Annotated in this window: 50 protein-coding genes and 1 riboswitch (2 of these 51 only partly in view); of the genes, 27 read left to right on the forward strand and 23 right to left on the reverse strand. The window is 65.6% G+C overall.

Features of this window, described 5'->3' with window-relative positions; genetic code table 11:
- The 9 genes from purQ to purD form a co-directional block, all read right to left on the reverse strand.
- Window positions 1-492, reverse strand: partial view of a phosphoribosylformylglycinamidine synthase subunit PurQ gene (gene purQ, locus GUY30_RS02965; RefSeq protein ID WP_167193960.1) — the 5' portion only. The gene continues 246 nt to the left of window position 1, outside the view; only the first 492 of its 738 coding nucleotides appear in the window; the start codon lies at window positions 490-492; the stop codon falls past the left edge of the window.
- The gene (purS, locus tag GUY30_RS02970; RefSeq protein ID WP_039208104.1) at window positions 489-746 is read right to left on the reverse strand and encodes a phosphoribosylformylglycinamidine synthase subunit PurS; all 258 of its coding nucleotides are present in this window, start codon (window positions 744-746) and stop codon (window positions 489-491) included. The genes purQ and purS overlap by 4 nt, the downstream gene beginning before the upstream one ends.
- A 185-nt stretch (window positions 747-931) precedes the next feature.
- The gene (locus GUY30_RS02975) at window positions 932-2,353 is read right to left on the reverse strand and encodes an NAD(P)/FAD-dependent oxidoreductase (protein ID WP_167193962.1); all 1,422 of its coding nucleotides are present in this window, start codon (window positions 2,351-2,353) and stop codon (window positions 932-934) included.
- 131 nt (window positions 2,354-2,484) lie between these two features.
- Window positions 2,485-3,348: an ABC transporter permease gene (locus GUY30_RS02980; protein WP_167193964.1), complete on the reverse strand. Its 864-nt coding sequence runs from the start codon at window positions 3,346-3,348 to the stop codon at window positions 2,485-2,487.
- 1 nt (window position 3,349) lies between these two features.
- Window positions 3,350-4,288, reverse strand: coding sequence for an ABC transporter permease (locus tag GUY30_RS02985; protein ID WP_167193966.1), 939 nt, complete (start codon window positions 4,286-4,288; stop codon window positions 3,350-3,352).
- Entirely contained in the window at window positions 4,285-5,427 is a 1,143-nt protein-coding gene (locus GUY30_RS02990; RefSeq protein ID WP_228281651.1) for a polyamine ABC transporter substrate-binding protein, read from the reverse strand. The genes GUY30_RS02985 and GUY30_RS02990 overlap by 4 nt, the downstream gene beginning before the upstream one ends.
- A gap of 22 nt (window positions 5,428-5,449) precedes the next feature.
- Window positions 5,450-6,637, reverse strand: a complete 1,188-nt coding sequence (locus GUY30_RS02995; protein ID WP_167193970.1) for an ABC transporter ATP-binding protein — start codon at window positions 6,635-6,637, stop codon at window positions 5,450-5,452.
- Complete coding sequence (locus GUY30_RS03000) at window positions 6,634-8,280, reverse strand: amidohydrolase (protein ID WP_167193972.1); 1,647 nt, start codon at window positions 8,278-8,280, stop codon at window positions 6,634-6,636. The genes GUY30_RS02995 and GUY30_RS03000 overlap by 4 nt, the downstream gene beginning before the upstream one ends.
- Before the next feature lie 349 nt (window positions 8,281-8,629).
- Window positions 8,630-10,870, reverse strand: coding sequence for a phosphoribosylamine--glycine ligase (gene purD, locus GUY30_RS03005; RefSeq protein WP_167193974.1), 2,241 nt, complete (start codon window positions 10,868-10,870; stop codon window positions 8,630-8,632).
- A gap of 33 nt (window positions 10,871-10,903) precedes the next feature.
- Between purD and GUY30_RS03010 the strand changes: the two genes are divergently transcribed.
- Genes GUY30_RS03010 through GUY30_RS03025 form a run of 4 tightly spaced genes read left to right on the forward strand, consistent with a single transcriptional unit; the run spans window position 10,904 to window position 14,787 of the window.
- A complete protein-coding gene (locus tag GUY30_RS03010; protein ID WP_167193976.1) occupies window positions 10,904-12,025 on the forward strand; it encodes an asparaginase in 1,122 nt (373 codons plus the stop codon).
- Entirely contained in the window at window positions 12,025-12,426 is a 402-nt protein-coding gene (locus GUY30_RS03015) for a sterol carrier family protein (RefSeq protein ID WP_167193978.1), read from the forward strand. The genes GUY30_RS03010 and GUY30_RS03015 overlap by 1 nt, the downstream gene beginning before the upstream one ends.
- Window positions 12,423-13,865 carry an aldehyde dehydrogenase family protein gene (locus GUY30_RS03020; protein WP_167193980.1) on the forward strand — a complete coding sequence of 481 codons (1,443 nt, stop codon included), beginning with the start codon at window positions 12,423-12,425 and terminating at the stop codon, window positions 13,863-13,865. Before GUY30_RS03015 ends, GUY30_RS03020 begins: the two co-directional genes overlap by 4 nt.
- Window positions 13,866-13,890: 25 nt before the next feature.
- On the forward strand, window positions 13,891-14,787 hold the full coding sequence (locus tag GUY30_RS03025; RefSeq protein ID WP_167193982.1) for an EamA family transporter: 897 nt from the start codon (window positions 13,891-13,893) through the stop codon (window positions 14,785-14,787).
- Window positions 14,788-14,799: 12 nt separating this feature from the next.
- On the opposite strand, the gene GUY30_RS03030 is transcribed toward GUY30_RS03025, so the two are convergent.
- Window positions 14,800-15,777 (reverse strand): universal stress protein, encoded by a 978-nt coding sequence (locus GUY30_RS03030; protein ID WP_167193984.1) that lies wholly within the window; start codon window positions 15,775-15,777, stop codon window positions 14,800-14,802.
- A 191-nt stretch (window positions 15,778-15,968) separates the two neighbouring features.
- Here GUY30_RS03030 and GUY30_RS03035 point away from each other — a divergent pair, with 191 nt between their 5' ends.
- The 3 genes from GUY30_RS03035 to purM are packed head-to-tail and all read left to right on the forward strand — an operon-like array spanning window position 15,969 to window position 19,097.
- Complete coding sequence (locus tag GUY30_RS03035) at window positions 15,969-16,472, forward strand: hypothetical protein (protein ID WP_208091476.1); 504 nt, start codon at window positions 15,969-15,971, stop codon at window positions 16,470-16,472.
- Between the two features lie 44 nt (window positions 16,473-16,516).
- A complete protein-coding gene (purF, locus tag GUY30_RS03040; protein ID WP_167193985.1) occupies window positions 16,517-17,998 on the forward strand; it encodes an amidophosphoribosyltransferase in 1,482 nt (493 codons plus the stop codon).
- Between the two features lies 1 nt (window position 17,999).
- A complete protein-coding gene (gene purM, locus GUY30_RS03045; protein ID WP_167193987.1) occupies window positions 18,000-19,097 on the forward strand; it encodes a phosphoribosylformylglycinamidine cyclo-ligase in 1,098 nt (365 codons plus the stop codon).
- Between the two features lie 265 nt (window positions 19,098-19,362).
- Here the strand turns inward: purM and GUY30_RS03050 are convergent, their stop codons facing one another.
- The gene (locus GUY30_RS03050) at window positions 19,363-19,572 is read right to left on the reverse strand and encodes a DUF3073 domain-containing protein (protein ID WP_039208206.1); all 210 of its coding nucleotides are present in this window, start codon (window positions 19,570-19,572) and stop codon (window positions 19,363-19,365) included.
- A gap of 127 nt (window positions 19,573-19,699) precedes the next feature.
- Between GUY30_RS03050 and GUY30_RS03055 the strand changes: the two genes are divergently transcribed.
- The 4 genes from GUY30_RS03055 to GUY30_RS03070 all read left to right on the forward strand — a co-directional run bounded on the left by GUY30_RS03055 (window position 19,700) and on the right by GUY30_RS03070 (window position 23,548).
- Window positions 19,700-20,515, forward strand: a complete 816-nt coding sequence (locus GUY30_RS03055; protein ID WP_167193989.1) for a DUF8083 family protein — start codon at window positions 19,700-19,702, stop codon at window positions 20,513-20,515.
- Window positions 20,516-20,643: 128 nt separating this feature from the next.
- Complete coding sequence (locus tag GUY30_RS03060) at window positions 20,644-21,228, forward strand: hypothetical protein (protein ID WP_167193991.1); 585 nt, start codon at window positions 20,644-20,646, stop codon at window positions 21,226-21,228.
- Window positions 21,225-22,100 (forward strand): HTTM domain-containing protein, encoded by an 876-nt coding sequence (locus tag GUY30_RS03065; protein ID WP_228281652.1) that lies wholly within the window; start codon window positions 21,225-21,227, stop codon window positions 22,098-22,100. Before GUY30_RS03060 ends, GUY30_RS03065 begins: the two co-directional genes overlap by 4 nt.
- A 65-nt stretch (window positions 22,101-22,165) precedes the next feature.
- Entirely contained in the window at window positions 22,166-23,548 is a 1,383-nt protein-coding gene (locus GUY30_RS03070) for a hypothetical protein (RefSeq protein WP_167193995.1), read from the forward strand.
- 1 nt (window position 23,549) lies between these two features.
- Here GUY30_RS03070 and GUY30_RS03075 read toward each other — a convergent pair whose 3' ends face one another.
- The 4 genes from GUY30_RS03075 to GUY30_RS03090 form a co-directional block, all read right to left on the reverse strand.
- Window positions 23,550-24,428 (reverse strand): AraC family transcriptional regulator, encoded by an 879-nt coding sequence (locus GUY30_RS03075; protein ID WP_167193997.1) that lies wholly within the window; start codon window positions 24,426-24,428, stop codon window positions 23,550-23,552.
- A 116-nt stretch (window positions 24,429-24,544) separates the two neighbouring features.
- A complete protein-coding gene (locus GUY30_RS03080; protein ID WP_167193999.1) occupies window positions 24,545-26,026 on the reverse strand; it encodes a phytoene desaturase family protein in 1,482 nt (493 codons plus the stop codon).
- A 55-nt stretch (window positions 26,027-26,081) separates the two neighbouring features.
- Window positions 26,082-26,774, reverse strand: coding sequence for a TenA family protein (locus GUY30_RS03085; RefSeq protein WP_167194001.1), 693 nt, complete (start codon window positions 26,772-26,774; stop codon window positions 26,082-26,084).
- Window positions 26,769-26,874, reverse strand: a riboswitch (TPP riboswitch). It overlaps the preceding gene by 6 nt.
- A 7-nt stretch (window positions 26,875-26,881) precedes the next feature.
- Window positions 26,882-27,907: an ATP-grasp domain-containing protein gene (locus tag GUY30_RS03090; protein WP_167194003.1), complete on the reverse strand. Its 1,026-nt coding sequence runs from the start codon at window positions 27,905-27,907 to the stop codon at window positions 26,882-26,884.
- 121 nt (window positions 27,908-28,028) lie between these two features.
- Here GUY30_RS03090 and GUY30_RS03095 point away from each other — a divergent pair, with 121 nt between their 5' ends.
- From GUY30_RS03095 to GUY30_RS03110, 4 genes are all read left to right on the forward strand, one after another.
- Window positions 28,029-28,391: a VOC family protein gene (locus GUY30_RS03095; RefSeq protein WP_167194005.1), complete on the forward strand. Its 363-nt coding sequence runs from the start codon at window positions 28,029-28,031 to the stop codon at window positions 28,389-28,391.
- A gap of 47 nt (window positions 28,392-28,438) precedes the next feature.
- A complete protein-coding gene (locus GUY30_RS03100; protein ID WP_167194007.1) occupies window positions 28,439-29,035 on the forward strand; it encodes a HutD family protein in 597 nt (198 codons plus the stop codon).
- Between the two features lie 171 nt (window positions 29,036-29,206).
- Window positions 29,207-30,514: a hypothetical protein gene (locus GUY30_RS03105; RefSeq protein WP_167194009.1), complete on the forward strand. Its 1,308-nt coding sequence runs from the start codon at window positions 29,207-29,209 to the stop codon at window positions 30,512-30,514.
- Between the two features lie 235 nt (window positions 30,515-30,749).
- The gene (locus GUY30_RS03110; protein WP_167194011.1) at window positions 30,750-32,228 is read left to right on the forward strand and encodes a catalase; all 1,479 of its coding nucleotides are present in this window, start codon (window positions 30,750-30,752) and stop codon (window positions 32,226-32,228) included.
- A 172-nt stretch (window positions 32,229-32,400) separates the two neighbouring features.
- Here GUY30_RS03110 and GUY30_RS03115 read toward each other — a convergent pair whose 3' ends face one another.
- Window positions 32,401-34,335, reverse strand: coding sequence for an aconitate hydratase (locus GUY30_RS03115; protein ID WP_167194013.1), 1,935 nt, complete (start codon window positions 34,333-34,335; stop codon window positions 32,401-32,403).
- Window positions 34,336-34,565: 230 nt separating this feature from the next.
- Between GUY30_RS03115 and GUY30_RS03120 the strand changes: the two genes are divergently transcribed.
- Window positions 34,566-35,411: a DNA-formamidopyrimidine glycosylase family protein gene (locus GUY30_RS03120; protein ID WP_167194015.1), complete on the forward strand. Its 846-nt coding sequence runs from the start codon at window positions 34,566-34,568 to the stop codon at window positions 35,409-35,411.
- 471 nt (window positions 35,412-35,882) lie between these two features.
- Entirely contained in the window at window positions 35,883-36,848 is a 966-nt protein-coding gene (locus GUY30_RS03125) for an aldo/keto reductase (protein ID WP_228281653.1), read from the forward strand.
- An 85-nt stretch (window positions 36,849-36,933) separates the two neighbouring features.
- On the opposite strand, the gene GUY30_RS03130 is transcribed toward GUY30_RS03125, so the two are convergent.
- The 3 genes from GUY30_RS03130 to GUY30_RS03140 form a co-directional block, all read right to left on the reverse strand.
- The gene (locus GUY30_RS03130; protein ID WP_167194019.1) at window positions 36,934-38,169 is read right to left on the reverse strand and encodes a threonine/serine exporter family protein; all 1,236 of its coding nucleotides are present in this window, start codon (window positions 38,167-38,169) and stop codon (window positions 36,934-36,936) included.
- Window positions 38,170-38,293: 124 nt separating this feature from the next.
- Complete coding sequence (locus GUY30_RS03135; protein WP_167194021.1) at window positions 38,294-39,934, reverse strand: GMC family oxidoreductase; 1,641 nt, start codon at window positions 39,932-39,934, stop codon at window positions 38,294-38,296.
- 194 nt (window positions 39,935-40,128) lie between these two features.
- Window positions 40,129-42,066 carry a primary-amine oxidase gene (locus tag GUY30_RS03140; protein WP_167194023.1) on the reverse strand — a complete coding sequence of 646 codons (1,938 nt, stop codon included), beginning with the start codon at window positions 42,064-42,066 and terminating at the stop codon, window positions 40,129-40,131.
- 100 nt (window positions 42,067-42,166) lie between these two features.
- On the opposite strand from GUY30_RS03140, the gene GUY30_RS03145 reads away from it, so the two are divergent.
- The 4 genes from GUY30_RS03145 to GUY30_RS03160 all read left to right on the forward strand — a co-directional run bounded on the left by GUY30_RS03145 (window position 42,167) and on the right by GUY30_RS03160 (window position 47,076).
- Window positions 42,167-42,763: a TetR/AcrR family transcriptional regulator gene (locus GUY30_RS03145; RefSeq protein ID WP_167194025.1), complete on the forward strand. Its 597-nt coding sequence runs from the start codon at window positions 42,167-42,169 to the stop codon at window positions 42,761-42,763.
- A gap of 151 nt (window positions 42,764-42,914) precedes the next feature.
- Window positions 42,915-43,877 (forward strand): AraC-like ligand-binding domain-containing protein, encoded by a 963-nt coding sequence (locus GUY30_RS03150; protein ID WP_167194027.1) that lies wholly within the window; start codon window positions 42,915-42,917, stop codon window positions 43,875-43,877.
- Between the two features lie 287 nt (window positions 43,878-44,164).
- Window positions 44,165-45,556 (forward strand): APC family permease, encoded by a 1,392-nt coding sequence (locus GUY30_RS03155; RefSeq protein WP_228281857.1) that lies wholly within the window; start codon window positions 44,165-44,167, stop codon window positions 45,554-45,556.
- Between the two features lie 89 nt (window positions 45,557-45,645).
- On the forward strand, window positions 45,646-47,076 hold the full coding sequence (locus tag GUY30_RS03160; RefSeq protein WP_167194031.1) for an aldehyde dehydrogenase family protein: 1,431 nt from the start codon (window positions 45,646-45,648) through the stop codon (window positions 47,074-47,076).
- 88 nt (window positions 47,077-47,164) lie between these two features.
- Here the strand turns inward: GUY30_RS03160 and GUY30_RS03165 are convergent, their stop codons facing one another.
- Together GUY30_RS03165 and GUY30_RS03170 are read right to left on the reverse strand one after the other, a co-directional pair.
- Window positions 47,165-47,989 carry a metallophosphoesterase gene (locus GUY30_RS03165; RefSeq protein ID WP_167194033.1) on the reverse strand — a complete coding sequence of 275 codons (825 nt, stop codon included), beginning with the start codon at window positions 47,987-47,989 and terminating at the stop codon, window positions 47,165-47,167.
- Between the two features lie 92 nt (window positions 47,990-48,081).
- Complete coding sequence (locus GUY30_RS03170; RefSeq protein WP_167194035.1) at window positions 48,082-48,978, reverse strand: LysR family transcriptional regulator; 897 nt, start codon at window positions 48,976-48,978, stop codon at window positions 48,082-48,084.
- Window positions 48,979-49,100: 122 nt separating this feature from the next.
- On the opposite strand from GUY30_RS03170, the gene GUY30_RS03175 reads away from it, so the two are divergent.
- The 5 genes from GUY30_RS03175 (at window position 49,101) to GUY30_RS18160 (ending at window position 54,689) form a co-directional block, all read left to right on the forward strand.
- On the forward strand, window positions 49,101-50,306 hold the full coding sequence (locus tag GUY30_RS03175; RefSeq protein WP_167194037.1) for an acyl-CoA dehydrogenase family protein: 1,206 nt from the start codon (window positions 49,101-49,103) through the stop codon (window positions 50,304-50,306).
- Window positions 50,307-50,444: 138 nt separating this feature from the next.
- Window positions 50,445-51,467, forward strand: coding sequence for a 2-keto-3-deoxygluconate permease (locus GUY30_RS03180; RefSeq protein ID WP_167194039.1), 1,023 nt, complete (start codon window positions 50,445-50,447; stop codon window positions 51,465-51,467).
- Window positions 51,464-52,711 (forward strand): four-carbon acid sugar kinase family protein, encoded by a 1,248-nt coding sequence (locus GUY30_RS03185; protein WP_167194041.1) that lies wholly within the window; start codon window positions 51,464-51,466, stop codon window positions 52,709-52,711. Before GUY30_RS03180 ends, GUY30_RS03185 begins: the two co-directional genes overlap by 4 nt.
- Entirely contained in the window at window positions 52,711-53,736 is a 1,026-nt protein-coding gene (gene pdxA / locus GUY30_RS03190; RefSeq protein ID WP_167194043.1) for a 4-hydroxythreonine-4-phosphate dehydrogenase PdxA, read from the forward strand. Before GUY30_RS03185 ends, pdxA begins: the two co-directional genes overlap by 1 nt.
- Window positions 53,737-53,795: 59 nt before the next feature.
- Window positions 53,796-54,689 carry a GntR family transcriptional regulator gene (locus GUY30_RS18160; protein ID WP_167194044.1) on the forward strand — a complete coding sequence of 298 codons (894 nt, stop codon included), beginning with the start codon at window positions 53,796-53,798 and terminating at the stop codon, window positions 54,687-54,689.
- Between the two features lie 173 nt (window positions 54,690-54,862).
- Here the strand turns inward: GUY30_RS18160 and GUY30_RS03200 are convergent, their stop codons facing one another.
- Window positions 54,863-55,876 (reverse strand): amidohydrolase family protein, encoded by a 1,014-nt coding sequence (locus tag GUY30_RS03200; RefSeq protein WP_167194046.1) that lies wholly within the window; start codon window positions 55,874-55,876, stop codon window positions 54,863-54,865.
- A 35-nt stretch (window positions 55,877-55,911) separates the two neighbouring features.
- Window positions 55,912-56,796: an oxidoreductase gene (locus GUY30_RS03205; protein ID WP_167194048.1), complete on the reverse strand. Its 885-nt coding sequence runs from the start codon at window positions 56,794-56,796 to the stop codon at window positions 55,912-55,914.
- 80 nt (window positions 56,797-56,876) lie between these two features.
- Between GUY30_RS03205 and GUY30_RS03210 the strand changes: the two genes are divergently transcribed.
- A protein-coding gene (locus tag GUY30_RS03210) for an ABC transporter transmembrane domain-containing protein (protein WP_167194050.1) crosses the window boundary here: on the forward strand, window positions 56,877-57,671 show its beginning. 957 nt of this gene lie beyond the right edge of the window; only the first 795 of its 1,752 coding nucleotides appear in the window; the start codon lies at window positions 56,877-56,879; its stop codon lies off the right edge, out of view.

The following is a 57,671-nucleotide window of genomic DNA, read 5'->3' on the forward strand; positions in this document are numbered from 1 at the left end:
GACGAAGCCGCCCTCACCGTTCTTCAGCGGAATGCGGATCGTCTGACCCTGCTCGTAGTCGCTCGTCCACGCGGTGTTCGCGTTCTCCACGACCAGGTCCTGGTCACGGCAGATGAAATGCTGGTGATCGTTGCGGATGAGCGCACCGGGCAGCAGACGGGATTCGCAGAGGATCTGGAAGCCGTTGCAGATGCCGAGCACCGGCATACCGGCGTCCGCGGCAGCGACGACGGACTCCATGATCGGAGCGAATCCGGCGATCGCACCGCAGCGCAGGTAGTCACCATAGGAGAACCCGCCCGGCAGGATGACGGCGTCGACTCCGGACAGGGTCGAATCCGCGTGCCACAGGTTCACCGGGTTCGCCCCGGCCAGACGAACGGCACGAGCGGCGTCGCGGTCATCCAGCGTCCCGGGGAACGTGACGACTCCGACGGAGATACCGGACTCGGGCGTCGCCTCGGTGGTGGGATCAGCAGCGACAGTGGTCACGATGCGTCCTCGGCCACGCGGACTGCCACAACGTTTTCGATCACGGGGTTCGACAGAAGCTTCTCCGCGGCTTCGCGCGCCTGGGCGAGGACCTCCTCGGTGGCTTCGCCTTCGACCTCGAGTTCGAACCTCTTGCCCTGACGAACCTCACCGAACCCGGTGAACCCCAGACGGGTCAGTCCGCCGGAGATCGCCTTGCCCTGGGGGTCAAGGATCTCGGGTTTGGGCATCACCTCAACGACGACACGTGCCATGCGTGTACTGCTCCTTTGTGAAAGTGTTCGGGAGTTCCTCCCGCGCTCACCCAGAGTCTACCAACCACGGCCGGATTCCCCGCCCGCGGTCCGGTCGCCGGACGGGGCAGGGAGCCGTCCGACGCAACGGGAGAGAACCGGCCAGGAGGCGGCGGCACACGTGACCGTGGCGAACGTCCGAGCTCTCAGGAGTCGAAGCCCATGCCCACCGCATCGAGGACCTTGAGCAGAGGCCCGCGCCGGCCCTCGTTCTCATCGGCCTTGATGAGCGCATTCGTCGTCATCTTGATGCCCAGCCACGCCACGGGCTCGGGCGGGAACGGCAACGGCAGCTTCCGCACCATCTCGAGCTCGGTCAGCTCGGTGTCCTCACCGGAGAGCAGATCGAGCATGACCGTCCCGGCGAACCGCGAAGCTCCCACTCCGAGACCGGTGAAGCCGGCAGCCATGGCGACCTTCCGCCCATAAGCGGAGGTGAAGAACGAGAAGAAACGCGAGCAGGTGTCGATCGGCCCGCCCCATTTGTGGGTGAACTTCAGTCCGGCCAGCTGCGGGAACGTGGCGAAGAAATGTTCGGCGAGGGTTTCGAAGGTCTCGGGCCGCTGATCGTACTTCCACGACACCTGCCGCCCGAAGTGGTAGACGGCATCCCAGCCGCCGAAGAGGATCCGGTTGTCCGCGGTCAGCCGGTAGTAGTGGAAGCGATTCGCGCAGTCGCCGATGCCCTGGCGGCCCTCCCACCCGATCGCTGCCATCTGCTCGTCGCTCAGCGGCTCGGTCATCAGCGCGTAGTCGTAGACGGGGACGGTATGCAGACTCACCCGTCTCAGCAGCGACGGGAACACGTTCGTCGCCAACGCGACCCGCTTCGCCGTGATCGTGCTGCACGGGGCGGACGCACAGTCCTCGATCGTCTCCGCGATCACGCGGGTCTGCACCCGTACGGTCGTCTTCGCATCGCTGACATCGGTGACCTTCGTGCCCTCATAGACCTCGACTCCGAGTTCGCGGATGACCCGCAGCAGCTCCCAGCACAGCTTCGCCGGATGGACCAGAGCGACCTCGCGAGAATCCCAGAGCGCACCCTTGTACGTCGGCGACTTCACGATCCCCGCGAGCTTCTGCTGGTCGAGGAAGACGAAACCGGAATCCGGATCATGGGCCTCCCGCAGCTCGGCGACCTGGTAGTCCTCGGTGGCGACGTCGAGCTCGCCGGTGCGCTCGAACTCGACATCCATCCCGTACTTCGCGACAGCGGCTTCGATGGCATCGAGGTTCTCCCGACCCAACTGCGCGAGCCGATCGTTCTCCTCCGGCAGGTGCGCTTCCCCGTTGTCATAGCCGTGAGTGAGGCTGGCTGCGCAGAATCCGCCATTGCGCCCCGAGGCGGCCCACCCGATCGTGTTCGCCTCGACGAGCACGACACGACGATCCGGATCCCGCTCCTTGGCCTGCAACGCAGTCCACAGTCCCGTGAACCCGCCTCCCACGACGAGGAGGTCGGCCTCACGGTCGTCGGTCAGCGGCGGCAGCGGCTCCGGACGGAGCTCGGAGTCCAGCCAGTACGGGATGGTCGAGGCGTCGGCCAATGCGGCATTGACGTCCATGTCACTTCACTTTCTTTACGGTGCGGTCGGTGGGCACTCTGCGAGGCTGCAGGTGCGGGGTGGTGCGGAACGGCGTGCCGCCTCGGCGCCGGTGCGGGCGAACCTCGGACCCGCCTCGGTGATGGGATGCCTCAGGCGGCCATGGTCTTGATGATCTCGGTGGCGTTGCCGCCGGCCTTTCGCAGGACGAACCCGACGAAGCCGAGCGCTAAGAGGGTGAGCACGAACATCACCGTCGACATCGCCGCGACCTCGGGGCGCAGGGCCACGCGGACGGCGGAGAAGATGTAGACCGGCCACGGAGTGTAGCCCGGCTGTTGGACGAAGCTCGAGAGGATCGTGTTGTCGAGGCTGACGGTGAACGACATCAGCGCACCGGCGAGGATGCCGGGGGCTGCGATCGGCAGAGTGATGTCCTTGAACCGGTTCCACGGTGTCGCGCCGAGGTCCGCGGCGGCATCCTCGAGCTGGGTGTCCATGCCGGCGAGCCGGGCCCTGACGATGAACGTCACGATCGCCATGGAGAACATCGCATGCGAGATGATGAGCCTGACCAGGCCGTTGTTGAGCGGGGTGATGCCCCAGTCGACACCGACGGTGACGAACCACGGCAGGAATGAGATGCCGTCGACGATCTCGGGCGTGACCAGGGTCAGTCCGAGGATCGCGGTCAGTCCGAGCGCCCACCAGGCGCCCCTCGGTGCCCTGGCCAGTGCGACTCCGCCGAGGGTGCCGAAGATCGTGGAGACGATGGCTGTGCCCACGGCGGCCTGCAGGCTCGTGACGATCGAGGAGACGATGATGTCGTTGTTGATGCCGCTGATGTAGGCGTGCAGACCGAAGCCGCGGAAGTTCGCGAGCACCTTGCCGTTGTTGAACGAATAGGCGATGATCACCGCGATCGGCACGAACAGGTAGACGAAGACGAGGATGCCCCAGACGTGCAGAGCGATATCGGTCGGTGTCCGACGTGCGAACGTGTTCTTCTTCGGCACCTCAGGCCCTCCCGTCGTGCAGCGGAACACTGTTGAGCTTGGCCGTGATCGCCTGCCCGAGTTTGAGCAGTGCGAAGCCGACCCCGACGACGACCAAGGTCGAGATGATGAGGATCATCGCCATGGCCGCCCCGACCGCCCAGTTCTGTGCGGTGTTGAACTGATTGGCGATGAGCTGACCGACCATAGACCCGCTGGCCCCGCCGAGGACGGTCGCCGTGACGTAGTCGCCGTTGAGCGGGATGAACACGAGCAGGCAGCCGGAGACGACTCCCGGCATCGCCATCGGCAGCGTCACGCGCAGGAACGTCTTCACCTTCCCCGCGCCGAGGTCGTAGCTGGCTTCGCGCAGCTTCTTGCCCGAGGCGTCGATGGCGACGAACAGCGGCAGGATCATCAGGGGCAGATAGTTGTAGACGACGCCGATCTGCACCGCTGTCCGTGTGTAGAGGATGTCGAGCGGCCCGTCGAGCAGCCCGAGTCCCTGCATCCAGTTCGACAGGAATCCGTCGGGGGAGAGCATGATCTGCCACCCGAGGGTGCGGACGAGGAAGTTCGTCCAGAACGGCACCATCACCAGGGCCAGAGCCAGGGACCTGCGGGCGGGTGCGACCTTGATCGCCAGCCAGTAGGCGAACGGCAGGGCGATGATCAGGCACAGCAGGGTGCCGAGCAGCGAGATGCGCAGCGTCGCGAAGAACGTCGAGACGAAGCTTGCGCTCATCGCTTCCGGGTACCGGCCGAAGGACAGTCGGTCGGTGGCGATGGCCGTGAACTGGTCGGGTTTGTACCCGAAGCTGTAGAAGACGATGAGCGCCAACGGGATGATGAAGAAGAACAGCGCATAGGCCCACGTCGGAAACGACATGGCCGCAGGGCCGAAGAACTTCGTCGCCGGCTTCTTCGTACGAGGCTGTTTCGGTGGTGTCTGAGTGCTCATGCTCCGCTCCTGGCCTGGGCGTCGGTGAGGATCTTCGTCCGGATCTGATCGGCCGGAGTCTGCTTGCTCGGTTCGAGGCGGTCGAGGACCTTCTGCGCCGGGAAGATGAGGTCCTGTTGGTCGAGATCGGCCTTCTTCGCCTGCTCGGCCAGCCCCTTCGTCCCGATCGGGTAGCCGATGTAGTCGAGCTGGTCGACCGCGGTGTCCGGGGAGATCATCTGATTGATGAAGGCGTGCGCCGAATCGGGGTGCGGGGCGCCGGTGGCGATCGCCCAGCAGTCCATCCACAGATTCGCCGAGGGGGTCGGGAAGACGAACTTCCAGTTCTCCGGATCCTTGACCTCGGTCAGACCCTGTCGGGCGTCGCCGTTGAAGGCGTGCAGGAGGGTGAAGCTGCCCTGGATCATGCTCGTGGCGGCATTGCCGACGTAGGCCTTCACATTCGGGGCCAGCTGGTCGACGATGATCTTCCGTGCTTCGTCCAGCTCGCCTTCGTCCTGAGTGTTGAGGCTGTAGCCCCGCGCGGACAGGGCGATCGCCGAGACCTCCCACGGGTCCTCGAGCAGAGCGGTCGTTCCGGCCGCCTCCTTCTTCGCGGTGTCGAGGAAGTCCTGCCAGCTGGTGAGCTCCTTGTCGATCTTCTTCGTGTTGTAGACGAACCCGGTGGTGCCCCACGCCTTGCAGATCGAGTACGTGTTGTCGGGGTCGAAGTACTGATGTGTGAAGTTCGGATCCATATGCTTGAAGTTCGGGATCAGGCTGAGGTCGAGTTCCTGCAGCAGATCATGTTCGAGCATCTGCGGAATGTTCGATCCCGTCGGCACGACCACGTCATAGCCGGAGGTCCCGCGGGAGGTCGAGAGCTTCGCCACGAGCTCCTCGTTCGACCCGTAGGCGTCGACCTGGACGAGGATGTCGTGCTGGGATTTGAACGCCTCGAGGAGTTCGGGATTGTCGTAGTCGCCCCAGGAGTAGAGGTTGAGCTTCGATTCCAGCTGTCCGTCGGTCGGCGGCGACGCGGCCATCTTCGTGGTCTTCCCGCAGGCACTCAGCGCACCGAGGCCGACAACTCCGAACCCGGCCATCAGCGCTCGCCGACTCAACCTCGCCGAGGCGGCCCGCGGCGCCAGGAATGTCACATCGGGTCTCGTCTGCCCCATCTCAGGCACCGCCCTCGACGGCCGCGGCAACCGCGGTGGGTTCGTGGTCGTACACGGCGACGGCGTCGGCATCCCAGCTCAGCTCCACCTCGGTGCCGGCGCTGATCGGCTCCCGCCCTGCGGCGGGGACGCGGGCAAGGATCTCATCGTTGTCACCGACGACGATCATGTACTGGATGACATCGCCCAAGAACGAGTACGAGATCACGGAACCACGGGCCGTGTTCGCCTCACCGGAGTTCTCACCTGCCGGGGCGACGTGCATCCGCTCCGGGCGGATGGCTGCGCGCACCCGGTCGCCGACCGCGAGATCGCGGGACTCGCCGGCAGCGGTGGAGGGTTTGAGTGTCAGCGTCGGGGCGGTGAGCAGGGCGTTGGCCGTGCGCAGGGTCGCGGACGTCGAGTCGGTGGACGCCACCTCGGCGGAGATGAAGTTCTGCTTGCCGATGAAGCCCGCGACGAAGCCGTTGTGCGGGTTCGCGTAGATGTCCTCGCCGCTCCCGATCTGCTGGATGACGCCGTCGTACATGACGACGATGCGATCGCTCATCGCCAGCGCCTCATCCTGATCGTGGGTGACGAAGACGAAGGTCGTGTCGAGCTTCGTGTGCAGGCGTTTGAGTTCGAGCTGCATCTCCTCACGCAGCTTCCGGTCGAGCGCCGACATCGGCTCATCGAGGAGGAGGACCTGCGGTCGATTGACCAGTGCTCGTGCCAGTGCGATGCGCTGCTGCTGGCCGCCGGAGAGCTGTTCGGGTTTGCGTCCGGCGAAATCCTCCATCTGGACCAGCGCCAGGGCCTCTCTGACCCGCTGCGCGATCTCCGGCTTCGGGACCTTCGCCTGTTTGAGTCCGTAGGCGATGTTGTCGGCGATGTTCATATGCGGGAACAGCAGGTACGACTGGAACACCGTGTTGACGGGGCGGCGGTGCGGCGGCAGGGACACGATGTCCTTGCCGGAGAGCAGGATCGCCCCGTCGGTGGGGGTCTCGAAGCCGGCGATCATCCGCAGCAGGGTGGTCTTTCCGCAGCCGGAGGGACCGAGCAGGGACAGGAACTCGCCCTTGCGGACGCTGAGGTCGAGGCGTTCGATGGCGGTGTTGTCGCCGAAGACCTTCTGCACGCCCTGGATCTCGAGGTGGTCGAGCCCGGTCTTCGCAGAGGGCGCCGAGGTGGCTGTGCTGGTCATGATGGCCTTTCGTCGTGGACGATGCGTCCGTCGCAGATCGTCAGTTCGTTCGTGATTCCGGCGATGTCGGCTGGCGGCAGTGTGAAGGGGTTCGCGCTGGCCAGGGCGAGGTTCGCGGGCTGCCCCGGTCGGATGCGGCCGTTGTCGGCCGAGCGCAGCAGGTGGGCCGAGCCTGCGGTGTAGGCACGCAGTGCCGTCGTCAGGTCGATCGCCTCGTGAGGCAGCAGGGGAGCGGTGTCCGCGGCGGCCGGGTGCGAGCGGTTGAGTGCGACATGGATCGCCTCCCATGGGTTCGCCGTCGATACCGGCCAGTCCGAGCCCATCGCCAGATGGGCGCCGGTGCGATTGAGAGACCCGAAGGGGTAGAGCCAGCCGCTGCGCCCGGCACCGAGGAACGGCAGGTTGAGGTCGATCATCTGCTCGTCGTGGCAGGCCCACAGCGCCTGCAGGTTCGCGGTGATGCCGAGTTCGGCGAAGCGCGGCACATCGGCGGGATCGACGACCTGCACGTGGGCGATGTGGTGGCGCCGTTCGCCTGTGCCGGCCGTGCCGGAGCCTGTTGTGCCGGGGCCCCGGATGGCTGCGAAGGCGTCGAGGGCGGCCTTGACCGCGGCATCGCCGATCGCATGGCAGTGGATGTCGAAGCCGGCCGCATCGAGGGCGGCGAACGAGGCCTCGAGGTGGTCCTTCGTGAAGTAGCTCGTTCCGAAGCCGCCGCAGGTGCAGGTGTATTCGTTGGTCATGGCCGCGGTCCGGGACTCGACGATCCCGTCGAGCATGAACTTCACCGAGGTGGCGCGGAAGCGGCCGTCGGTGCGGGCGAGATCGGTCAGTCGGGCCACCTCGGCGTCGATGTCCTCGACTCCGCGCGGCCACCACAGACTGCCGACGACCTCGGAATGGAGATCACCCGATTCCGCTGCCCCGATGTAGGTGCCATAGGGATCGCGGTGGCCGCCGTAGTCGCCGACGATGGCGTCCATCCATGCGGTCACGCCGAGGGAGTTGAGGTAGCGCTGCCCTTCGCGCAGCCCGGCGAGGACCTCCTCATCGGCGGCTGCGGGAACGTGGGCGGAGACGAGGTCGATGGCCGATTCGTGCAGGCACCCGGTGGGACGGCCGGTCGAGTCGGTGACGATGACGCCGCCGGCGGGTGCCGTGGACGTCTCGTCGAGACCGGCCGCGGCCATCGCCTTCGTGTTCACCCACGCGGAGTGGTGGTCGGCGCTGAGCAGGATCGCGGGCCTGTCGGGGCAGGCCTCGTCGAGGATGTCGGCGCTCGGGTCGCCTCCGGGGAAGTGGGACATCGACCAGCCGCCGCCGATGACCCAGTCATTCGCGGGGTCGGTCGTCGAAGCAGTGTCTGCGACATAGTTCCGAATCGTCTGCAGCGCCTCGTTGAGCGTTCCGGCGGCGCTGATATCGCAGGCCAGTGCCTCCTGGCCGCCGAAGGTCGTGTGCACATGGGCATCGACGAATCCGGGCGTGAGCAGTCTGCCTTCGGCGGTGATCGTGCGTTCTGCGGGAACAGCTGCGGGGCCGGTGCCGATCTCGGTGATGATCCCGTCACGGATGCTCACACGATCCTCGGGACGCAGAGCCTCACCGTCGAAGATTGCGACGTCGAGGATGTCGAGGTCCATATGCTGCCTCCCGACTGCATTGTCGTGGCAGAGGTGGATCGCAGAGTCCGCCTCTGTGTGTTGTAGATCACTGTGAAGCCACCTTAGCGGAACTTCCATCGCGATTCCACTGAATCCGTTGCCACTTTGCGAATTGATAGAGGGAAACTGCAATGCCGGTTGTCAGTGATGCTGAATCAGCGTCTCACTCTGCGATATTCGCACGTGAGGCGCAGGTGACTCGAGCGTCGGTGGGAGAGCGTCGGTAGGAGAGCGCCGGGGGACACCAGGAACGACGAAGCCGCGGGGCACCGACTGTGTGTCGGTGCCCCGCGGCTTGCCTGGTCTGCGCTCTGCGGCGCGCAGAGACTCAGCCGGGGAACGTCTCCCCGGTGAGCTTCTCGAAGGCCTCGATGTAGCGGGCACGGGTCTTCTCGACGACCTCGGCGGGCAGCGCAGGGGGAGGAGTGTCCGATGCCTTGTCCCAGCCGGACTCCTCGGTCAGCCAGTCGCGGACGAACTGCTTGTCGAAGCTCGACTGCGCCTTGCCGGCCTCATAGCCCTCGGCGTCCCAGAAGCGGGAGGAGTCCGGGGTGAGCACTTCGTCACCGAGGACGATCGTGCCATCGGGCAGGGTCCCGAACTCGAACTTCGTGTCGGCGAGGATGATTCCGCGTTCCCTGGCGATCTGCTCGGCGCGCTGGTAGATCTCCACGGTCAGGTCGCGCAGCTTCTCTGCGGTCTCGGTGCCGACGGTCTTCGCGACGGCGTCGAAGCTGACGTTCTCATCGTGTTCCCCGAGCTCGGCCTTCGTCGCCGGGGTGAAGATCGGAGGTTCGAGGCGATCGGCCTCGACGAGTCCGGCGGGCAGCTGGATTCCGCACACGGACCCGGTCGCCCGGTAGTCGGACATGCCCGAACCGGTGAGGTAGCCGCGGGCGACGCACTCGACAGGGAACATCTTGAGGTTCTTCACGATGAGTCCGCGGCCGCGGACGGCTTCGGGCACATCCGAGCTGACGACATGGTTGCCGATGACATCGGCGAGCTGATCGAACCACCACAGGCTCAGGCCCGTGAGCACCTTCCCCTTGTCCGGGATCTCCGAATCGAGCACCCAGTCATAGGCCGAGATCCGGTCCGAGGCGACCATGAGCAGCTGTTCGGCGCTCGCGGCATCGGCGGCATCGGCAGGAATGTAGAGGTCGCGGACCTTCCCCGAGTACACGTGCTTCCAGCCCGGCAGCACCGGAGGGTGCGGTGCGGGGGCGGCGTATCCGGAGGCGAGTTCGATGCGACCGGCGGCGGCCGCCTCGGCGATATCGGTGCGATGCTGCTCACCGTCCCACTTGATCTCGTCGACCGCGGCATAGGCCTTTGCCCGCGCATCGTCGAGGTCGTCACCGAGGGAGACGACGGAGAGCACGCGGCCGCCGGAGGTGACGATGTCACCGGTCTCGGCGATGTCCTTCGTGATCACAGCATCCTCGGGGGCGAATCCGCCGCTGGGACCGGTCGCGAGTTTCGTGCCCGCGTGCAGGACGCTGACAGCGGGCAGGGTTGCGACGGTGTCGAGCCCGCGGATGATGTCTCCGGTGTTCGGAGTGCCAGGGTAGTTCTCGGCGGCCATGACCACGGTCACCGAGGAGCGCGGATCCCATTCGAGGGGTGCGGTCTCGTTCAGGCGGCCTTCGGCAGCGGCGAGCAGCGTCTGGCCCAGGGGGCTGGACAGGCGGGCGAGCACCGACTGGGTCTCCGGATCGCCGAAGCGGACGTTGAACTCGATGACGCGCAGACCCTTCGACGTCAGCGCGAGTCCGCAGTAGAGGAGTCCGGTGAACGGCGTGCCGCGGCGGGTCATCTCATCGACGACGGGCTGGGCGACGGTGTCGACGATCTCCTCGACCGTGCCCGCAGGCAGCCACGGCAGCGGCGAATACGCGCCCATTCCGCCCGTGTTCGGTCCGGTGTCACCGTCTCCGATGCGTTTGAAGTCCTGCGCCGGGGCCAGGGGGACGGTGGTCTTGCCGTCGCAGAGGACGAACAGGGAGACCTCGGGGCCGTCGAGATAGTCCTCGATGACGACCCGGTCGGAGACCTCGAGGCAGGAGCTCGCATGCGTCATCGCGGCGTCGAAGTCATCGGTGACGACGACTCCCTTCCCGGCGGCAAGCCCATCGGCCTTCACCACATGCGGGGCGCCGAATTCGCGCAGCGCGGCCGCCGCCTCGTCGGAGGAGTAGGCGACGCGGGCGGAGGACGTCGGCACATTCGCGGACTCCATGACCTCCTTCGCGAACGCCTTGGAGCCTTCGAGGTGCGCGGCCTCCGCGCTGGGTCCGAAGACGGGGAACGAGGCTTCGCGCAGAGCATCCGCAACACCGGCGACCAGCGGGGCTTCGGGCCCGATGACGACGAGATCGACGTCGAGGGACTCGGCCAGCGCGGTCACGGCGGCGGCATCCGAGGCGTCGACGGCCTCGGTGTGCGCGATCTGCGCGATGCCGGGATTGCCGGGAGCGGCGATGACGGCGTCGACCTGTGGGTCGCGCGCGAGAGCAAGGACGAGGGCGTGTTCACGGGCGCCCGAACCGATGACAAGAACCTTCACGCCACCAGCCTAAAGGGTCGTAGGCTTGAGTGCGTGACCTTCTCGACTTTCACCGCCGCCCAAGCCGCTGAGCTCGCCGTCGTCGAGCGCTCCGGCTTCGTCGAATCCCGGCACATCGGGTCCGCCGTCGTCCTCGACCCGCAGGGATCACCGTTGATCAGCCTGGGTGCTCCGGAGATTCCCGTGTTCACCCGGTCGAGTCTCAAACCGCTGCAGGCGATCGCGGCGATGAGCCTCGGCGCGCAGCTCGAGGGACCGGCCGCGGCCCTGGCCGCTGCCTCACACAAGTGTGAAGCCGGGCATGTGGCGGTCGTGTCCGCGATGCTCGAGAATGCCGGGCTGAGCGTGTCCGACCTGCAGTGCCCGTCCGCCCATCCCGCCGACGGAGCCTTCCGTCGTCAACTGCAGGAATCGGCGCGGGCTCGGGGAGAGGAGAACACGGACCCGCGCTCGCCCCTGTACTTCAACTGCTCCGGCAAGCACGCGGCATTCCTCGCCGCAGCCCGCGCCATCGGCGCCGACACCGCCACCTATCTGTCCCCGGAGCATCCCGTGCAGCAGAAGGTCGCCGAGGTGGTCACCGCCTTCGCTTCGGAGGAACCGTCCGCGGTCGGCATCGACGGCTGTGGGGCTCCCGTGTTCGCGCTCAGCCTCACCGGCCTCGCCCGCGCCATCGGCCGCGTCATCCGGATCGGCAGCAGCGACGGTGACGCCGAGGAGGCGGGAGCGTGGGCTGCCTATGAGAGCGAGGCTCGCACCCTCACCGAGGCGGTCTTCGCCGACCCGGGGACGATCGAAGGACACGGCCGACCGAATTCGACCGTCATAGACAAGCTCGGCGTCTTCGCCAAGGGCGGGGCCGAAGGAGTCATCGTCATGGCCACCCGCTCCGGGTATGCCGTCGCCGTGAAATGCCTCGACGGGTCCTCGCGGGCCACCGGGCTCGTCGCCCTCACCCTGCTCCAGTGGGCGGGAGCGTTCGACGTTGAGCCGGGAGCCGCCTCGGCGTCGGGGAAGGATACGGTCGACGCCGTGATCGCGGCGATCACGGATCCGGTCACCGGAGGCAGGGATTCCGAGGGGCGGACGAACGTTGTCGGACGCCTGGAGCTCGGGGAAGATATTGCCACAATCGGTGAGAGGAAGAGGGACTGATGGCGATTCGCAGAAGGATCGACCCCGATCAGGGGCGCAGCGCACTCGAGATGTGGCTGACTCAGGCGAGGCTCGACGCAGCCCCGGCCGACCGGTCGACCATCGCCACCGCCGTGCGGTTCACCCTCGAGGAGCTCGCCTCCCGAGCCGAAGGCAACAGCGTCGAAGTCCGGGTCCCGCCGTTCGGCGTCACCCAATGCATCGCCGGACCCCGGCACACCCGCGGCACCCCGCCGAACGTCGTCGAGACCTCGGCCGAGGTGTGGCTGGGTCTGGTCACCGGACGCACCGACTTCGCGACCGCGCTCGCCGCCGGCGATATCGAGGCCTCGGGAACCCGAGCCGACCTCGGCGACTTCCTGCCCCTCTTCACCACCGCAGAACTCGAGGCCCGAGCATGAGCGCACAGATCACGCAGACGACGTCGTTCATCGGCGGTCGGCATGTGCCGTCCCTGCTCACCTACGCCAATATCGACCCGGCCACCGGAGGCCAGCTCGGCGATATCGCCCGCGCCGGAGCCGATGAAGTCGACCGGGCGGTGCAGGCTGCGGCGAAAGCGCAGCGGGAATGGAAGCGCTCGAGCCCGGAACAGCGCTCCCGCCTGCTCATCGCCACCGCCGCCGTCATCACCGCCAACCGCGACGATCTGGCCCGCATCGAATCCGAGGACACGGGCAAACCGCTCACCCAGGCCTATGCCGACGTCGACGTGTGCGCCCGCTACTTCGAGTTCTACGGCCACACCATCGAGTCCTACTACGGTCACGCGATCCCGCTGGCCGAGGACATGCACGTCTACACGCGCCGGGAGCCCTTCGGCGTCACCGGACACATCGTGGCTTGGAACTATCCGCTCCAGCTCATCGGCCGTGCCGCCGCCACCTCGCTGGCCACCGGCAACTGCGCCGTGGCCAAACCCGCGGATGAGACCCCGCGCTCGACCGTGCGGTTGGCTGAACTCATCCACTCCGTGGGCTTCCCGGCCGGAACCTTCAACGTCGTCACCGGACTCGGCGCCGAGGCGGGAGCGGCGTTGAGCGCCCACCCCGGGGTGGCACATCTGGGCTTCGTCGGGTCGACGCAGACCGGTTCGGCCATCGCCCACGCCGCCGCCGATCGAGTCGTGCCCACGGTCCTCGAGCTCGGTGGGAAGTCCGCGAACATCGTCTTCCCCGATGCCGATATCGATGCGGCGATCCCATCGCTCGTGCGCTCGATCATCCAGAACGCCGGGCAGACCTGCTCGGCCGGATCCCGGCTCATCGTCCACCGCGACATCCACGCCGAGGTCGTCGACAAGATGGCCGCGGCCATGGCGAAGGTGACCATCGGCTACGGCCTCGACGACCCGATGCTCGGGCCCCTGATCTCGACCAAACAGCATGAACGGGTCGGCGGGTTCCTCGCCACAGTCGACTCCGGACAGATCATCACGGGCGGCACCCGACCCGACGGTCTGGCCGACGACCTCGCCGCTGGGTCGTTCATCACCCCCACCATCGTCGACTCCGTCGACCCTAAGTCCCGGATCGCCCAGGAAGAGGTCTTCGGCCCCGTCGTCGCGACCCTGCCGTTCGCCGACGACGACGAAGCCGTGGCGCTGGCCAACGGCACCGACTACGGCCTCGTCAGCGCACTGTGGACGCAGAACATCTCCCGCGCCCACCGCCTGGCTGCCGAGGTCGATGCCGGCCAGATCTTCGTCAACACCTATGGTGCCGGCGGTGGAGTCGAACTGCCCTTCGGCGGGTTCAAGAAGTCCGGTTACGGTCGCGAGAAGTCCATCGAAGCCCTCGACGAATACACGCAGACGAAGACCGTCGCCATCAAGCTGTGACGGTGAGGAAGGGGCCGGTGCGCCGATGACCTTCCCGGTGCTCGGGCTCGTCCTCATCGCCGCCGTCGCCCACGCCGTCTGGAACCTCGCCGCGAAGTCCGTCACCGGCAGAGGCTATGCCTTCGTGCTCGCCTACCACGGGCTCTCGGCGCTCCTGCTCGCCCCGGTCGCGGCCGTCATCATCGCCACCGGCGCGCAGCCGCTGAACTGGGGACTGGTCGGCGCGGCGGCACTGAGCGCGGTCTTCCACATCGCCTACTCCGTGGCCCTGCAGTCCGGTTACGACCACGCCCCGCTGGGCGTCGTCTACCCGACGGCGCGCGGCATCGGGCCGGTCGTGACGATCATCATCGCCGTGGCCTTCCTCGGTGAGCGTCCCACCCTCGCCGAGGCGGTCGGAGCCTTCACCGTCATCGCCGGCATCGCCGTCGTCACGATCCGTCCCCGCGGCGGCGGGGACGGCCCCACGAGCAGCGACGGTCTGCGACGGGGGCTCGCCTGGGGCGGGCTGATCGGGGCGTTCATCGCCTCGTACACACTCTGGGACGACTTCGCCGTGAACCATGTCAGCGATTCCCCGCTGCTCTACTTCGCCGTCTCCGAAGCCTGCGTCGGGCTCATCATGACCGTCGGAATGGTCGCGCTTCCCGGCGGCCGGGAGAAGCGCGCGGACTTCCGCGAGATCCTTTTGAGCCACAAGCGCGCGCTCGTGACCGTGGCGATCCTCTCACCGCTCGCGTACGTGCTCGTCCTCTACGCGATGCAGCAGGCGCCGGTGGCGCTCGTAGCCCCCGTGCGGGAGACCTCGATCATCGTCGGCACCCTGCTAGCGTGGTGGTTCTTCGGGGAGAGGAACGTGCTGCTCAAACTCGCCGGTGCCCTTATCGTGGTTGCGGGCATCGGGCTCATCGCGCTCGGATGACGGCGCCGCGCCTCAGCGGCGGCGGCCCGGCTGGCGGCGGTTGACCCGCACCACCCGCACCGGGCACACGGCATGCGAGAGCACACCCTGCGACGTCGACCCGAGGATGGTGGAGACGAACCCGCCGCGGCCACGGGAGCCGATGACCAGGAGATCTGCGGTGTACGTGGCCGACACGAGCACCTCGGTGGCAGGTGCATCGAAGATCGAGAACCGCACCTCGAGATCGGGGAAGTCTCCCTTCAGCGACTCGGCAGCAGCGGTGAAGGCCTTCGCCGCCTCGTCGTACATCCGGATGAGATGTTCTTCGCTGGGCATCCACTCGGGCGAGAGGATGTGCGTGGCGGTGACCCCGACGAGGCGCAGCGGAACACCGTAGATCGCGGCCTGAGCGGCCGCGGCACGCAGCACCGGGGTGTCGGTCTCGAAGGGATCGACGGCGGCGACGACCTCACCGGAGAAGTCGGGACGCGACCGTCCGTCCGCCTCGGCGGAGGGATCATCGGTCGTGCGGACGGGATCATCGATGGGCAGGGGAGTCGTCGGCATGATCCGGGTCGGCCACGTGCTCGGGACGACGAGGGTGGGGCACTGCGAATGCGCGGGCATGGCCAGGGCCACGGATCCGAGGAGGCGACCGGCGAACCCGCCGCGACCGCGCGCGCCGACGACGGCGAGGGCGGCGTTCTTCGAATGCTCGACCATCACTCCGGAGGCGTCACCGGGCACGATCGTCGTCGACACGGGAACGCCGGCCTTGGTGACGGTGGCGGCGGCCGCCTCGGCGATGTCTTCGACGGTCTTCTTCACGGCGTCGTCGAAATCGGCGGGGTAGACGATATCGGCCTGGCTCATATTGACGCCGGGGACGGTGTAGGCGGAGACGATGCGGATCTCTGCGGAGGTCTTCTGTGCGTGCGTGATCGCCCACTGCAGGGCGCATTCGGCGTTGTCGGAACCGTCGATGCCGACGATGATCGTGTGGGACATATCGCAAACCTCTGTCTTCAGTGACCGTTAACCTGGGTGAGTCCAGTTTAGTTGTGTCCAGTTTATGGGAAGTGGCGTGAGACTGCCTGGGAAGAACCTCAGGCTGACTCGACTAGACTGTTCGGGACCTGTTGTTCCGGGGTATTCCCGGTGATCCATCGGCCCCATCCGGCCACGTGTCCAAGGAGATCATGAAGGACCAGATCGACGTCTCCGTCCGTCGCAGCCCCAAGTACTCGGTGTTCATGGGCATCGGCGCGGTGCTCGGCATCGCGATCGCTGGAATCCTCGCGATCTTCGTCGACCCGGCCGATATGCCGATGGGCTATACGGTGGGCAAGGGGATGGGCCTGATGCTGCTCGTCCTCGGGATCGGCGGACTGTTCCTCGGCGGACTCGTCGCCCTCATCCTCGACTGGAGGGGACGGAAGAAGGCGAAGGAGTTCCGGGTCGATGCGCAGATCGACATGGTCGACGATCCGAAGGAGATCGCACGCCGCCGCATCGCCGAAGCCCGCGGGGAGGACCCCGATTCCGGAGCGGCTGAGGACCCCGACGCCGGTGCCGACGAGGGCACCCCCGCCTCGGCGAACACGGAGTCCGCGCCCGCAGACGATACGCATGCTCAGCCCGCAGCCGACGACGAGGGCGACGCGGAAACCGGACGGGATTCGGCCCCCGGTTCCACAGTCTGAGCACCGGGTCAGGGCGCCGTTGCGGGTATGAGACAATTTCACTCGTGGCAAGAGGAGACGGGCAGCTGACGCACGAAATCGACCCCCAGGACCGCGGACCGCAGGACGAATGCGGTGTGTTCGGAGTCTGGGCCCCCGGCGAGGAAACCGCCAAACTCACATACTTCGGGCTCTACGCCCTGCAGCACCGCGGACAGGAGTCCGCGGGAATCGCTGCCAGCAACGGCAAGCAGATCCTCATCTACCGAGACATGGGCCTGGTCTCCCAGGTGTTCCACGAACGCGATCTCGAGCTCCTGCAGGGCCATATCGCCGTCGGCCACACCCGGTATTCGACGACCGGATCACCGTCGTTCGAGAACGCTCAGCCCACCCTGGGGCCGACCCCATTCGGCACCGTGGCGCTGGCCCACAACGGCAATCTGACGAACTTCGACGCTCTCGAAGGCATGGCCGATGCCCGCCGCGACCACGCGACGAAGGTCGTCGAGGAGGCCACGAAGAAGTCGGCCCGCACCCGGCCCTTCCGTGATTCCTCGAATGACACCTCCCTGGTCACCGAGCTCTTCGCGACCGAAGACGGAGAGAACCTCACCGAGGCGGCGCTGAGTCTGCTGCCGCATGTCGAAGGCGCGTTCTCGCTGGTCTACATGGACGAGCACACCCTCTACGCCGCGCGTGACCGGCACGGGGTCCGACCCCTGTCGCTGGGCCGGCTGGAGAACGGCTGGGTCGTGGCCTCGGAGACCGCGGCACTCGACATCGTCGGTGCTAAGTTCGTCCGCGACATCGAACCCGGTGAGCTCATCGCCATCGACGAAGACGGTCTGCGTTCGCACCGCTTCGCCGAACCGAGCCAAGCTCGCTGCGTCTTCGAATACGTCTACCTCGCGCGTCCCGACAGCAAGCTCAACGGCAAGAACGTCCACGCCGCACGGACCCAGATGGGCCGCCAGCTGGCCGAGGAGTACCCTGTTGACGCAGACCTGGTCATCGCCACCCCGGAATCGGGCACCCCTGCGGCCGTCGGCTATGCCGAGGCCTCGGGCATCCCGTTCGGCCAGGGGCTGATGAAGAACGCCTATGTCGGACGCACCTTCATCCAGCCTTCGCAGACCCTGCGGCAGCTGGGCATCCGCCTCAAGCTCAACCCGATCCGGGAGAACATCGAGGGCCGACGCCTCGTCGTCGTCGACGATTCGATCGTGCGCGGAAACACTCAGCGCGCCCTGATCCGCATGCTGCGGGAGGCCGGAGCGGCCGAGGTCCATGTGCGCATCTCCTCCCCGCCGGTGAAGTGGCCGTGCTTCTACGGCATCGACTTCGCCACCCGTGCCGAGCTCATCGCCAACGGCCTGACCACGAACGAGATCTGCGAGAACCTTGGCGCGGACTCGCTGGGCTATATCTCTCTGGACGGCATGATCGCCGCCACCGAGCAGGAGCGCAGTCAGCTGTGCACCGCCTGCTTCTCGGGCGAGTACCCGATTCCCGTCAACAACACACCCGCCGACAAAGGATGCTGAGTTGAGTTCCGAAGCGAACCCGAAGTCCACCACCTATGCCGCCGCCGGCGTCGACGTCGAGGCCGGAGACCGCGCCGTCGAACTGATGAAGGCTGCCGTCTCGGCCACCCACAACTCCTCGGTCGTCGGTGGGATGGGCGGATTCGCCGGACTCTTCAACGTCTCGGTGCTCAAGGACTTCGAGCGTCCGCTGCTCGCCTCGTCGACCGACGGAGTGGGCACGAAGGTCGCCATCGCTCAGGCCATGGATAAGCACGACACCATCGGCTACGACCTTGTGGGCATGGTCGTCGACGACATCATCGTCTGCGGTGCCCGACCCCTGTTCATGACCGACTACATCGCCTGCGGCAAGGTCGTGGCCGAACGCATCGCCGATATCGTGCGGGGAATCGCCGACGCCTGTGCCTCGGCCGGTGTCGCCCTGGTCGGCGGGGAGACCGCCGAACACCCGGGGCTGCTCGGAGTCGATGAGTACGATGTCGCCGGTGCCGCCACCGGTGTCGTCGAGGCCTCGAAGCTGCTTGGACCCGAGAAGGTCCGTGCCGGTGACGTGCTCATCGGTCTGCCGTCCTCGGGCATCCACTCCAACGGCTACTCCCTGGTCCGCCACATCATCGCCGAGGCAGGATGGGGCCTGGATAAGCATGTCTCGGAGTTCGGGCGCACCCTCGGTGAGGAGCTGCTCGTTCCCACCCATGTCTACACCGGTGAGCTCGCCGCTCTCTTCGACGCGCTGCCCGAAGCCGTGCATTCGGTCTCGCATGTCACCGGCGGAGGACTCTCGGCCAATGTGGCCAGGGTGCTCCCGCAGGGGCTGGTGGCGAAGATGTCACGGGCTTCGTGGAAGATCCCGGCGGTGTTCAACGTACTCGGTGATCTCGGCGGAGTGCCGCAGGACGACCGGGAACGCACCTGGAACCTCGGCGTCGGCATGGTCCTCGTCGTCGACGCGGAATCGGTCGACGGTGTGCTCGTCGCTAGCCCCGGAGCCTGGGTGCTCGGCGACGTCGCCGCCGACGACGGAACTCTCGCCACCGACCCCGACTATGTGCAGGGCGCCAAGGGCGTCGACGGGGGCGCCGCGATCCTGCAGTAAGGCTCGTGCGGCTCTGCGTTTCGCTGCGGAGCATCCCTCACCCGTACTCTCACACCCTCGTGCTCCTGCACGGGGGTGTGGTGCTTCCGGTGGGTGATGGCCACGGGACGGAAGGAACTGCACGGAACGGTGGGGGATGCGCGCGAGGGCACAGCCGCCTCGGCGAGGGGATGTCCCGGCGTAGTGGACCATATGCGGGAACGGCAGAGGGCGGGGACCGAAGTCCCCGCCCTCTGCGATGTCAGATCAGCCGACTGCGGCTGGCTCAGTTCTCGTACTCGTCGTCATCGTCGACGTTGTACTTGTCGGCGTAAGCCGAGTAGTCAGGTTCATCGTCGTAAGGATCGGACGGACCAGACTTGTGCGCGTCGGCGCCCAGCTCCTGCTGGAGTCTATTAAGGTCGGTATCCGGGCTGTAGTACTTCAGCTTCCGAGCTACCTTGATCTGCTTTGCCTTTGCGCGGCCGCGACCCACTGGCGTGACCCCCTCCGTCGTCTATGGGGCGAATAGCCCCGGACTAGATCTCTGCTATGCGCTTAAATCCTACCTGTTCGTACTGGGAAGTTCCATTTTGCGAGCCGACCTTGGATAGGCTGAACCCATGGCCTACCGTCGCGATTATGTCGTCACCCTGCGGATCTTCGAACCTCTTGTGGTGCATTCCGAATTGCAAGACAGGCGGGTGGAGGACAACCGGTCACGCATCGAGGAGCAGATTTCCCACGACGCTGACAAGCGCTTGATCTCCCTGCCTCCGTCACCTGTGGCCGATTCTTTCCGGCGCACTCCGATCTTCCTTCCGGCGTCTCAGACCGCGGACGGAGTGGACCGTTTCTGCCCTGCTCAGGAGGACATCCGCGGATGGGAGGCGCTCGAATCGCTGACAGAGCACACCTCGAAGGCGACCTTGGACATCGTCGCTCCGAAGACCGCTCGGCGGCGTGCCGCGAGCCGGCGTGCGGAGTGGCTGCAGGACGCGAAGGACACACGGATCTTCACCCGGGTCTCGGCGTGGGACGTGCCGCCGTCGTGGTGGCTGTTCTTCTCTCTGACCGAGGACCAGATCATCACCGAGGAGACCGACGAGGGTCTGCGGGTGCTCATCCGCACGGACATCCTGGCCGCCTCGGCGCGCATGGAATGGGCTTCGGAGACGATCGCGGACACTTCGAAGGTCGTCGACATGGTCGAGCAGACCTCGGTCCTGGCCGAGTGGATCGATACCTTCGATATGAACTCGATCCTCGAGCTCGACCTCGGCGGGATGTCCGATGTGCTGTGGCCGAGCGAGGCCGCGGAACTCGTCGACTCGTGGGTCACCGCGCTGAGCAACAGCGATTCCGAGTCCGCGGTCGCGGCCTTCCAGAAGTATGCGGCCGGGTGGGAGCAGCTCAACCTCTACGCCCGCAGCTCCTAACCCCAATTACTACCTGACGGCGGCCCAGCAACCTGGCGCCAGGTTGCTGGGCCGCCGTCAGGTAGTAATTGGGCGGATAGGATTGTCTGCGAACGAGCCGCACCCGAGAGGACGAGTCCCGCAAGCGTATGGAACAGAAGAAGCGCCGTCTCCTGACGAGTCAGGACCCCGCCGCCGCAGGTGCCGACTCCGCCTCCGACGACTCCAGCCGCCATGCTGCTTCCGGCACGTCCGCCGGCTCCCGCAGCACCCAGGCTACGGCCAGCGCGAAACCGCTGTCGAAGATCTCAATCGGCTGGCGCATCGTCATTCCCGCCATCGCCTTCGTCATCCTCACCTGCGGACAGATCCTCAACACCAACGACTTCTTCCCGCTCGGCTCGCTCACCCAGTACGCCACCGCCAAAGACCTCAACGGCACGGTGAACTCCACGTGCATCGAAGCCCAATTCCCCGGCGAGGACGAACCGCGCCGCCTCGGCTTCAACACCGCGACCGTCGGCATCGAACGCGGCGACGTCGAATCCCAACTCGACCGCGTCATCGCCCACCCCGAACTCCTGCAGTCGATGGCCGACTCGTACATCCGGCTGCACCCGGACGAACCGAAACCCGAGACGATGATCCTCTGCCGCACCACCACCCAACTGAAGAATGGCCTGGCCGTCGGCGAACCCGAGAAGACGACGCTGGCGGAATGGGAGGTCCGATGAGCGGCACCCCGACCCTGACGAACACCCCCGCCGAGGCGGCCCCCACGAATCCGTTCCTCCGCTGGTTCATGCCCGAGGTCTCCTTGGCCCGGGTGGCCGTGTTCCGCGTGTTCATCTACGTCTTCATCATCATCGATGTGCTCACGATCTCCGGCGACGTCATCGCCCACGGATGGACACCCGAGTTCTACCAGCCGCTGTGGTTGGCGAGGCTCCTCCACATTCCTGCGGTCAGCGTCCTCGGCGCGCAGATCCTGCTTGCCCTCATCATCGTCTTCTCTCTGCTCGCCGCAGCAGGGATCCTTCAGCGCATCAGCGGTTGGGCCGTGGCGATCAGCTTCGGTGCGTGGATGTTCTACACGCAGGGCTACGGTTACGTCGCGCACGATCATCTGGCGCTCGTCATCGCCGCCTTCGTCCTGCCCACGATCGGAACGGCGCGCTTCCGGGACGTCGGCACCGCCTCGGCGAGGGCCGGGTGGGCACTGCGCATGGTGCAGATCGCGGTCGTGCTCACCTACTTCTACTCGGTGCTCATGAAGTGGATCGCCTCGGGCAATATCACGCATTGGGCCAACGGTGCGGTCATCATCTGGGCGCTCATGCGCCGCGGCGCCGAATGGTCGAAACCGTTCCTCGAGATGCCCGGCCTCCTCATCGCCGCGCAGTGGGCGACGCTCGTCTTCGAGTTCCTCTCACCCGTCGTCCTGTTCCTCAAGAAGAAGTGGCTGTACGGGGCCGTCGCCTTCTTCTTCCTCTTCCACCTCATGACCTATCTTGCGCTGGGCATCCACTTCCTGCCGACCGTCATCTGCTGGGCGGCGTTCCTGCCGTTGGAGAAGCTCGTGCCGAAGCGCTTCGCGACCCGCTGAGCTGCGGCGGGCACCCGGCAGAGGTGAGGTGCCGTGTGCCAACGGGGTCGCGTAGCCTCGGGACCATGACCACGTACCCAACCGATCCGGATGGACGGATGAGCGCCGAGGATCTGCTCGCGTCCCCGCGGGGACGCTCACTCGTGTTCGGGCTGGCCCTGAATGGGCGCGACGACGAATTCGATGAGGAGGGCGCACCTCTCACCGAGGAAGCGCGAGCTTTGGCTGAATTGCGCAGCGCTGTTTACGCCGCCGGTTCACAGCTCGATGCGGCACAGGGAATGGCTGGGACGGTCTACGTCCGCGACGATGACGCGGTGCCGGATTCCGAATGGGAATACAAACCAGCACCCACACTCTCAACAGGGCCAAAAGACATGAGCCAGGACGTCACTGCCCACGACGTCGCGGCAGCTCTTCTCCGCGTCACACCGGTGATCCCAACCCAAGATGAGCTCGAGGACGAGATGGCTGAGGTCATCTCCAGTGCCATGTATTGGCAGCCTCCTCACGGTGCGGACCAGGTCGCGGTTAACCCGGAGGTGCGCGAAGCCCTGCGTCCTTTCGCAGAGACCCTCATCGACACCGGACTGCTCGACGGCTGGTCGCTGCCGCTCAACTCGACTGATCAATGGGCTTTTTCGTGGGACGATGAAGAGCACCGTGGTTCGCTGCCGGCGGTATTCGACCTGAAGCCAGGCCCGGTCGACTCGGCAGAGGAGCACACCGAAATCACGCTGACCGACCTCTACCCGCGCCGGACCGGCGGTGGAATCCAGCCGCCCTGGGGACTTGACGAATGGCTCGCAGAAGTTCTGACCACGGAAACCAGTCACCGTTACGACTTCGCGAAGAACCCCTATGCGGAGATCTCGGGCGAATGGTGGTCGACTCCGCCTTTCGGCCTCTGGTCATCGACGTCGAAATGGCCCGACGGGGCTCCGATCGGCGTCGAACTCGTTGAGGACGATTTCGGTCTCGAGCGTGCCCGAGCCTGCCGGCTGAAGCTGCGCCAGGACGCCCGCATCGCCGAGATCCGGACACCCAAAGATTGGGCCGAACTGTGCCGTCGCTACCCGATCGACGTTACCGCCCAACGCCGTCACGTATGGTTCGAAACGACCGGACGCAAGGGCCGTTGGGTCATCCCGGACTGGTCACGCGTCGCCGAAGAGTTCGACGGTGTTCATGTCGGCCTGGCCGGTTATCTGCGGACGGCAGGTGCGGTCATCGATGTCGGCCCCGGCTTTCCGGGTGAAGGACAGGGCCGCCTTGGCGAGGAATCGGAGACGATTCCCACCGTGGGGAGCACCGATGATCGGACCGCGAGCCTCGTCGCGGGCTGGCACCCGGATACGACGTTCTGGCTCAACGACGTCATCGACACCGTCATCGAGGTGGTCGAATGGCGCTATGACGGTGACGCCGACCGGTGGGTGCGAGGCTGAATCAGTCGCGCTCTACCGGGAGCCAGAGCTCGGTCGTCGCTGTGCTGAAGTCCTCCGCACGATCGAGAATCGACACGATCGAGGGCCCCGGCCGCAGTCGCCACGGATTCGACGGGAACCACTCGCCAGCCGCGGCCGCCCACGTGTCTTGCAACGCCTTCGGATAGGGGCCGTCTGCCGTGAAGACGGCCCAGATTCCTGCCGGAACATCGATGATGTCGAGATCCGCCGGCGCCGAGGCAGCCGCCGAGATCGCGACCCCGTGGAGATAGGTGAGGTCGGTTCCCTCTCGATAATCTGGATCCACCCCGTCAGTGACCTGAAGCAGTCCTGTCGGTGCGGTGTCAGACAGCGTCTTGAGCCGAGCATGCTCTGTGGCCGGGAGCGAAGCGATGAACTCGCGGATGTGCGGGTTCTCCCCCTCGTGGATGAGCGGCACACGGACAGCGTGGCCGATGAGTGCGAATGCGGGGTGGTCGATGATTCTGGTGTTCATGGTCGAACTCCCTTCGATCGTCAGGCGGAACCTGAGTGACTGTTGGCTGCGAAGGGGACCGCCGTCGCGCCGAACCTCGGACGGGGCTGCACCGTGAACGGATCGAAAAGCGCGTGTGAACGCCTCGGTCGATCCGTATCCGTACCGCACCGCCACACTCAGCAGATCTTCACCATCGATGACAGCGCCTGCAGCGACGGTCATTCTGCGCCTGCGGACATACTCCGAAAGCGGGATTCCCGCCAGTGATGAGAACATACGCCGCAGGTGATACTCGGTGGTGCCGAGCCTGACAGCCAGTGCACCGACCTCGACGGACTCTGCGGAATCGGCGGACAGATTCGCCTCGACGATGTTGATGAGTGTATTGAGTTCAGCGATCACGATCTCTCCCTTCACTCATCCATGCTCCCGGCTGTCAGGGATGCTCCGCCCAACAATCTGTGCCCGATTCGATCATGTCTGTGAAGGTGGGGTCGTCCCCGTGGGAACGCACTCGGTCAAACGCCAGGTGCAAGGCTGGGCGCTTCGTCGATGCCGAAGCGGGTCTTCAGGGCTCGGCGGGCGGCGAACCAGCCGTTCATTCCGTGCACTCCGGGTGCAGGCGGAGTTGCCGCCGAGCACAGGAATGCGCCGGGCACGCCGAGGCTGTAGTTGTCCCAACTGGTGCGTGGCCGGGCCATCATCCGGTAGAAGGACACGATGCCGGTGGCGATGTCCCCGCCGATGTAGTTCTGGTTGTGGCCGGCCATCTCGGAGGCGGGGATGGCGTTGTGGGCGACGATGCGGTCGCGGAAACCCGGGGCGAAGCGTTCGATCTGCCTCGTGATGTACTCCGTCGGGTCGAGCGGGCAGTCGAAGGGGACATGGCAATACGTCCACAGCGGCCGCAGGCCGTTTACCTCGCGGGAGGGGTCGAAGACGGTGGGGTCCGAGACGAGGCACACGGGATCGGCCGGCATGCGCCCGTTCATCACCTGCGCCTCGGCGGCGGCCATCTGTGCCCGCGATCCGCCGACGTGGATGGTCCCGGCACGGCCCACCTCGGGGTCGGACCAGGGGACCGGTCCGTTGAGGACGAAGTCGACCTTGGCCGCGGCGTTGCCGTGATTGAAGCCGCGCAGGCTCTTGTCGACCTGGGCAGGCAGCAGGCCGGAGAAGATCTGCGCGGCATTGAGCGCCGAGGTGTCGAGCAGGTAGGCGCGGGCCGCGGGTATATCCGAGACGTGGTCGATCCGGGCGTTCGCGTGTACGGTTCCGCCGTGGGCTTCGAGATCGGCGACGAGGTAGTCGATGATCGCCTGAGAGCCCCCGATAGGGGAGGGCCAGCCGCCGGCATGCGCGATCGTGGAGAGCATCGTCGCCGTGGCTGCTGTGCCCATCGCCGGCAACCCGCCGATGGCGTGCGCGGCGACCCCGGTGAACAGGGACTGCGTCGATTCGTGGGAGAGCGGTATGTTCCACGCGGGACTGGCCTGGCTGAGCAGGCGCAGTCCGAATTTCACGACGTTGGCGATACCCGGGAGGTCGCGCAGGGTCTCCGGCACCGAACGCTTGTCACCGAGGGAAAGCCAGATCGCGTCATCGACACGGTCGAGCAGCGGGGCGAAGAATCGCCGCCATTCGGGTCCGGCCTCGCCGAGGCGGTCGACCGTTTCGTCGAGATCGTGGAAGGCCAGCGCGGCCGGTTTCCCGTCGAGGGGCTGGGCGTAGGAGATGTCGGGGGTGGTCAGCTCCATGCCGCGGGCGCGCAGGTCGAAGTCGACGAAGAAGGGGCTGGCGATGGCCAGCGGGTGGACGGCCGAGCAGATGTCATGGGTGACGCCGGGAGCCAGCCCGAGGTCGAGGGTGCGGGCACCGCCGCCGATCGTCGGCTGAGCTTCGAACACTTCGACGGAGAGGCCCGCGCGGGCCAGGGTGACCGCGGCGGCCATGCCATTCGGTCCGGAACCGACGACGACTGCATCAACCTCAGTGCTCATGAGGCCAGTCTAGGGGAGTGGGGTGACGCGGCTGCCGTGTGCGGTTCCGGGCGGATCAGTTTTCATAGACGTTGTCGAAGAAGGCACATTCGAGGTCGACGGCCTGCTGCCAGGTGCGGGCCAGGGTCTCGGCCTCTGAACCCTGGCTGTCGTCTGTCGGGAACACGCGTTCGAGCTCGTCGACGAGGAACTGCACCCATCCGCGGAAGGCCTCGCCTCGGTGGAGGTCGATCCATCCTCGGTGAATCTGTCGGTGCGGCATTTCCTCGCGGGATTCGGCCCAGTCGAGGTAGAGCCATTCTGCGACGACAAGGACGACGAGCAGCTGCGGATACGACGCCGAAGCGACTGACGAGTCCATGAGATCGCGGAACCCAACCGTCGGGGCGGTCAGTTCCGGGTGGAGATAATCGGCTGTATCGACTCCCAATTCGGCGAAGGAGTCGACGAAATAGGTGTCCTCATCGGCGACGAGCGTTCCCAGCTGTCGGGCGAACCGCAGCTTCGCCTCGAGTTCATCGGCGTGGGCCACGCACGCGCCGAGCATCGACAGAAACGACTCGAAGAACTGATAGTCCTGCACCAGATAGTCACGCATGACTGCGTCATCGATGGTGCCGGCGAAGAGCTCTCGGACGAATCGGTGGTCGACGGCTTGTGCCCATTGTCGGCTCGTCGACTTCATCAGTGTCGACACGGATCCGTCGGCGGCGACCTCTATCGAGCCGCCGACATCTGTGGTGGTCATCGCTCTTCCACTCCCTCCGCCGGTGCTCACCGGATCAGGTTCAAAGGGTCTGCGTACGCACTCTCAGCACCCGTCGATCGGCGCTCCCCTGTAGTTCTTCGATACTATCACCGGGCTGCGGATCCGACGGGGGACACGGACGGTGGGGCCGCCTCGGCGAGGGTGTCGGATACGAACTCCGCGATGCGGTCGGCGGCGGACTGGCGACCCGCCGACTGTTCAGCGGACTCAACGGACGGGTTGTAATTCGTGTTCGTGTTGATATCATAGACGACCTGCCGGCCGTCAGCGGTTTCGATGAACTCGATGCCGGCGATCTCGATGTTCAGGTCGGCCAGCAGCGTTTCAAGAGGGCTGATCAGCGGCGTTGCGGCCGTGATCTCCTCACGGCGAGCGAACGGGGGAGCCGCCTCGACGTCGGTGTCAGTCCCTGCACCGGGAACAGCGCACGCATCGGCCGGGCAGAGCTCGAACGATCCGCCGGAGACGTCGACGCGCACCGCATAGTGGAAACGTCCGCCGATGAACTCCGCGCGGGTGATGAACGGCCGCTTCGGCTGCACATACTCCTGGACGAGGGTGATGCCGTCGATCGGTGCATTCGCCCCGCCGGGTGCGAACTCATCGGCGGCGGCTGAGAGCTCGGCGTGGGAGTCGAAGCGACGCACGCCGAGTCCCTTTCCGCCCTGGTTGTGTTTCGTGATGAACGGGGGAGTGAAGCCGCCAGCGGCCTCGACGAGCGCCTGTGGTCCGAATGCGGCTGCGGTGCGCGGCACGTCGAAGCCTCGGCCGACCAGCTCGCGATGCTGACGGATCTTGCTCACTTCGAGCTCATAGACCCCGCGACCGTTGATGACGCGGCGGCCGGCGGCGGCGAGCCAGTCGAGGACCGCGCGTCCGTACTCCTTGACGTGCGGATCGGTTCGGGTGTGCGCCGACGCTGACAGCCGCGACCAGAACAGACCTTCTGGTGGTTCGGCTGCGAGGTCGATCGTGGTCTCGGGCAGAAGCCATTCGACATGTGCGACACCGAGGCGGTCGAGCGCCTCGGTGAACGGGGCGATCCATTCCGGATTGTCGTGGATGATGTAGACCGCCGGATCACCGGTGACGGGCAGGGCATGAGAACTCATCGCGAACCTTCACTATGGGGAGCCGATGCGGACTGCGGACGCATCGGCGGATCTGCTCAACAATCCTACTCCCCGGCGTCCAGCCCTTCGCCGTGTCAGTGCGGCGGCGTAGACTCGGGACATGGCTATCGCAAAGCAGCCCGTTGTCGTAATCGATGCCCCTGACGCCCGTGAACTCGCGGAGTTCTACGGAAAGCTCCTGGATTGGTCTGTCACCGTCGACGAGGACGGCACCTGGGCAGAAGTCGTCTCCAACTCCTGGCCGCCGATCTGCATCCAGCAGGTGGAGGACTACCACGCACCCAGCTGGCCCGGCCAGGCTCACCCGCAGCAGATGCACCTCGACGTCGTGGTCGACGATCTCGACGTCGCCGAGAAAGCCGTGCTCGAAATCGGTGCAGGCAAAGCCCCCGAACAGCCGGGAGAGACGTTCCGAGTGTTCCTCGACCCGGCCGGTCACCCGTTCTGCCTGTGCAAGGGATGACCACACCACCACCGAGGCACCCCCACCCGCCCGTGGCGCGCTGAGTCATGCGCGCACTCGCTTCTTTCGCCGACCGTGATCCTGTCCCGTGGGCCAATGGTGCCGGTCAGACCACTGAACTCGTCTCCCTGGCTGACTCAGTGCGGCTGACTCCTGGGCTTCGTCCTTGGCGGCTGAGCATCGCCCGGCTCTCGCGTGTGGGCCCATTCTCGGCGTTGCCCGGAATGGCCCGCACCTTCCTTCCCACCGCCGAGGTGACACTCGACATCGACGGGCACGTGCACTCGGTGTCCGCGCTCCACCCAGAGCGCTTTCACGGACGTCAGGCCGTCAACCTCGTCGGCATGGCGGAACCGTGTTTCGCCGTCAATCTCATGGTCGCCGACGAGGACACAGGCAGCACCGGCTGTGACGCCGCAACCGAATCGGGCAACTCGGGCCAGGAGTCCGAGTCTGCCTCCGGTGAGCTGCGGATGAGCATCGGCAAGTCGTTCGCAACCGACGGATTCCGGTTCGTGCTCACTCTCGAAGCCGTCGCTGAGTACCTTCGTTCTCAGCTGTTCGAACTCGAACCGGGTGAGGCTATTCCAGACGAGATTCCGGTGGCCGTACTCCAACCCGAAAGTGTCGACACGCACATCTGAGAAGTCCGTGAGAACCGACTGTACTCGGCGTCACATTTTTGCGTATCGCCCCAGGTGGCGGCCCCGATTTCGAGCAAATCCATCAGGTCTTTCTCAGCTTCCAACGTGAAGTGTCAGGATGCCTGAACGTGGGAGTCCGAGAATGGTTGCACGCCGGATTTTGGAGGAACTTTGACGGTAGGCAACAGTGGCACGAACGAGCAACACGAGCACAACGATGAAACTCATCTGCCGGAGCATTCCCAGACGCTGCCGCTGATCACCGAAGAGATCGTCAGCTCTCACCCGGCCCCGGCGGCCGAACCCACCGAACACGTCGTCACCAAGGTGATGCCGCCCAATCCGATCCGCCACGATGGTGGGGCCACACAACAGCAGACTCAGACGGCGGCCTCCCCGACCGCCGTGGCCGAAGCGGCAGAGACGGTCGAAGACAAGAAGGCTGAGGAGAAGTCCTCGGAAGGCCGGATCTCCGCCACTCAGCTGCTTGCGGGTGCAGGCGCCGCGGCGACCTCGTCGGTCATCGGCGGTCAGCTCGGTGTCGCCGGCACGGTCGTCGGCGCCGGAGTCGCGAGCATCGTCACTGCCCTGGCGGTCACCCTCTATGGCCGCAGCCTCGACAAGGGCAAAGAGAAGATCCAAGAAGTCGGGTCCAAACTCGCTCCGGCAGTCAAAGCGAAGATCGCGAAGCACCCCTCCGGAAAGAACACTGCCGTCGATCCCTCGCTCGCCGAGGATTCCGCCTTCGCCCCGCCGGAACCGACAGCGGGCAATGCGAACGCGACGGCCGCCTCGGCGCCGGATGAAGGGAAGTCCGAGGCCGGGGACGGTGATGGCAGCGAAACCGAGAGCCGAGCCCGCACCTGGTGGCAGAAGCTGCGCCGCAAGCGGGTCCTCTATCCGCTGACGATCGGCGTTGCCGCCTTCGGGATCGGACTCGGCGCGGTCGTCGTGGCCGAGAACTTCACCGAAGCCGATATCTCACCGGGCACCTCGCAGATCTCACGATCGGTGACCGGGCAGTCGACGAACGACGAGTCCGTCACCGACGACGGGACCTCGGATTCCGGAACGGGAGGGGACGAATCGTCGAGCGGATCCGGTTCGAACGCCGACGCCAGCCAGGGCTCGTCGAGCAGCGGATCGACCACGCAGAACGGTCAGTCCACCTCGGCGGGGGAGACCGGCACCGAAGGTGCGACAGAGGGCCAGAGCTCACAGGGCTCGGAGACGACGACGGGCACGAGTGACTCCACCGGCGACTCGACGACCACGGACGGGACCGATGCGAGCAGCGGTTCCACCTCGACCGACGGCACCGGCAGCACCGGGGACACCAGCGGCAGTGCAGGCTCGGGGTCGGGATCGAACGGCTCGGGCAGCGGTTCGGGCGGTGGTGCGGCAGGCTCCGGCGATTCCGGAACCGGCGGATCGACGGGCGGTTCTGGCGGCGGATCGGCCGCCTCGGCGGAGGGGTGAGCCGACCAACACCGGGAGCGGGAATTTAGACAGCCGACCCTGGGTTGTACATGGCAGAGAACATCGTTAAGTTGAAAGTGACTCCGACGAGGTTCCGCCGAAGTCGGGAAATCGAGATCAGGCGAACGGCGCTCAGCCGGTCGATCAGCTGCACCGGCGAGAAGCACTTCTCGCCGGTGGCAGTGATCGTTGACTGAATGTCGACGCCTGAAATCACACGGTTGAAGGAGATGTGATGACGCAACATACAGATCATGAATACGCCGGACACGACAATAGGAAGGCCTCGACGACCGAATCCGGTGCGCCGAGGGAATCCGACGCTCACTCGCTGAGCGTCGGAGCGAACGGACCGCTGCTGCTCCACGACGTTGCGCTGGTCGAGAAGCTTGCTCGCTTCGACCGTGAGCGTGTGCCCGAGCGCAGCCCCCACGCCAAGGGATCCGGCGCTTTCGGTGAGTTCGAAGTCACCGCGGACGTCTCCAAGTACACGAAGGCCGACTTCCTGCAGCCGGGCAAAAAGACCCCGATGCTCGCTCGCTTCTCCACCGTCGCCGGTGAGCTCGGCTCGCCCGACTCGTGGCGTGACGTGCGCGGATTCGCGCTGAAGTTCTACACCGAAGAGGGCAACTTCGACATGGTGGGCAACAACACCCCCGTGTTCTTCGTCCGCGATCCCATGAAGTTCCCCGACTTCATCCACTCGCAGAAGCGCACCCCTGATTCGGGTCTGCGCAGCAACAACATGCAGTGGGACTTCTGGTCGCTCTCGCCCGAGTCGGCTCACCAGGTCTCCTACCTCATGGGACCCCGTGGTCTGCCCAAGAGCTGGCGCCACATGAACGGCTACTCCTCGCACACCTACATGTGGGTCAACGCCGAGGGCGAGAAGTTCTGGGTCCAGTACCACTTCCACACCGACCAGGGCGTGGAGAACATGAGCAACGAGGAAGCCGGTCGGATGGCCGGCGAGGACGCGGACATGCACCGCCGCGACCTGTTCGACGCCATCGAGCGCGGGGACTACCCGTCCTGGACCTTCAGCGTGCAGATCATGCCGTACGAAGAGGCCAAGGACTACCGCTTCAATCCCTTCGACCTGACCAAGACCTGGTCGAAGAAGGACTACCCGCTCATCGAGGTCGGCAAGTTCACCCTCAACGAGAACCCCTCGAACCACTTCGCACAGATCGAGCAGGCTGCGTTCAGCCCCTCGAACACCGTGCCGGGAACCGGGCTCTCGCCGGACAAGATGCTGTTGGGCCGCGTGTTCTCCTACCCGGATGCACAGCGCAACCGCATCGGCACGAACTTCAACCAGCTGCCGGTCAACGCTCCTGTCACGAAGACGAACTCGTACGACAAGGAAGGCCAGATGCAGTACCACCACTCGGGTAATGCACCGGTCTACGCCCCGAACTCGTACGGACGCTCCTACCAGGACGAGCAGGGCCCGGTCGACAACGGCTGGGAGGCCGACGGCGAGCTGGTGCGCAGCGCCTACAGCCTGCACGCTGAGGACGACGACTTCGGCCAGGCACACACCCTGGTCCGCGAGGTTTACACCGAGGAGGAGCGCCAGGGTCTCATCGAGACCGTCGCGGGCGGACTCTCCGACGGAGTCGAGGAGCCGGTGCTGTCGAATGCGATCCAGTACTGGAAGAACATCGACGCCGAGGTCGGTGCGGCTATCGAGGCCAAGGTGAAGGGCTGAGGCAGCCTGAGATCGTGAGCGCCTGACCGCTTGAGAGTTCGGCACGAGACGGCGGCCCGGAACCTCCACACCGCGGGAGTGTCCGGGCCGTCTTCTCTTTTTAATTACTACCTGACGGCGGCCCAGCAACCTCGCGCGAGGTTGCTGGGCCGCCGTCAGGTAGTTCGTGGAGTCAATTTAGGTGGGCGGCGCGTTGGGCGATGCGACCGCCGGCGAGGACCATCTCGACCTGACGCGGCGACAGGCCATGGCGGAATTCGAACTTTCGGCCGGCCGCCTCGGCGGTGATCGTCGTCCCTTCGCCGAGCTCATCGCGCAGACCACGGAACTCAAGCACATCACCCTGGGACAGGGATTCGTAGTCAGCCTCGTTCGTGAACTCGAGGGCGAGGACGCCGAAGTTCCCGAGGTTCTGCCAATGGATCCGCGCCAACGATTTCGCCACCACGACCCGCAGTCCGAGATAGCGCGGAGCGATGACCGCATGCTCGCGAGAGGACCCCTGACCGTAGTTGTCCCCACCGACGATCGCGTGCCCTCCGACGTGGTCGGCGGCACGGGTGGCATAGGTGTCATCGACCTGGATATAGACGAACTCGGAGATCTTCGGGATGTTCGACCGATACGGCAGAACGCGGGATCCGGCGGGCATGATCTCATCGGTGGAGACGTTGTCGCCGACCTTGAGCAGGATCTCCAGATCGATGTCATCGGGCAGCGGTTCGAAGTCCGGCAGGGTCGAGATGTTCGTTCCCTTCACGAGCTCGACCGACCGGGCTTCCTCCGGTCCCAGCGGTGGGACGAGCATCTTGCGGTTCGCGGAGTACTTCTCGGGTAGCCGCACCTCGGGATAGTCCATGTCGAGGTCGCGGGGATCGGTGATCTTCCCGGTCAGCGCGGCAGCGGCTGCGGTCTCCGGCGAGCACAGCCACACGGCGTCCTCGTCGGTGCCGGACCGGCCGGGGAAGTTGCGCGGCATGGTGCGCAGACTGTTGCGTCCGACTGCTGGTGCCTGGCCCATGCCGATGCAGCCCATGCAGCCGGATTGGTGAATCCGGGCCCCGGAAGCCACCAGTGAGGTCAGCCATCTGCCGGCGATGAGGTCGGCAAGGACCTCTCGTGAGGTGGGGTTGATGTCGAGCGAGATCTGCTGATGGATCTGGCGGTCGGCAAGTGTTTCGGCGACGACGGCGAAGTCCCGCAGCCCTGGGTTCGCCGAAGAGCCGACGACGACCTGGAAGACGTCCTCACCGGCGACCTCGCGCACTGGAGTGACGTTGCCCGGCGACGACGGCGCGGCGATGAGCGGTTCGAGCTGGGAGAGGTCGATGCTGTCGGTGAGATCGTATTCGGCGCCTTCATCGGCTTCGAGGCGGGTGAAGTCCTCGCCGCGGTCGACGGCCTCGAGGTAATCGCGGACAGCATCGTCAGCCGGAAAGACCGTGGCGGTGGCGCCGAGTTCGGCTCCCATGTTCGCAATCACGTGACGATCCATGGCCGTGAGATTCCGCAGCCCGTCCCCGTGGTATTCGATGATCTTTCCGACTCCGCCCTTGACGCCATGGCGACGCAGCATCTCGAGGATGACGTCCTTGGCTGAGACCCAGTCGGGCAAGGTGCCTGTGAGTTCGACGCCCATGATCTGCGGGGCGCTGATGAAGAGCGGCTCACCAGCCATGGCCATGGCGATTTCAAGTCCGCCGACGCCGATGGCGAGCATTCCCAAGGCACCGGCGGCACAGGTGTGGGAGTCCGAGCCGATGAGAGTCGCCCCCGGCTTGCCGAAACGGGACTGGTGGACCGGGTGGGAGACGCCGTTGCCGGCAGGAGAGAACCACAGTCCGAAGCGTGCCGCCGCCGACCGGAGGAACTCGTGGTCCTCAGGGTTCTTCTCATCGGTCTGCAGCAGGTTGTGATCGACGTACTGCACGGACAGATCCGTGCGGATCCGGTCGAGGCCGAGCGCCTCGAGTTCGAGCATGACCAGGGTGCCCGTCGCATCTTGGGTGAGCGTCTGGTCGATCCGGATCCCGAGTTCGCTTCCGGGAGTGAGCTCCCCGGACTCCAGATGCGATCGGATGAGCTTCTGAGCAACGTTCTCAGCCATTGTCCGCCTCCTTCGGCAGTCAGGGATCCACCGAAACCACACGGCTTCCGGTGGTCAACCACGCTAGTCCTCCACACGAGGGTTCTCAAGGTCCGTCGCATCGGCCGACCGGCAATGAGGGTCTCAGAACTACTTGACGGCGGCGCAGCAACCTCGCGCGAGGTTGCTGCGCCGCCGTCAAGTAGCAATTGGGGCTGTTGGGATTGTGGGGTGTGGAGGATACTGGGACTATGCCGGAGCTGCCCGAGATTTATGCGCTTGTGGAGTTCCTCCGTCCGCGGATCATCGGCGATTTCGTCACCCGTGTCGATATCGCCGAGCTCAGCCTGCTCAAGACCGTCGACCCGAGTATCGATGCGCTCGCGGGACTCGAAATCACCGAGGTGGCCCGCCGTGGCCGAGCCCTCGTCATCGGTTTCGACGGTCTCGCCCTCGTCTGCCGGTTCGCCCGAATGGGCCGGCTGACCTGGCATGACACCGCACCGAGTGGTCCGACCCGGATGGGCAAGGGGCCGTTGGGAATGCGCGTGAGACTGGCATCGGGGGCCGCCTTCGACCTCATCGAACCCGGGTCGAAGAAGAACGCCGCAGTGTCCCTCGTTCGCGACCTCTCCGAGGTGCCCGCCCTTGCATCGCTGGGCCCCGATGCGCTCAGCCTCACCGTCGACGAACTCGCCGCGGCGCTGTCTGAGTCGACCTCCCGGATCAAAACGGTCCTCGAAGATCAGAGAATCATCGCTGGCCTCGGCAATGCCTATACCGATGAGATCCTCCACGCCGCCCGGCTCTCCCCGTTCGCGACCGCGAAGACCGTCGACCCGCAAGCGCTGTACAACGCCATCGCCGAGGTGCTCGAGACCGCCCGCACCGCCCTCATCGGCCTGCCGCCGGGCAGGATCAAAACCGCGAAGAAGCGCGGATTCTCCGTTCACGGCCGCACAGGTGAGACTTGTCATGTCTGCGGGGAGACCATCGCCGAGGTGTCCTTTGCCGACAAGTCCTTCCAGTACTGCCCCGGCTGTCAGACCGGCGGAAGAAAGCTCTCCGACCGTCGCATGGACCGCCTCCTCAAGTGAGGCGCCGGCTCAAGTGACGGCTGACCGCCGGCATGAACGGCACCATCGACAGGATCTGTACCGCGCTCGCCGTACCCTCACGCTGGGCGGAGGCGGAAATGGCGGTCGGCGATGCTATGGGCACGCAGGGCCACCTCGGCGGCATCGGTCCATCCCACCCCGGTCGAGGCGACGTACGCGGCGACCAAGTACGGAGTGCTCGGCCACTTCGACGTCGTGCACACTGAATTGCGCGGTACCGAGGTTCACTTCAGCGCCGTCATACCCGTAGGCGTCGACACCGTCTTGGTTGCGGGGCCCGGTACCGGTGCGGGCCGATGCTCGCGCCGGCTACGAGGACGCGGCGGTCACGACCTCCCGCGCGGGGCGCGGTCAGGGGTGGGTCGCCTCGGCGGAATAGTCCTCCAGATCTATCCGTTGTGCGGAAGTGCGGCCCGTTTGCGGCCGATCATTCGACGAATGGAGGAAAGCTTGACCACGCGGAAGCAGATTCCCGGCACCGACCTGTCCATCTTCCCGATCAATCTCGGCACGAACACCTTCGGGTGGACCGCCGATGAGGCGCAGTCCCATGCCGTCCTCGACGCCTTCGTCGCCGGCGGCGGCAATTTCCTCGACACCGCCGAGTCCTACCCTGCGTGGGTGCCCGGCAACACCGGCCGCGAATCGGAGACCATCATCGGCACCTGGCTGGCCTCGCGGGACAACCGCGATGACGTCGTCATCGCCACGAAGGTCGGCGACCATCCCGAGCACAAGACGCAGGATCCCGAATACATCCGCACTGCCATCGACGCCTCACTGGAGCGTCTGCAGACCGATCACGTCGACCTCTACTACGCCCACCGTGACGATGAGGTGACCCCCATCGCCGAGGTGGCCCGCGTCTTCGATGAGATCGTCCGTTCCGGTAAGGCCAAGCACATCGCGGTGTCGAACTATTCGCCGGCGCGTCTGGCCGGGTGGTTCGCAGCGGCCGAGGACGAAGGACTGGTCAAGCCGGTCGCGATCCAGCCGCAGTACAGCCTCGTCTATCGGCGGGAGTTCGAGACCGATCTGCGCCCGGTCGCCGAGCGGCGCGATCTCGCGGTGTTCTCGTACTTCAGCCTTGCCGCCGGCTTCCTCACCGGCAAATACCGCACCGAAGCCGACCTCGAAGGCGCCGATCGGGGTGGAATGGTGCAGGGATATTTCAACGCCGCGGGGCTCAAGGTCGTCGACGATCTCGTCGCGATCGCTGATTCGCACAATGTCGCTCCGACGACTGTGGCGCTGTCCTGGCTGCTGGCGAAGGGCGTGACGGCACCGATCGCCTCGGCCCGCACCCCTGAGCAGCTCGAGGCGGTCATGGCCGCACCCGGGCTCGAGCTCAGCGCCGACGAAGTCGACCGTCTCGACCGGGCCTCCGCGCCGTTCGCGCAGGAGGACCCGTCCTGACCTTCCCTCCCAATTACTACCTGACGGCGGCTCAGCAACCTCGCGCGAGGTAGCTGAGCCGCCGTCAGGTAGCTCTAGGGGTGTCTCAGGCGACGATTTCGTCCTTGGGCTCGACCGCGTGGGCGATGGCGGCGCCGATGACCGTGCCGATGGCGATCGTGAAGAACGTGGTCGCAGCCGCCAGCATGCTGCCGGCAACCCCAGCGCCGTCACCGAACTCGATCTGCGAAGCATTGAGGAGCCCGAACGACCCGGGCGCGACGACGAGGAACGCGGGCACGAAGCTGATCCGCCAGATCGGGCCCTTCGGCAGGCGTGAGAGCACGACGGCCACCACCGATGCGGTCAGCGCGCCGGCCAGACCGCCGATGGCCGCACCGAATTCGGCACCGATGCCCAGCTGCGCCAGCGCGGCCGCAGCGATCGTGAGGACGATCGGCACGGTGTGCTCGAGCGGGGTGTGCAGATAGGTGATGAGGCCCAGTGTCGCGGCGGCGACGCCGAGGGCGGACAGCCACCATGTCGAGGCGGTGAGCTGGGAGTTCGCAAGCGCCTCGGCGCCGGTGCCAGTGACGACGGCGGCACCGGCGACTCCGGCGATGAACATCGCCAACTGGACGGTGGCCGAGACGAGCCGGGAACTGCCTGCCGAGAGGGCGCCCGCGGAGATCTCGGTCAGACCGGTGACCACGGCGCTGCCGGGCAGCAGCAGCGCCAGGGTGGCGACGATCGTGCGCAGGGGACTGTCCAGCCAGTCGAGACGGTAACCGATGAGGATGAGCACCGCGACGATGAACGCCGAGGCGACCGGCAGCAGCGGTCCGAAGCTGGGGTGGCGGGCGTTGACGGCGAGCACACCCGCGACGATGAGCGAACCGAGAGCGGCGAAGGCGAGGTTGACCAGTCCCGGTTCGAGCAGCAGGCACAGCCCGACGCCGACGGGCACCGCGCCGAGGCGGGTCACCCATCCGGGCCAGCGCGGGGGAGCACCGTAGACCTCGGCCTCGATCATGCGGCGAGCGGCGTCGATGCCGAGCCGGCGCGACCGCACGGCGTCGACGATGTCGAGCAGCTTCGCGGTCTGGTCGAACCGCAGGTCAGGACCGATGCGTTCGAACCGGGTGGGACTGCCGGGGCCGATGGTGAGGAACAGGCCCTTGGGAAGAGCTGCGACGTTGATGGACTTCAGGCCGACGGCAGGTGCCAGCCCGGTCAGTGCGTCTTCGACATCGACCGAGGAGATCCCACCGGCGAGCAGGCCCGTCCCGATCGTCACCAGCAGCTCCTGTGCGGGGACGGTCTTTTCGCTTGCCTCGTGCACTCCCAATCCCTCTCGTCTGCAGATCGGCCGACGAAGTAGAAGATACCAGCCCCGTGCTACCCGACGGGGGCCCAGCAACCTCGCGCCAGGTTGCTGGGCCCCCGTCGGGTAGCAATAAGGGGAATCAATGGGAGGCGGGTGCGGTGATTCCTTCGGTGGGGGAGCCGACGAGAGCGGCCGCGGCGCGTTCGGCGATCATGATCGTTGGAGCGTTCGTGTTTCCGGTCGGCACGAGCGGCATGATCGACGCATCGGCCAGCCGCAGCCGGCTCACGCCCCGGACCTCGAACGTGGTCGGGTCGGCGACCGACTCGGCGTCCGTTCCCATTCGGCAGGTCCCGGCTTGGTGGTGATAGGTCACAACCGACCCGCGGACATAGTCCTCGAGATCGTCATCGGCCACCTCGGGGCCGGGGTGGATTTCGGTGGGCTGCCACGATGACAGGGCCTCGGCCCGCCCGATCTCACGGCATTGCCTCACCGAGGCCACGAGAGCGTCGACATCGGCCTGTGCCGAGAGCACCTGCGGATCGACGACGAGCGGATCCTGTGGATTCGGCCCGCTGAGCCGCACCTCACCGCGGCTCTCGGGGCGAACCAGTCCGCCCTGCAGAGTGAAGGCTCCGCCAGGTCCTGGTCCGGTCTGTGCGGCGGGCGCCGCATCCTGGGCATACATCGGCACGGAGAAGAACAACGGCTGGGTGTCGGGGACCGGCAGATCCGGTCGGGACTTCGCAAAGAAGTGAACCTCGGCGGGCGCCACTTCTCCCATCGGCACTTCCCGATCTCCGGTGGAGAAGACGACCGGCGAGAGCCAATGATCCTGGAGATTCTTGCCGACTCCCGGCAGATCGACCACGGAGTCGATGCCGACCTCGGCAAGCTCCTCGGCGGGACCGATGCCCGATCGCAGAAGCAGCTCGGGAGAGGCCAGGGCACCTGCGGAGAGGACAACCTCGTCGGCGGACACGGTGCTGACGAGACCGCGGAAATCAATCTCGAGACCGGTGACCGCGGTCCCGTCGAGGAGAAGCCGGCGGGCGTGCGCGGAAGTGAGAATCGTGAGGTTCTCATCGCCGAGGCGGGGCTTGAGGTAGGCGCGCCACGTGTTGAGCCGTTTGCCGTCGCGGACGTTGAGCTGGATCTTTCCGATGCCTTCGACGGTGCCGGAGTTGTAGTCGTCATTGACGGGCACGCCGGTCTGTGCGGCGGCCGTGAACATGTCCTCCTGCAGCGGGTTGCGCGCATAGTCGACGCGCACATCCATCGGACCGTCGGTGCCTCGGTTCTCAGTGATGTCGCCGTCGAAGTTCTCGATTGCGGCGAAGACCGGCCAGACCTCGTCCCAGGACCATCCCGGACAACCGGATTCGACCCACTGTCCGTAGTCCCAGGCATCGCCGCGGACCCAGATGACAGCGTTGAGGGCATTCGACCCGCCGAGGACCTTGCCGCGTGGGAGGTGGATGCGCCGGTCCATCGTCGCCGGCTGCGGGGGAGTGTAATAGTCCCAGTCCTGTTGCGAATGCCAGATCAGTCCGAGGTTGTTGAGATGGTCGATGTTCGGATTGGTCTCGTCTCCGCCGGCTTCGACGAGGCAGACCTTCTTTCCGGCATCGAGCAGTCGACGGGTCAGCACGCACCCGGCCGATCCTGCGCCGACGACGATGTAGTCGAATCGCTCGTTCGGGAACTCGTCGGGGAATGTGCCCGGGTGGTCTGAGGTGTTCGAGGCCACGATGCCTGATTCATGCTCGGTTGTCATGGCCTCAGGCTAGTGATGTCGGTCACCGGTGAGGAACGCCTGCGGTCGAGGTGTGCACGATTCGGCAAGCCGTCGGCGACGGTCGTGCGCGCATCGTCAATTCCGGTCCCACCCGACCTCTCCGTGCCACCCGACGGCGGCCCAGCAACCTGGCGCCAGGTTGCTGGGCCGCCGTCAGGTAGTAATTGGGGAGGTTAGGAGTCGCAGCAGGCGGAGCCGGACTCCGGGGCGGGGACGTCGAGGACGGGGGAGCGGCCGAAGAAGCCTTCGGGGCGCAGCTTGAAGCCGACGGTGTCGACGGGCATGATCGGCCAGTCCTCGACCCGCGGGAAGTGGGTGAGACCGAAGCTGTGCCAGACCACGATGTCCTCTCCGTCGACGCTGCGATCGGCCGCTGTCCACGCCGGCAGCCCCGCATGGCCGGGGTGCTGATTCGGGAAGTCCCCGGTCGGATAGCGTTCGTCCTCGTGATACTGCGACACCCACAGCGACTTCGACGCGAACGTGGCACGGCGGTGAATCGACGAATCGTCGGCCGCGAGCAGCGTCGGCAGGCCCGTCGGGTGCAGTTTGTACCCGACCGGTTCGCCGAGGCGGTTGGTCGACTCCGGGTTCGTCACCACCCAGGTCCGCGCCTTCGACTGATCCGCATCCCGCTGCGCAGCCAGCTCGGTGGCCAGAACGGTCCGAGACCGGCTGAAGGCATTGCCGCGCGGATTGTCCTGCGAGACCGGCAGACGCACCACATCCTCCTCTTCGACCCGGCACTTGCCGCCGTCGAGGGCGAAGTCGAGCCGAGCCCCGAAGAGGTGCTGGTGGAACGGGGCACCGAGACCGGGCGCGATCTCCGAGGCGAAGTCCGTCGACCCGTTCGGCAGCGCCGATGTGAAGACCACGCCGGTGGCCTTGGCCTCGAACTCGATCGTGCCGTCGAGGTAGAGGTACCAGTAGAAGCCGTAGTCGTAGTTGCCGACCGTGGTGAAGAACGAGACGACGAACCGGCGGTTGCGCCGGGTGTAGGCGACACCCGACCACAGGTCCGAATGCTTGGCCAGGATCGACGCGTCCTCCTCATGCATGCAGATGCCGTTCTTGATCTGCCGAGGTTCGCCGAGGTTGTTCGCCACCCACGGCGACAGATAGGTGATATCGCCGAGGCAGTCACACCCGAGCTCGAGTGAGTTCGCCCATTGCCCGACGAGGTATTCGCCGGTGTCGAAATAGTTCTGCCACGACCGCACCGGTGAGGGGTCACCATAGGGAACGACCATCTCGGCGATTGCCGCCCGATCGAGGATCGTGCGACGGCGCTCGCCGTCGTCGATGGCGATGTTGTGCAGGACGAGGCCCTCCCGCATGTCGAAGCCGACATCGAACGACCACTTCTCCCACTCGATGTGGTTGCCCTCGGTGACCGTGAAGCTCGGCCCCTGCGGCTGCGTGATCGAGATCGGCTTCTGCGTGGTCCGCATGGGTCCGGTGAGCTCCGGATCCGTGTAGTTCCCGTGTTCGGACGGCACCGGAACGTTCTCGATGTCGAGGACCTGGTCGACGGTTCTGTTCGTGACGTCGACATAGGCGACGAGTCCGTCGACCGGGTGCGCCCACGCCGAGTCCGACTCATGCTGCTGATGGAACGCCAGCCCGCGCAGGATCCGTCGCCCCTTCTCATCCGGGTATTCGAAGACTCCGGCCGACAACGGCGCTACCCGCACCTCTGCGACGGGCAGCCCGCGCTTCTCCAGGCTCGCCAGCCACGTCGGATCGGCGGCGAGGACCTCTTCGACGACCTCGAACTCCTCTTCCATGACGGGGAACTCGCCCTCTTGGGTGGAGTCCACCTCGGCGACGGATTCGACTGTCTCACGGGTGGCCGAGACGACGATGTCGCGGGCGGTGCCGGCGGACTTGTCGAGGATGAAGGCGCGGAAACGACGGTCCACCTCGGCGGTGGTCCGATCCGTGCCGCGCACGGGGTCGAGCAGGCCGACGTAGGCCATGCGCGCGGAGTCGGGGAACTGCCCGGCCGAGCGCAGCACCGCGGTGACGGCCCGGATCTCGGCCTCGGTCGGCAGGGTGAAGGGGGTGGCGGTAGTCGCCTCGGCGACGGGAGCGGAGGAGTGGCAGGACATTGTGCACCTTTGCAATCTGGGCCTGTGGGCTGAATCACGCTAAAATCTACACTTGTAGGAAATAAAGTCAAGACCCGATCTGCATCCCGATGGAGGATCCATGCCCAAGATCGTCGACCACGACCAGCGTCGACTGGACCTCGTGCAGGCGACGCTGCGCCTGATCATCCGGCAGGGGCTTGACGGGGCGACGATGCGCGATATCGCGACCGAGGCGGGCTTTGCCAACGGGGTCGTCAAAACATATTTCGGTTCGAAGGCGGACCTCCTCGCCGCCACCTACCTCTACGTCTTCGAAGCCACAAACGCCAGGGTGGCGACCTCGACGGCGGGTCTGCGTGGACTCGATGCACTGCGCGCCTTCGCCCATGAGGTGCTCCCGGTGACCCCGGATCTGCATGATGAGGCCCGCGTCGTCCTGTCCTACCTCGCCGAGGTGGCCCAGGATCCCGAGCATGCCCGCGCGACCGCTGAGACCATGGAACTCTGGCGAGAATGGATCGGATCCTGGCTCGGTGAGGCCGATGCCGACGGCAGGCTACGGTCCGAGGTCGACGTCGAATCCGAGACCGAGGTGCTCCTGACGTATCTCCTCGGGGCGCAGACGACCGCGATCATCGGCGGGCGCGGATTCGACTTCGCCGGCTTCCGGGCCCAGCTCGACTACGTCATCTCCCGCCTCGACCGGCGGAGCTGACCGGGCGAGTGGAAGGGGCCTTGCCGATGCGGGGTGACCAAATGGTCGGTAATCGGGTTCAGGGTCGTGACTGGCGCAACGGTTGGGGATAGAGTGACCGGACAACGGGCCTTCGACGAAGCGGTCGGGGCCGAGCAATCTAAGGACGACGATGTTGCTTGAAGACACCGCGAACGACTTCGACGGCTGGCAGGGGCTGGTCTCGGACTCGTTCGTTCCGCTCGATACCGAACCCCAGCGCCGAGGCGGATTCCAGGGTCGCATCAGCGCGCGCGACTACGACTCCGTGGTGATGTCGCAGATCAATGCCAACCCTCACGCCGTCCTGCGCACCCCCGAGCTCATCGCCCGCGCCCGATCGCAGGCGCACGGCTGCGCGGCCGGAACGAACTACTTCAAGGTCTCACTGCAGCTCGACGGGCACGGACTGCTCATCCAGGACGGACGAGAGATGGCACTGGCGCCCGGATCGCTGGCCATCTACGATACGTCCCGGCCGTATACGCTCAGCTTCGATTCGGATTTCTCGTCCTACGTCATGATGTTCCCGCAGTCGCGGGTCAACCTGCCCGCCGGGACCGTCGGTCAACTCACCGCCACCCCGATCGGAGCCGACCATCAGCTCGGCGCGGTCGTCGCCCAGGTCATCTCCCAAGCCGGAGCCATGCTGCCGACCCTCAATCGGACGACCGGTGTGCGGCTGGCCGGCAACGTCGTCGACCTCCTCACCACGGTGATGGCCGACGAGCTCTCTGCAGCGGGCGGTGAGGTCGACGAGCGGCAGCGACTGTCGGCCGAGATCACTGAGTACATCGATGCCCACCTCTCCGATCCGCAGCTGACGCCGTCGACCATCGCCGCCGCCCACTTCATTTCGGTGCGTACCCTGCACCAGATCTTCGAAGGCAGCGGGGAGACCGTCGGCGGGGAGATCCGGCGGCGCCGCATCGAGAAGTGCCGCCTCGACCTTGCCGATCCCGGGCAGCGTCAGATCCCGGTAGCCGCCATCGGCGCCCGCTGGGGCCTGAGCGATCCCGCGCACTTCTCCCGACTCTTCCGCAGCGCCGTCGGCCAGCCGCCCGCCGGATATCGTCGCAGCGCCCACGCCGGCTGAGGCTGAGCTCCGGCGCGGGCAGATCCAGAGCCCCGATCGCGGATGCACACATCGTCAAGAACTCTGCCTGCAAAGCCAAGACGGCGTGAGTCGGCACCGGACACACTGGCAGTAATCACTTTGACTGTTAGGTGGATCACATGAGCACTCTCAGCTCGGACCCGGCCGAAGGCGGCCCGGGTTCCCCGATCGGCAACGGCGCCGATCGGCACTCCACGGACGTCGGGAACGCACCCGCCACGGCTTCACTCGATGCCCGCCGTATCGGTATCCCCGCGCTCGTCTTCATGATCATCGCCGCCTCGGCGCCGTTGACCGTCGTCGCCGGCGGAGTCCCCAGCAACTTCGCCGTCACCGGCCTGGTCGGGATTCCGCTGTCCTTCGTCGTCCTCGGGATCATCCTCATCCTCTTCGCCATCGGCTATGCGGCGATGAGCCGCCACGTCCACAACGCCGGGGCCTTCTTCGCCTACATCTCGAAGGGGTTGGGCAAGCCCGCGGGAATGGGAGCGGCGATGACCGCGCTCGTCGCCTACAACGCCATGCAGATCGGCATCGCCGGAATGTTCGGCTTCGTCTTCTCCTCCTTCCTCGACACCCTCTTCGGCATCTCCTGGTCCTGGTGGATCTGCGCCCTCATCGCCTGGGTGATCGTCGGCATCATGGGAGTGCTGCGGGTCGACTTCTCCGCGAAGGTGCTCGGCATCATCGTCGGTGCGGAATTCCTCGTCGTCATCGTCTTCGACATCATCGGGCTCGCCCACAGCCCCGAAGGAATCACCACCGACGGCTTCGCACTCGACCAGCTGTTCGCGCCCGGGGTCGGCGCAGCCCTGGCATTCTCGATCGCGGCCTTCATGGGCTTCGAATCCGGCGCCATCTACAACGAGGAGGTCAAGGATCCTCGCCGCACGGCCGGTCGGGCCACGGTCATCGCCGTGAGCATCATCGCGGTGTTCTACGCGTTCTCCGCCTGGGCGATGGTCGTCGGCGAGGGTGCATCGAAGGTCATCGGTCGGTCGCAGGAACTCGGGCCCGACCTCATGTTCGTCTTCCTCGGCGAGCATGCCCCGGTGTGGTTCGTCGACCTCGGCAACCTGCTGTTCCTCACCTCGCTGCTGGCCGCGCTCGTCGCCTTCCACAACATCGTCGCCCGCTACGTCTTCGCCCTCGGCCGTGACCGGGTGCTGCCGCAGTCGCTGGCCAGGACCTCGCGACGCACCGGTGCGCCCGTGGTCGGTTCTCTCACCCAATCGGCACTGGCGCTGATCATCATCGTCGTCTTCGCCGTGGTCGGCTCCGGCAGCGATGACCCGCTGTTCCCCGTCGTCACGCTCTTCACGTGGCTGACGAACATGGGCGCTTTCGGACTCGTCCTGCTCATGGCGCTGACCGCGCTCGCCGTCGTCGGATTCCTGCGCACGAAGGCAGGGGAGTACTCATTGTGGACCCGGGTCATCGCCCCCGGCCTCTCGGCGGTCGGACTCCTCGCCCTCTTCGTCGCCATCGTCATCAACTTCAATGTCCTCATCGGCGCAGAGGGGACCACGGTCCTGTCCTGGCTGCTGCCGGCCATCGTTCTCTTCCCCGGGCTCATCGGCACCATCTGGGCCGTCGTCCTCCGTACGTCTTCACCGAACCTCTATGCAGGAATCGGCTCCGGTGGTTCCCTGGGATGAGAGGTCGGATCAAGACCTCGACCATCAACTGCACTGCACACCACCAGCCGCACATCAGATACTGAACGTTTCTCAATCGAAGGAGCATCATGACCACGGACACCGCCGTCACTGACTTCAGCACCACCGCTGCCATCCTGGCCGCGATCGAGGACCCCTCCGGCCGCGAGATCCACGACCCAGCCACTGGCGAGGTCGTCGGCCGCACCGGCGAAGGCAGCCCTGCCGACATCGATGCCGCCGTGGCGGCCGCGCACAGGGCCCAGCCGGCTTGGGCCGCGCGCACTTCACAGGAGCGCAGCGAGCTGCTGGGCAAGGCCGCCGATGCGATCGAAGCCTCCGCCGAGGCCCTGGCCGAACTGCTCTCCCGCGAACAGGGCAAACCCCTCAACGGACCCAACGCCCGCTTCGAGGTCGGTGCCTGCGCGGCGTGGCTGCGCGCGAACGCAGCCTTCGAGCTCGAACCCGAAGTCCTCGTCGATGACGGTGAGACCCACGCCGAACTCCACTACCGTCCCGTCGGCGTCGTCGGAGCCGTCGGCCCCTGGAACTGGCCGATGATGATCTCCGTGTGGCAGTTCGCGCCTTCACTGAAGATGGGAAACACCGTCGTCCTCAAACCCTCGGAGTACACGCCGCTGTCCGTGCAGGCGCTCGTGGCTGTGGTCAACCAGGTGCTGCCGGCCGATGTGCTTGCTGTCGTGCCCGGCGACGGAGCGGTCGGCGCCGCCCTGACCAGCCACGCAGACGTCGACAAGATCATGTTCACCGGATCGACGAAGACCGGGCAGGCGATCATGCGCACCGCTGCGGACAACCTCGCCCGTATCACTCTCGAACTTGGTGGAAACGACGCCGGCATCGTCCTCGACGATGCCGATCCGGCCCAGATCGCCGGCGACCTGTTCTGGGGCGCGTTCATCAACACCGGGCAGACCTGCGCTGCGATGAAGAGGCTCTACGTTCCCGAATCGCTCTACGATCAGGTCTGCCAAGCCCTCGTCGAGGTGGCTGGACAGTCCCCGATGGGCGTGGGGTTGGAAGAGGAGAACGTGCTGGGACCGCTGCAGAACAAGCAGCAGTACGACATCGTCGCGCGCCTCGTCGAGGCGGCAAAGGACGGGGGAGCGCGCGTGCTCATGGGCGGCGACCCAGTCGCCGATCAGCCCGGCTACTTCTACCCGACGACCCTTGTCGCCGATATCGACAACGACAACCCGCTTGTGGCCGAGGAGCAGTTCGGGCCGGTGCTGCCGATCATCAAATACACCGATCTCGACCAGGCCATCGAATGGGCCAACGAGCTCGAAGTCGGCCTCGGATCGTCGGTGTGGGGCACAGACCTCGACGCCTGCCGTCAGGTTGCGGCTCGACTCGAGGCGGGAACCACGTGGATCAACAAGCATGGTGCCGTCGACCCCCGAGTGCCGTTCGGCGGGGTGAAGAAGTCCGGCTTCGGCCTCGAGTTCGGACTCGAGGGCCTCAAGCACGTGAGCGTCCCCCAAGTCATCTCCTGGTAATTACTACCCGACGGTGGCCCAGCAACCTCGCGCGAGGTTGCTGGGCCACCGTCAGGTAGCACGGAGGGTATTCTCCAGTGCCGGGTTCTCAGCTGATCGTTGCTCCGTGGAGGACGAACGGTGCGAAGACCGGGGCCGCCTCGGCGAGATGGCAGGGGTCGATTCCGACGATTCGCCGGCCAGTGTGTTCGAAAGTTGCATGGCGGTGATTGAGGTCGAGTCTGATCTGCGGTTGGATCCAGGACTCGGCCGACCACTGGCTGCGGTTCCAATCGAAGGCACTCGAATGGCCGTGAATCTGATTGAACGGCAGCTCGGCCTCGAGTCGCGGCCAGGATGGGTAGACCTCTGTCCCTGCGGCCGCCCACACTGGGCCGGCATTATCGTCATCGACGCCGAGCAGCATCGTCCCGGGATGCCAGAGCGCGCTATCGGCGGCTGCCTCCTTCAGTGCCGCCAACGTCGCCTCGGCACTGTCGGGGGCTCCGAGCCCCTGTCGCCAGAATCCAGCCGTCAGGCCGGCATGAGTGATCAGCCACTCCTCGCCTGAGCCGTCGGTGACAGCTGCTGCCGCTTGGAGGCGACCATCTGCCCACCAGCCCCGTAGCTGCTCCTGGGCGGTCTCCTCGATGACTTCGTTCCATCCGAAAACCGGGCGGTCGACGTAGAGCTGTTCATGATTGCCCACGATCTGACTCCACACACCCCGTTCCAGAAGACCGGCGACGAGGCCGACGACTTCAGCGGAGGCCGGGCCTCGGTGGACCAGGTCGCCGACTTGGATGACATGGAGGTCGTCCGGCCAATCGATCTCGGCTCCGAACCGCACGCCGAGCTCTCCCAGGAGATGGACGAGCGGTCCGAAATGACCACCGACGTCTCCGATCACAGCGATACGGGTTGGGTCAACCATATCCCCAGTCTCTCACCGATTCCGCCGCGACTGCGCGCTCCCAGGCACCTGACGGCGGCTCAGCAACCTCGCGCCAGGTTGCTGGGCTGCCGTCAGGTAGTAATTGGGGAGGGGAAGAGTTCTTGGACGATGTTGAGGACTCGCGCCAGTGCTTCGGACGGGTTGTTCCGGCGCCAGCCGAGGGCGAGGGTGAAGGAATCTCCGCCCTCGGCGAGGCGGACATAGCGCACTCCGTCGATGCGGATGTGATCCGAGGACTCGACGACGACGGCCATACCGACCTGCGCGCCCACAAGAGCCAGAAGACTGTAGGGATCGGGTGCCTCCTGGACGACCTGCGGAAGAAATCCGGCGTCGTCGGCCAGTCGCATCATCACCTCTCTGACCTGGGATCCGTGCGACGGTGCATAGGAGATGAACGGCTGACCGGCGAGTTCGCTCATGCTCACCGACTCCCGTTCGGCCAGCTCATGCGCCGAGGGCATGGCGATCATGACGCTCTCCTGCCGGATGACGTGGACCTCGACGCCGGCCGGCACCGGCGGGCTGATGATCGCGAGATCCGTCTCCCCGTCGCGCAGCGCGATCGCGGCCTCTCCGCAGTACATCTGCGGCTGCAGGTCGAGGCTGATTCCCGGGTGCCGCTCGCCGACTTCGCGAGCCAGTCGCGACAGGATGGAGTAGCCGCTGGTGCCGCCGAATCCGATGCGCACCCGGCCCGCCAAACCCTGCTGCGCGGCGCGGGCGATGCGTCGGGCGCCGTCCACCTGGGTCCCGATGGCCGCGGCCGGTTCGACCAGCGCCTCGCCCGCCGGCGTCAGTCGGACCCGTCGCGTCGTCCGCTCGAACAGATCGACGTCGAGGTCCTTCTCGAGTGCGCGGATCATCTGGCTGAGCGCGGGCTGCGCGATGTGCAGACGCTCCGCGGCCCGTCCGAAATGCAGCTCCTCGGCGACAGCGAGGAAAGCTGTGACCTGCCGGAATTCCATGCCGTACCCCCGTCGCGTGGATTGATAAGAATCTGTGCTTAATCTCTTCGATATTACCTCTTGGACTCTGAGTAATACCGATGGCACTGTTGAAGACGAACCCAATGCCCAAGGAGACACCCATGACTGCAGACACTGCACACAACCCAGCCACCCCAGACACCGCCTTTGACCCCTCAGACCTGCTCGACCTCGCCGGGCTCCTCACCGACGAAGAGCTGGCGCTGCGCGCGAAGGTCCGGACCTTCGTCGACGAGCGGATCCGGCCGAACATCGCCGAATGGTACGAAGGCGCGATCTTCCCGACCGAGATCGTGCGTGAGATGGGCGAGCTCGGCCTCCTCGGCATGCACCTGCAGGGCTATGGCTGCCCGGGACGTTCAGCCGTCGAATACGGTCTCGCCGCCCTCGAACTCGAAGCCGGCGACTCGGGGCTGCGCACCTTCGTCTCCGTGCAGGGATCGCTGGCGATGTCGGCCATCCACAAATTCGGCTCCGAAGAGCAGAAGAACCGCTACCTGCCCGGAATGGCCAAGGGTGAGATCATCGGCTGCTTCGGGCTGACCGAGCCGACCGCCGGATCCGACCCCGCCTCGATGGCCACCACCGCTACCCGCAATGCCGACGGAAGCTGGACGCTCAACGGTGCCAAACGGTGGATCGGCCTGGCCTCGATCGCCGATATCGCGGTCATCTGGGCAGCCACCGACGACGGCATCCGCGGCTTCCTCGTGCCCACCGATGCTCCCGGCTTCACCGCCACTCCGATCGAGCAGAAGCTGTCGATGCGCGCGTCGATCCAGTGCGATATCGACCTCAAAGACGTGGAACTGCCCGCCGAGGCGGTCCTGCCCGAGGTCACGGGACTGAAGGGTCCGTTCTCCTGCCTCAACGAGGCCCGTTACGGAATCATGTGGGGCGCCATGGGCGCGGCCCGCGACTCCTTCGAAGTGGCGCTCGACTACGCGCAGAACCGCCTTCAGTTCGACAAGCCGCTCACCGCTTACCAGATCACTCAGGAGAAGCTGGTGAACATGGCCCTCGAAATCCAGAAGGGCACCCTCCTGGCCATCCAGACGGGACGCCTCAAGGACGCCGGCACGCTCGAACCCGTGCAGATCTCCGTCGGCAAACTCAACAACTGCCGCGAAGCCATCGCCATCTGCCGTGAGGCCCGGACGATGCTCGGCGGCAACGGCATCACCCTCGAATACTCACCGCTGCGGCACGCGAACAACCTCGAATCCGTGCGCACCTACGAAGGCACCGACGAGGTCCACACACTCATCCTCGGCCGCCACATCACCGGGGAGCAGGCATTCAGATGAGCTGAGTGGGTTGAGGCAGAGGCGGGCTACACGGTCCGGGGCAGGGCTTTGTTGGCGCATCGTTAGTTTGTACGTACACTGTGTACGTACAAACTAACGATGATGCTCTCACATCACTTCTTGCAAAGGGGATTCGTCATGGTTGCCGAATCGCAGGTCAAAAGTCGCATTCCGCTTTTCGATGGGATGAATCGGATTCCGGGTGGAATCATGCTCATTCCGCTCATCCTCGGCTCTATCGTCGGGACCTTCTTCCCCGGATTCCTTGACCTTGGGAACTTCACAACAGCGCTATTCAAAGATTCGGCTCTGCCGCTCATCGGAATCCTCATCTTCGCAACCGGGATGCAGATCACGCTGAAGACCTCGGGCCCGGTCCTGGCCACAGCAGGAACGATTCTCCTGACGAAATCACTCGTCCCCGCCGCGCTGGTTGTCCTCCTGGGGCATTTCTTCGGAATCGATGGAATCCTGGGAGTTTCGATCCTCGCGCTGATCGTCACCATGGACAACAGCAACGGCGGTTTGTGGCTAGCCTTCACCGGTCGCTATGGAGATGCCCGTGATCGGGGAGCGTATATGGCTTCAGCCATCAACGATGGTCCCTTCTTCTCAATGCTCTTTCTCGGCGCGGCAGGACTTGCCGACATTCCCTACACTCTGCTTTTGGCTGCAGTGATCCCGCTCGTTCTCGGTATCATCGTCGGCAATCTTGATGAGAAGTGGACCGAGATCATGCGTCCGATTCCGAATATGGTGATCCCGTTCTTCGCCTTTGCCCTCGGAACCGGAATCGATCTCGGAAACGTTGTCACTGGTGGTTTTTCGGGCCTTCTGGTCGGCGCTTTTGCCACTCTCTTCACCGGAACTCTGGCGTACTTCGGATACCGGTGGATCATCCGTCGAGGCAATCAGTCCGGAATCGGAATTGCCTCGGCGACGACGGCAGGAAACGCCATCGCCACCCCTGCGATCATCGCTGGCGCTGATCCGACATTCGAACCCTACGTCGAAGTCGCAACAGCCCAGGTCGCCTCGGCAGTTCTCGTCTCCGCCGTTCTCGCTCCGCTCCTCGCTGCTTGGGTTCTCAAACGGGAGGGCGGACTCAAAGTTCAGGGCGAGAATACCCAGTCAGCGCCGCTGCGCCCCGAGGGACTGTGACCACCCCGGCAGTCCTGGTCGTCGCCGACGACCTGACTGGAGCAACTGATGCGTCCGTGCAGTTCGCACGTGCCGGTTGGCAGGCGCGACTGCAACTCGACGAGTCCGTCAGCGAGAATCAGTCGAACGGGACGGTGAGTGCACGAGTCACCGACGCTCGTGCCATGAACGACGACGAAGCAAGTCAACTGACGCGGGAAGCAGTGCTCACGGGTACCGCCGGTCAAGATCAGCGCCTCTTCCTCAAGATCGACTCAACCCTGAGAGGCTCCGTCGCCGCGCAGATCGACGGCGCCCTGGCTGGATGGAAGACTAGACAACCGGAAGCGGTGGCCCTTGTCTGCCCTGCCTACCCGGCGATGGGTCGGACCGTCATCGGAGGGAGGCTGCTCGTCGACGGTATCCCGGTCGACGAGACAGCCATTGGAAACGACCCGGTCACGCCGGTGACAACCTCAGTTGTAGCGGAAATCCTGCCTGACAGCGAAGCTTTCAACGGCTCCATCGAGCACGAGCAGCTGAGGCGTGCCATCAAAAGAGCCCAGGACTCGGGCGCCGCGTCCCTGACTGTGGACGCTCGCACTGACAACGATCTCAGTGCCATTGCGGAGGTGGTCGCAGAGTTCGGCGGCACCGTCATTCCTGTCGGCTCTGCTGGATTGGCTTCCGCTCTCTCAACTGTCTGGGGCTCAGAACTGGAATCCCGAGAATGGGTCGTGCAGAGCTGCCGTCGACTTGTTATCGTGGCTAGTTCTCTGCACACCGTGACCCGGGAGCAGATCGTCGCACTCACTGAGTCAATGGCTGGAACAGTCGAAGTCTGGAAGCCTGATCTGACGCAGATCCTGCACCGGGAATCACGTCGAGTATGGCTGGAAGAGGTGCGCGCAGATGACTCATCTGCGCCTGTCGTCGTCATCGATGCCCCAGCTGGACGGACAGTTCACACGGACCTAGTCGCAGAATTTATCGCGGAGACAACGGCCGAGCTCACCGGGTCGGATCCATCGACAGGACTCATGTTGTTGGGCGGTGAAGGAGCGCGAGCAGTGCTCAACCGGTTCGGCGCGCGCGGCCTTCTTATTCATTCGACGGTGCGGGAGGGCATCCCGATCGGCACCATCGACGGCGGGAATCGCCACGGGACAACTGTCGTCACGAAAGCCGGCGGCTTCGGTCGCCTCCCTGATGTTGCACACATCGCTGCAGATCTGCTTGGCATCGAGCTAGAAGGAAAAGAATAATGTCACTACCTGTTTTGGCCATCACTTTGGGAGACGTTGCAGGGATCGGCCCCGAGATCACCGCGAAGTCACTTCTCGGACACGACGATCTGCGTGAGAAGTGCGTGCCGGTCGTCATCGGCGATGTGGCCTCGGTCCGGCGGGGAGTCGAAGCAGTTGGAGGGGAAGCCTCGGCAGTTCGAGAGATCAACTCGCCTGCTGAAGCTCGCAACATTCCCGGCACCGTGGAGGTCGTTCAGGTCGGTCAGGATCTGAGCGATGTCGTCGTCGGCGAGCTCAGCGCAGCTGCGGGGGACGGTTCTTATCGGTACGTCGTCGAAGCGTGTCGACTGGCCAAAGCCGGGGACGTTGACGGCATCGTCACTGCACCGCTGAACAAAGCCGCGATGCACGCTGGCGGTCACCAGTTCCCCGGCCACACCGAGCTGCTTGCCCATGAGTTCGGTGTCAAGGATTACTCTTTAGTCCTCTCCGCGGGAGACCTCTATTTCTTTCACCTAACCACACATGTATCAATGCGCCAGGCGATCGAGGACATCACCTACGATCGCACGCTCAGCGTCCTCAAACTCGCAGGCGCGTTTGCCAAATCGATGGGTACTCCGGACGAGCTGATCGGACTTGCCGGACTCAACCCGCACGCTGGGGAGAACCGCCTGTTCGGTAACGAGGATGCCGATGTGCTCGCGCCAGCCGTCGCCGCGGCGAAGGACTCCGGGCTCAACGTCGAGGGGCCGCTCCCCGGCGATGCTCTCATTCCCTCTGCGGTGCGCGGCAAGGTCAATCTCGTTGTCGTTTGCTACCACGACCAAGGTCACGCTCCGTTCAAGGCTGTCTACGGCGATGACGGAGTCAACATCACAGTCGGCCTGCCCGTAGTTCGCGTGTCCGTCGACCACGGCACTGCCTTCGATATCGCAGGTCGGGGAATCGCACGCGAGGCCAGCCTTGTGCTGTCTATCGAACGCGCCGCTGCTCTGGCCCCCGAATGGGGTGTCGTGTGGGATGCCGCGCAAGTGATGTGAGATATTCTGATCCGGCCGGGTGAGTCAGCCGAAGGTCTCCGTTCGGACAGAGGAGAATCATGTGGATCGATGATCAGTCTCCCACCAGACTCGACCCTGCGTCCGATGTCCCATTGCACAGGCAACTAGGCGATACGGTGCGAACTGCAATTGCAGGTGGTCAGCTGCCTCCTGGGACTCGATTGCCTACTGAAGCTCAGTTCCAGGAGCGATTTGGAATCTCCCGGTCGGTAGTCAGGCAGGCGCTGTCGGGGCTCACCAGTGATGGTCTGATCCAACGAGGCCGAGGACAAGGAAGCGTTGTTGCGCCGAAGCATGAGCATCACCGGGCGGTTCAGAAGATGTCTGGACTGTCTGCTCAGATCGCTACCTCCGACGACGAAGTTACTACCGAAGTTCTTCGCCTCGAGAGCGATGCTGATCCTCGGGCAGAGGCGGCTCTAGGGACTTCGGATCTCGTGTCGCTATTGCGTCTGCGCAGTGTCGGAACCGAGCCGATTGCACTTATCCACACGTGGTTGGCAAGGTCGACTGTGCCGGGACTGCAGGCCAGCGACCTTGTGAATGTCTCTCTGCACGCGACTCTCGCAGCGCGTTATGGGGTCCCCGTTTCCGCTGGGCGCAGGCAAGTGCGAGCAGTCGCAGCTTCGGGATCTGTGGCTGCCGAAATGTCCGTGCCAATCGGCGCTCCATTGCTGGTGCTAGAAGGCACCAGTCTCGATTCTGCAGGGTCAGCCATAGAATACTTCTGCACCTGGCACAGAGGCGATCAGGTCGTTTTCGATGTCGATGCAGGGGCCAGTGCCCAGGACGGTTCGCGCTCGTTCAAATCAGGAAGCGTGAATCCACACAGTTCGCCAGACGAAACCTTGGGACTGAGCGCCAGCGCACTCCGACTCGCTGAGTCTTTGACAGAATTTGCTACGCGTATCTCAGATGAGTCTCAAAGTTGAATCGCTGGATACTTATTGATGAGTTAACTATTCGGGGGACTCGGCCGCCACATCACCGGCCAGCAGGCCTTCCGGTGATCTGATCCGAGCCGCGGTCGGCCGGTATCCACGATCAGCTGCTGACCTGCACCCCGCCGACCCACACCTCGGCGGGGGTGCGCAGACCGTCCAGCTCAGCCAGCGGATCGGTCCCGATGACCAGCAGATCCGCACGGCCGCCTTCGACGATCCGCCCCCGGTCCACTCAGCCCGAGCGCATCGGCTGCGCCCGAGGTGGCCGACCGGACCGCCTCGGCGGCAGTCATCCCGGCGTCGATCAGATAGCCAAGCTCATCGTGCAGCGACGCCCCGTGGGGCACGGGCGCGAATGGCGTCTCGTTCGCATCGGTGCCCGCAATGATCCGAACCCCCGCTGCATGCAGGGCGCGCACATTCGACAGGGCGAGGGCAAACGCGGAATCGGCGTTCTCGCCGAGGCGGGCATCGGCAATCGCACGCATCATCACCAAAGTGGGTGAGACGATGGTACCCGTCTCGACGATCCGAGAGATCGTCGCCTCGCTCAGCCGTGCCCCGAAAGGGACATGCGTGAGCACATCGACACCGGCTTCGAGGCCGCGATCGAACGCCCCCGGAGTGACCGCATGGGCGACGGTGAGCAGCTCCCGGTCGTGGGCTCCGTCGACGAGCGCCCGCAGGGTCGGAATATCGAGGGCGGGCACCTCGGTGGCGTCCGGATCCTCGATGATGATCTTGATGAGATCGGCTCCGCCGGCCTCCCTCCAGTCGAGGAACCGGCCGGCATCGTCGGGCCCGGTGACACCGGATTCGACAGGGAATCCCATCACCTCGATCTGTGAGCTCCCCGGCGCCGAGGCGGCCGATCCGGCGCTGACGATCCCCGGGATTCCGCGGTTGGACCGGAGATCGTCGACAAACGAGTCCGGATGCGTCCCGAGATCGACGAGCGTCGTCAGCCCCGGGCGAAGAGCACCGACGAGCGGCTCCCGTGATTTCAGGTGCACATGGGTGTCTATGAGTCCCGGCAGAACGAATCCGTTCGACTCCGCAGACGGGTCCTCGGCAGGGGGGATCGTCGTGATCGTGTCGGCGAAGTCGATGTCGACGGCATCGCCGATGGCAGCGGTGTCGACATCGATGATGTGCACATTGCGCAGAGTCGTCATGGACCCACCCTAGTCACCGCAGTAAACTGCAATCCTCACAGTTCCGGGAACGTGACCCCGGTCAGCTCTTCGGAGACCGCCCATAGTCGGCGAGCCACCTCGGTGTCGGTGGACTTCGCCGAACGGGATGCGAACCCAGGCTTTCCACGGATCTCGAGCGGACCGGTCGGCCCGATGTAGCTGCCACCGGGCAGATCGGCGACAGCGGCACAGAGGATCGGCCGTGCCCCGCCCTGCTCGCTCTGAGCGACCACCCGGGTGAACGCACGGCTGACTCGAGCGTCCAGGGAACCGTCGTCGCTGGAGTTGAAGAGGTTCGTCGCCGCCAAACCCGGATGGGCGGCCGTCGCGATCACCGAGGATGAGCGCTCGGACAGCCTGCGCTGAAGTTCGGAGACGAAAAGCAGGTTCGAAAGCTTCGACTGACCATAGGCGGCCATCGGCCGATACGGTCGCCTCTTCCACTGAAGGTCGTCGAAATCGATCGTGCCGAACCGGTGGGCGATGGAGGAGACGGCGACGATGCGCTCACGCACCTGCGGAAGCAGCAGATTCGTCAGGGCGAAATGCCCGAGGTGGTTCGTCCCGAACTGCGATTCGAACCCGTCGACGGTCCGGTACAGGGGCGGGATCATGATCCCCGCATTGTTGATGAGGAGATCGACCGGTGCGGTGAAGTCCGCCGCGAAATCGCGTACTGAGGACAGGTCGGCGAGGTCGAGGTCGCGCACCTCGGTGCTGCCCGGCATCGTCGCTGCGGCGGCCTCACCCTTCGCACGGTTGCGCACGGCCAGGACGACATGAGCTCCTCGACCGGCCAGAACCCGGGCAGTGACCCGGCCGAGTCCGCTGTTCGCGCCGGTGATGAGGGCCGTACGCCCGGTGAGAGCGGGAACGCCGAAATCGATCGGAGAAGTCATGGAGTCATCCTAGGGTCCCGCCCTGGCAGTCAGCTGTCCAGCCGCCCCGCCGCCCCGCCGAATTTGTTAGGGTAGCCTTCGTGCCGAAGATCCCTGAAACTGGTGCGCAGCTGCTGCGCCGAGCTGCCCGTCGGCGCATCCGTGAACTGCTCGGCGGATCGGGCGCGCTGTCGGTATGGCAGGTCTGCGAAGCGCTTGTGCCGGTGGCGATCGGAATCATCGTCGACCGTGCGATCATCCCGCTGTCGATCCCGGCTCTCATCATCTCCATCATCGGCCTCGGCATCCTCTTCACCGTGCTCAGCCTCGGCTACCGCTTCGGTGCACGTCTGTGCAACTCCGCCCGCGAGCACGAAGCCCACGCCCTGCGTGCCGAGATCACACACGCAGCCCTGACCGCATCACACCTGCCGGCCGACCGCACCTCGGGTGAGGTCCTGTCCATCGCCTCGGCCGATGCCGACGCCGCGGCCGCGTCCTTCCAACAGGCCGGACGCGGCATCGCTTCGGTGCTGGGCATGATCACCGCAGCGATATTCCTCCTCATCGCCGACCCCGTGACCGGACTCGTCGTCCTCATCGCCGTGCCCATCGGCCTGATCATCGTCGCCCTGCCTGGCCGGTCCGTCTCGGCGCGGGCAGCCGCGCAGCTCGACGCCGTCGCCTCGGCGGGACGCTCGGCCTCCGACCTCATGCACGGACTGCGCGTGATCAAGGCAATGGGCGGGGAGCCGTGGGCGGTGCGTCGTTATCGCGCCACCTCCGATGCGGCCGCCGACGCCGGCATCGCCACAGGTGAGAGGACTGGACGCCTGGCCGGTCTCGGTGCGCTCGTCATGTCCGCGGTCCTGGCGATCGTCCTCGTCGTCGCGGGC

Origin of the sequence: Brevibacterium pigmentatum (genome assembly GCF_011617465.1) — a bacterium.
Taxonomy (GTDB): Bacteria; Actinomycetota; Actinomycetes; order Actinomycetales; family Brevibacteriaceae; genus Brevibacterium; species Brevibacterium pigmentatum.

Bases quoted from the DNA above. Each gene is read 5' to 3' on its own strand.
- GUY30_RS03165 (WP_167194033.1), bottom strand. From the start codon at position 47,989: ATGGTTGACCCAACCCGTATCGCTGTGATCGGAGACGTCGGTGGTCAT.
- GUY30_RS03205 (WP_167194048.1), bottom strand. From the start codon at position 56,796: ATGACTTCTCCGATCGATTTCGGCGTTCCCGCTCTCACCGGGCGTACG.
- GUY30_RS03160 (WP_167194031.1), top strand. From the start codon at position 45,646: ATGACCACGGACACCGCCGTCACTGACTTCAGCACCACCGCTGCCATC.
- GUY30_RS03115 (WP_167194013.1), bottom strand. From the start codon at position 34,335: ATGGCTGAGAACGTTGCTCAGAAGCTCATCCGATCGCATCTGGAGTCC.
- GUY30_RS03090 (WP_167194003.1), bottom strand. From the start codon at position 27,907: ATGAGTTCTCATGCCCTGCCCGTCACCGGTGATCCGGCGGTCTACATC.
- GUY30_RS18160 (WP_167194044.1), top strand. From the start codon at position 53,796: ATGTGGATCGATGATCAGTCTCCCACCAGACTCGACCCTGCGTCCGAT.
- GUY30_RS02995 (WP_167193970.1), bottom strand. From the start codon at position 6,637: ATGACCAGCACAGCCACCTCGGCGCCCTCTGCGAAGACCGGGCTCGAC.
- GUY30_RS02975 (WP_167193962.1), bottom strand. From the start codon at position 2,353: ATGGACGTCAATGCCGCATTGGCCGACGCCTCGACCATCCCGTACTGG.
- GUY30_RS03120 (WP_167194015.1), top strand. From the start codon at position 34,566: ATGCCGGAGCTGCCCGAGATTTATGCGCTTGTGGAGTTCCTCCGTCCG.
- GUY30_RS03030 (WP_167193984.1), bottom strand. From the start codon at position 15,777: ATGTCCCACACGATCATCGTCGGCATCGACGGTTCCGACAACGCCGAA.
- GUY30_RS03060 (WP_167193991.1), top strand. From the start codon at position 20,644: ATGGAACAGAAGAAGCGCCGTCTCCTGACGAGTCAGGACCCCGCCGCC.
- GUY30_RS03020 (WP_167193980.1), top strand. From the start codon at position 12,423: ATGAGCGCACAGATCACGCAGACGACGTCGTTCATCGGCGGTCGGCAT.
- GUY30_RS03135 (WP_167194021.1), bottom strand. From the start codon at position 39,934: ATGACAACCGAGCATGAATCAGGCATCGTGGCCTCGAACACCTCAGAC.
- GUY30_RS03180 (WP_167194039.1), top strand. From the start codon at position 50,445: ATGGTTGCCGAATCGCAGGTCAAAAGTCGCATTCCGCTTTTCGATGGG.
- GUY30_RS03085 (WP_167194001.1), bottom strand. From the start codon at position 26,774: ATGACCACCACAGATGTCGGCGGCTCGATAGAGGTCGCCGCCGACGGA.
- GUY30_RS03175 (WP_167194037.1), top strand. From the start codon at position 49,101: ATGACTGCAGACACTGCACACAACCCAGCCACCCCAGACACCGCCTTT.
- GUY30_RS03015 (WP_167193978.1), top strand. From the start codon at position 12,025: ATGGCGATTCGCAGAAGGATCGACCCCGATCAGGGGCGCAGCGCACTC.
- purS (WP_039208104.1), bottom strand. From the start codon at position 746: ATGGCACGTGTCGTCGTTGAGGTGATGCCCAAACCCGAGATCCTTGAC.
- GUY30_RS03070 (WP_167193995.1), top strand. From the start codon at position 22,166: ATGACCACGTACCCAACCGATCCGGATGGACGGATGAGCGCCGAGGAT.
- GUY30_RS03200 (WP_167194046.1), bottom strand. From the start codon at position 55,876: ATGACGACTCTGCGCAATGTGCACATCATCGATGTCGACACCGCTGCC.
- GUY30_RS03145 (WP_167194025.1), top strand. From the start codon at position 42,167: ATGCCCAAGATCGTCGACCACGACCAGCGTCGACTGGACCTCGTGCAG.
- GUY30_RS03140 (WP_167194023.1), bottom strand. From the start codon at position 42,066: ATGTCCTGCCACTCCTCCGCTCCCGTCGCCGAGGCGACTACCGCCACC.
- GUY30_RS03055 (WP_167193989.1), top strand. From the start codon at position 19,700: ATGGCCTACCGTCGCGATTATGTCGTCACCCTGCGGATCTTCGAACCT.
- GUY30_RS03110 (WP_167194011.1), top strand. From the start codon at position 30,750: ATGACGCAACATACAGATCATGAATACGCCGGACACGACAATAGGAAG.
- GUY30_RS03150 (WP_167194027.1), top strand. From the start codon at position 42,915: ATGTTGCTTGAAGACACCGCGAACGACTTCGACGGCTGGCAGGGGCTG.
- GUY30_RS03080 (WP_167193999.1), bottom strand. From the start codon at position 26,026: ATGAGCACTGAGGTTGATGCAGTCGTCGTCGGTTCCGGACCGAATGGC.
- GUY30_RS03100 (WP_167194007.1), top strand. From the start codon at position 28,439: ATGCGCGCACTCGCTTCTTTCGCCGACCGTGATCCTGTCCCGTGGGCC.
- GUY30_RS03025 (WP_167193982.1), top strand. From the start codon at position 13,891: ATGACCTTCCCGGTGCTCGGGCTCGTCCTCATCGCCGCCGTCGCCCAC.
- GUY30_RS03065 (WP_228281652.1), top strand. From the start codon at position 21,225: ATGAGCGGCACCCCGACCCTGACGAACACCCCCGCCGAGGCGGCCCCC.
- GUY30_RS03035 (WP_208091476.1), top strand. From the start codon at position 15,969: ATGAAGGACCAGATCGACGTCTCCGTCCGTCGCAGCCCCAAGTACTCG.
- GUY30_RS03095 (WP_167194005.1), top strand. From the start codon at position 28,029: ATGGCTATCGCAAAGCAGCCCGTTGTCGTAATCGATGCCCCTGACGCC.
- GUY30_RS02985 (WP_167193966.1), bottom strand. From the start codon at position 4,288: ATGAGCACTCAGACACCACCGAAACAGCCTCGTACGAAGAAGCCGGCG.
- pdxA (WP_167194043.1), top strand. From the start codon at position 52,711: ATGTCACTACCTGTTTTGGCCATCACTTTGGGAGACGTTGCAGGGATC.
- GUY30_RS03155 (WP_228281857.1), top strand. From the start codon at position 44,165: ATGATCATCGCCGCCTCGGCGCCGTTGACCGTCGTCGCCGGCGGAGTC.
- GUY30_RS03170 (WP_167194035.1), bottom strand. From the start codon at position 48,978: ATGGAATTCCGGCAGGTCACAGCTTTCCTCGCTGTCGCCGAGGAGCTG.
- GUY30_RS03000 (WP_167193972.1), bottom strand. From the start codon at position 8,280: ATGGACCTCGACATCCTCGACGTCGCAATCTTCGACGGTGAGGCTCTG.